The sequence below is a fragment of the Paenarthrobacter sp. YIM B13468 genome (assembly GCF_042788025.1).
Taxonomy (GTDB): domain Bacteria; phylum Actinomycetota; class Actinomycetes; order Actinomycetales; family Micrococcaceae; genus Arthrobacter; species Arthrobacter aromaticivorans.
This window is the reverse complement of record NZ_JBHZPI010000014.1, coordinates 56151-111959: the sequence shown is the minus strand read 5'-3', so window position 1 is coordinate 111959 and position 55809 is coordinate 56151. Positions and strand designations below refer to the sequence as shown.

The 55809-nt window shown below is 62.1% G+C and carries 58 protein-coding genes (2 of these 58 running past the window's edge); 36 read left to right on the top strand and 22 right to left on the bottom strand.

Annotated features, from left to right (window positions below; translation table 11 throughout):
• From ACFX4T_RS14635 to ACFX4T_RS14605, 7 genes are all read left to right on the top strand, one after another.
• Positions 1–176 carry the final stretch of an ABC transporter substrate-binding protein gene (locus ACFX4T_RS14635; RefSeq protein ID WP_377652495.1) on the top strand. Its footprint begins 820 nt before the window's first position, so the window shows 176 of its 996 coding nt (coding positions 821–996); its start codon lies off the left edge, out of view; the stop codon is at positions 174–176.
• A gap of 70 nt (positions 177–246) precedes the next feature.
• A complete protein-coding gene (locus ACFX4T_RS14630; RefSeq protein ID WP_377652494.1) occupies positions 247–1107 on the top strand; it encodes an ABC transporter permease in 861 nt (286 codons plus the stop codon).
• Complete coding sequence (locus ACFX4T_RS14625) at positions 1104–1877, top strand: ABC transporter permease (protein ID WP_377652493.1); 774 nt, start codon at positions 1104–1106, stop codon at positions 1875–1877. Before ACFX4T_RS14630 ends, ACFX4T_RS14625 begins: the two co-directional genes overlap by 4 nt.
• Positions 1867–2703 (top strand): ABC transporter ATP-binding protein, encoded by an 837-nt coding sequence (locus tag ACFX4T_RS14620; RefSeq protein WP_377652492.1) that lies wholly within the window; start codon positions 1867–1869, stop codon positions 2701–2703. The genes ACFX4T_RS14625 and ACFX4T_RS14620 overlap by 11 nt, the downstream gene beginning before the upstream one ends.
• Positions 2700–3395: a TetR/AcrR family transcriptional regulator gene (locus ACFX4T_RS14615; RefSeq protein ID WP_377652491.1), complete on the top strand. Its 696-nt coding sequence runs from the start codon at positions 2700–2702 to the stop codon at positions 3393–3395. The genes ACFX4T_RS14620 and ACFX4T_RS14615 overlap by 4 nt, the downstream gene beginning before the upstream one ends.
• Positions 3392–4105, top strand: a complete 714-nt coding sequence (locus tag ACFX4T_RS14610; RefSeq protein WP_377652490.1) for an SDR family oxidoreductase — start codon at positions 3392–3394, stop codon at positions 4103–4105. Before ACFX4T_RS14615 ends, ACFX4T_RS14610 begins: the two co-directional genes overlap by 4 nt.
• A 32-nt stretch (positions 4106–4137) precedes the next feature.
• On the top strand, positions 4138–5013 hold the full coding sequence (locus ACFX4T_RS14605; RefSeq protein ID WP_377652489.1) for a VOC family protein: 876 nt from the start codon (positions 4138–4140) through the stop codon (positions 5011–5013).
• Positions 5014–5037: 24 nt separating this feature from the next.
• On the opposite strand, the gene ACFX4T_RS14600 is transcribed toward ACFX4T_RS14605, so the two are convergent.
• A complete protein-coding gene (locus ACFX4T_RS14600; RefSeq protein ID WP_377652488.1) occupies positions 5038–5742 on the bottom strand; it encodes a GntR family transcriptional regulator in 705 nt (234 codons plus the stop codon).
• 126 nt (positions 5743–5868) lie between these two features.
• Between ACFX4T_RS14600 and ACFX4T_RS14595 the strand changes: the two genes are divergently transcribed.
• The 4 genes from ACFX4T_RS14595 to ACFX4T_RS14580 are packed head-to-tail and all read left to right on the top strand — an operon-like array spanning position 5869 to position 11734.
• Positions 5869–6711, top strand: coding sequence for a fumarylacetoacetate hydrolase family protein (locus tag ACFX4T_RS14595; RefSeq protein ID WP_377652487.1), 843 nt, complete (start codon positions 5869–5871; stop codon positions 6709–6711).
• 20 nt (positions 6712–6731) lie between these two features.
• Positions 6732–8327: an FAD-dependent monooxygenase gene (locus tag ACFX4T_RS14590; protein WP_377652486.1), complete on the top strand. Its 1596-nt coding sequence runs from the start codon at positions 6732–6734 to the stop codon at positions 8325–8327.
• Between the two features lie 18 nt (positions 8328–8345).
• Entirely contained in the window at positions 8346–10328 is a 1983-nt protein-coding gene (locus ACFX4T_RS14585) for a flavin-containing monooxygenase (RefSeq protein WP_377652485.1), read from the top strand.
• Positions 10325–11734: a carboxylesterase family protein gene (locus ACFX4T_RS14580; RefSeq protein WP_377652484.1), complete on the top strand. Its 1410-nt coding sequence runs from the start codon at positions 10325–10327 to the stop codon at positions 11732–11734. Before ACFX4T_RS14585 ends, ACFX4T_RS14580 begins: the two co-directional genes overlap by 4 nt.
• A gap of 76 nt (positions 11735–11810) precedes the next feature.
• Here the strand turns inward: ACFX4T_RS14580 and ACFX4T_RS14575 are convergent, their stop codons facing one another.
• The 5 genes from ACFX4T_RS14575 to ACFX4T_RS14555 form a co-directional block, all read right to left on the bottom strand.
• On the bottom strand, positions 11811–13820 hold the full coding sequence (locus tag ACFX4T_RS14575; RefSeq protein ID WP_377652483.1) for a flavin-containing monooxygenase: 2010 nt from the start codon (positions 13818–13820) through the stop codon (positions 11811–11813).
• A gap of 109 nt (positions 13821–13929) precedes the next feature.
• Positions 13930–14721 (bottom strand): IclR family transcriptional regulator, encoded by a 792-nt coding sequence (locus ACFX4T_RS14570; RefSeq protein ID WP_377652482.1) that lies wholly within the window; start codon positions 14719–14721, stop codon positions 13930–13932.
• A 67-nt stretch (positions 14722–14788) separates the two neighbouring features.
• Positions 14789–16399, bottom strand: a complete 1611-nt coding sequence (locus ACFX4T_RS14565; RefSeq protein ID WP_377652481.1) for a bifunctional 3-(3-hydroxy-phenyl)propionate/3-hydroxycinnamic acid hydroxylase — start codon at positions 16397–16399, stop codon at positions 14789–14791.
• A gap of 3 nt (positions 16400–16402) precedes the next feature.
• Entirely contained in the window at positions 16403–17341 is a 939-nt protein-coding gene (locus ACFX4T_RS14560) for a fumarylacetoacetate hydrolase family protein (RefSeq protein ID WP_377652480.1), read from the bottom strand.
• Between the two features lie 3 nt (positions 17342–17344).
• The gene (locus ACFX4T_RS14555; RefSeq protein WP_377652479.1) at positions 17345–18256 is read right to left on the bottom strand and encodes a VOC family protein; all 912 of its coding nucleotides are present in this window, start codon (positions 18254–18256) and stop codon (positions 17345–17347) included.
• 255 nt (positions 18257–18511) lie between these two features.
• Here ACFX4T_RS14555 and ACFX4T_RS14550 point away from each other — a divergent pair, with 255 nt between their 5' ends.
• Both ACFX4T_RS14550 and ACFX4T_RS14545 read left to right on the top strand, forming a co-directional pair.
• Positions 18512–19882, top strand: coding sequence for an MFS transporter (locus ACFX4T_RS14550; RefSeq protein WP_377652478.1), 1371 nt, complete (start codon positions 18512–18514; stop codon positions 19880–19882).
• 1 nt (position 19883) lies between these two features.
• The gene (locus ACFX4T_RS14545) at positions 19884–20447 is read left to right on the top strand and encodes a carboxymuconolactone decarboxylase family protein (protein ID WP_377652477.1); all 564 of its coding nucleotides are present in this window, start codon (positions 19884–19886) and stop codon (positions 20445–20447) included.
• Positions 20448–20470: 23 nt separating this feature from the next.
• On the opposite strand, the gene ACFX4T_RS14540 is transcribed toward ACFX4T_RS14545, so the two are convergent.
• Entirely contained in the window at positions 20471–21982 is a 1512-nt protein-coding gene (locus ACFX4T_RS14540; protein WP_377652476.1) for an MFS transporter, read from the bottom strand.
• A gap of 247 nt (positions 21983–22229) precedes the next feature.
• Between ACFX4T_RS14540 and ACFX4T_RS14535 the strand changes: the two genes are divergently transcribed.
• The 5 genes from ACFX4T_RS14535 to ACFX4T_RS14515 all read left to right on the top strand — a co-directional run bounded on the left by ACFX4T_RS14535 (position 22230) and on the right by ACFX4T_RS14515 (position 26994).
• On the top strand, positions 22230–24158 hold the full coding sequence (locus tag ACFX4T_RS14535) for a DUF2264 domain-containing protein (RefSeq protein ID WP_377652475.1): 1929 nt from the start codon (positions 22230–22232) through the stop codon (positions 24156–24158).
• Between the two features lie 131 nt (positions 24159–24289).
• Positions 24290–24493 carry a hypothetical protein gene (locus tag ACFX4T_RS14530; RefSeq protein ID WP_377652474.1) on the top strand — a complete coding sequence of 68 codons (204 nt, stop codon included), beginning with the start codon at positions 24290–24292 and terminating at the stop codon, positions 24491–24493.
• A gap of 93 nt (positions 24494–24586) precedes the next feature.
• Entirely contained in the window at positions 24587–25390 is an 804-nt protein-coding gene (locus ACFX4T_RS14525) for a DUF1206 domain-containing protein (RefSeq protein ID WP_377652473.1), read from the top strand.
• An 87-nt stretch (positions 25391–25477) separates the two neighbouring features.
• Positions 25478–26413: an SDR family oxidoreductase gene (locus ACFX4T_RS14520; protein ID WP_216926223.1), complete on the top strand. Its 936-nt coding sequence runs from the start codon at positions 25478–25480 to the stop codon at positions 26411–26413.
• A 26-nt stretch (positions 26414–26439) separates the two neighbouring features.
• Positions 26440–26994: a cysteine hydrolase family protein gene (locus ACFX4T_RS14515; RefSeq protein ID WP_377652472.1), complete on the top strand. Its 555-nt coding sequence runs from the start codon at positions 26440–26442 to the stop codon at positions 26992–26994.
• 116 nt (positions 26995–27110) lie between these two features.
• Here the strand turns inward: ACFX4T_RS14515 and ACFX4T_RS14510 are convergent, their stop codons facing one another.
• From ACFX4T_RS14510 to ACFX4T_RS14500, 3 genes are all read right to left on the bottom strand, one after another.
• Positions 27111–27371 carry a hypothetical protein gene (locus ACFX4T_RS14510; RefSeq protein ID WP_216926226.1) on the bottom strand — a complete coding sequence of 87 codons (261 nt, stop codon included), beginning with the start codon at positions 27369–27371 and terminating at the stop codon, positions 27111–27113.
• Positions 27364–27636 carry a GlsB/YeaQ/YmgE family stress response membrane protein gene (locus tag ACFX4T_RS14505; RefSeq protein ID WP_216926227.1) on the bottom strand — a complete coding sequence of 91 codons (273 nt, stop codon included), beginning with the start codon at positions 27634–27636 and terminating at the stop codon, positions 27364–27366. The genes ACFX4T_RS14510 and ACFX4T_RS14505 overlap by 8 nt, the downstream gene beginning before the upstream one ends.
• A gap of 313 nt (positions 27637–27949) precedes the next feature.
• Complete coding sequence (locus ACFX4T_RS14500) at positions 27950–28138, bottom strand: CsbD family protein (RefSeq protein ID WP_216926228.1); 189 nt, start codon at positions 28136–28138, stop codon at positions 27950–27952.
• A gap of 185 nt (positions 28139–28323) precedes the next feature.
• On the opposite strand from ACFX4T_RS14500, the gene ACFX4T_RS14495 reads away from it, so the two are divergent.
• Positions 28324–28761, top strand: a complete 438-nt coding sequence (locus ACFX4T_RS14495) for a hypothetical protein (protein WP_216926229.1) — start codon at positions 28324–28326, stop codon at positions 28759–28761.
• A gap of 115 nt (positions 28762–28876) precedes the next feature.
• Here ACFX4T_RS14495 and ACFX4T_RS14490 read toward each other — a convergent pair whose 3' ends face one another.
• Positions 28877–29581, bottom strand: a complete 705-nt coding sequence (locus ACFX4T_RS14490) for an alpha/beta fold hydrolase (RefSeq protein WP_377652471.1) — start codon at positions 29579–29581, stop codon at positions 28877–28879.
• Positions 29582–29793: 212 nt separating this feature from the next.
• Here ACFX4T_RS14490 and ACFX4T_RS14485 point away from each other — a divergent pair, with 212 nt between their 5' ends.
• The 6 genes from ACFX4T_RS14485 (at position 29794) to ACFX4T_RS14460 (ending at position 36290) form a co-directional block, all read left to right on the top strand.
• Positions 29794–31248, top strand: coding sequence for a fumarylacetoacetate hydrolase family protein (locus ACFX4T_RS14485; protein ID WP_377652529.1), 1455 nt, complete (start codon positions 29794–29796; stop codon positions 31246–31248).
• Positions 31245–31913 (top strand): GntR family transcriptional regulator, encoded by a 669-nt coding sequence (locus tag ACFX4T_RS14480; protein WP_223947254.1) that lies wholly within the window; start codon positions 31245–31247, stop codon positions 31911–31913. The genes ACFX4T_RS14485 and ACFX4T_RS14480 overlap by 4 nt, the downstream gene beginning before the upstream one ends.
• 85 nt (positions 31914–31998) lie before the next feature.
• Complete coding sequence (gene hpaE, locus ACFX4T_RS14475; RefSeq protein ID WP_377652470.1) at positions 31999–33513, top strand: 5-carboxymethyl-2-hydroxymuconate semialdehyde dehydrogenase; 1515 nt, start codon at positions 31999–32001, stop codon at positions 33511–33513.
• Positions 33514–33615: 102 nt separating this feature from the next.
• Complete coding sequence (gene hpaD / locus ACFX4T_RS14470; RefSeq protein ID WP_377652469.1) at positions 33616–34713, top strand: 3,4-dihydroxyphenylacetate 2,3-dioxygenase; 1098 nt, start codon at positions 33616–33618, stop codon at positions 34711–34713.
• Between the two features lie 3 nt (positions 34714–34716).
• On the top strand, positions 34717–35502 hold the full coding sequence (gene hpaH, locus ACFX4T_RS14465) for a 2-oxo-hept-4-ene-1,7-dioate hydratase (RefSeq protein ID WP_216926235.1): 786 nt from the start codon (positions 34717–34719) through the stop codon (positions 35500–35502).
• Entirely contained in the window at positions 35487–36290 is an 804-nt protein-coding gene (locus ACFX4T_RS14460; protein ID WP_216926236.1) for an aldolase/citrate lyase family protein, read from the top strand. The genes hpaH and ACFX4T_RS14460 overlap by 16 nt, the downstream gene beginning before the upstream one ends.
• Here ACFX4T_RS14460 and ACFX4T_RS14455 read toward each other — a convergent pair.
• The 5 genes from ACFX4T_RS14455 to purB all read right to left on the bottom strand — a co-directional run bounded on the left by ACFX4T_RS14455 (position 36284) and on the right by purB (position 40207).
• On the bottom strand, positions 36284–36676 hold the full coding sequence (locus ACFX4T_RS14455) for a nuclear transport factor 2 family protein (protein WP_377652468.1): 393 nt from the start codon (positions 36674–36676) through the stop codon (positions 36284–36286). The genes ACFX4T_RS14460 and ACFX4T_RS14455 overlap by 7 nt on opposite strands.
• Before the next feature lie 62 nt (positions 36677–36738).
• The gene (locus ACFX4T_RS14450) at positions 36739–37173 is read right to left on the bottom strand and encodes an acyl-CoA thioesterase (protein ID WP_216926238.1); all 435 of its coding nucleotides are present in this window, start codon (positions 37171–37173) and stop codon (positions 36739–36741) included.
• Positions 37174–37248: 75 nt separating this feature from the next.
• Positions 37249–37752 carry a GNAT family N-acetyltransferase gene (locus ACFX4T_RS14445; RefSeq protein WP_216926239.1) on the bottom strand — a complete coding sequence of 168 codons (504 nt, stop codon included), beginning with the start codon at positions 37750–37752 and terminating at the stop codon, positions 37249–37251.
• 171 nt (positions 37753–37923) lie between these two features.
• Positions 37924–38580: a histidine phosphatase family protein gene (locus ACFX4T_RS14440; RefSeq protein WP_377652467.1), complete on the bottom strand. Its 657-nt coding sequence runs from the start codon at positions 38578–38580 to the stop codon at positions 37924–37926.
• A gap of 220 nt (positions 38581–38800) precedes the next feature.
• Positions 38801–40207 (bottom strand): adenylosuccinate lyase, encoded by a 1407-nt coding sequence (gene purB, locus ACFX4T_RS14435; protein ID WP_223947250.1) that lies wholly within the window; start codon positions 40205–40207, stop codon positions 38801–38803.
• A 166-nt stretch (positions 40208–40373) separates the two neighbouring features.
• Between purB and ACFX4T_RS14430 the strand changes: the two genes are divergently transcribed.
• Positions 40374–40685, top strand: coding sequence for a hypothetical protein (locus tag ACFX4T_RS14430; RefSeq protein WP_223947249.1), 312 nt, complete (start codon positions 40374–40376; stop codon positions 40683–40685).
• A complete protein-coding gene (locus ACFX4T_RS14425) occupies positions 40685–42025 on the top strand; it encodes a hypothetical protein (RefSeq protein ID WP_377652466.1) in 1341 nt (446 codons plus the stop codon). Before ACFX4T_RS14430 ends, ACFX4T_RS14425 begins: the two co-directional genes overlap by 1 nt.
• Positions 42026–42195: 170 nt before the next feature.
• Here ACFX4T_RS14425 and ACFX4T_RS14420 read toward each other — a convergent pair whose 3' ends face one another.
• Positions 42196–42624: a phage holin family protein gene (locus tag ACFX4T_RS14420; protein ID WP_216926244.1), complete on the bottom strand. Its 429-nt coding sequence runs from the start codon at positions 42622–42624 to the stop codon at positions 42196–42198.
• Positions 42625–42751: 127 nt separating this feature from the next.
• Between ACFX4T_RS14420 and ACFX4T_RS14415 the strand changes: the two genes are divergently transcribed.
• The 5 genes from ACFX4T_RS14415 (at position 42752) to ACFX4T_RS14395 (ending at position 48547) form a co-directional block, all read left to right on the top strand.
• Positions 42752–43870 carry a histidinol-phosphate transaminase gene (locus ACFX4T_RS14415; protein WP_216926245.1) on the top strand — a complete coding sequence of 373 codons (1119 nt, stop codon included), beginning with the start codon at positions 42752–42754 and terminating at the stop codon, positions 43868–43870.
• 149 nt (positions 43871–44019) lie between these two features.
• Positions 44020–45213, top strand: a complete 1194-nt coding sequence (gene pdhA / locus ACFX4T_RS14410) for a pyruvate dehydrogenase (acetyl-transferring) E1 component subunit alpha (RefSeq protein ID WP_377652465.1) — start codon at positions 44020–44022, stop codon at positions 45211–45213.
• The gene (locus ACFX4T_RS14405; protein ID WP_377652464.1) at positions 45213–46193 is read left to right on the top strand and encodes an alpha-ketoacid dehydrogenase subunit beta; all 981 of its coding nucleotides are present in this window, start codon (positions 45213–45215) and stop codon (positions 46191–46193) included. Before pdhA ends, ACFX4T_RS14405 begins: the two co-directional genes overlap by 1 nt.
• A gap of 55 nt (positions 46194–46248) precedes the next feature.
• Positions 46249–47850 (top strand): dihydrolipoamide acetyltransferase family protein, encoded by a 1602-nt coding sequence (locus ACFX4T_RS14400; protein WP_377652463.1) that lies wholly within the window; start codon positions 46249–46251, stop codon positions 47848–47850.
• Positions 47851–47950: 100 nt separating this feature from the next.
• Complete coding sequence (locus ACFX4T_RS14395) at positions 47951–48547, top strand: phosphatase PAP2 family protein (RefSeq protein ID WP_377652528.1); 597 nt, start codon at positions 47951–47953, stop codon at positions 48545–48547.
• Between the two features lie 37 nt (positions 48548–48584).
• Here the strand turns inward: ACFX4T_RS14395 and ACFX4T_RS14390 are convergent, their stop codons facing one another.
• The 3 genes from ACFX4T_RS14390 to ACFX4T_RS14380 all read right to left on the bottom strand — a co-directional run bounded on the left by ACFX4T_RS14390 (position 48585) and on the right by ACFX4T_RS14380 (position 50804).
• A complete protein-coding gene (locus ACFX4T_RS14390; RefSeq protein ID WP_377652462.1) occupies positions 48585–48923 on the bottom strand; it encodes a hypothetical protein in 339 nt (112 codons plus the stop codon).
• Between the two features lie 145 nt (positions 48924–49068).
• Positions 49069–49497, bottom strand: a complete 429-nt coding sequence (locus ACFX4T_RS14385) for a universal stress protein (RefSeq protein WP_216926248.1) — start codon at positions 49495–49497, stop codon at positions 49069–49071.
• Positions 49494–50804 (bottom strand): PLP-dependent aminotransferase family protein, encoded by a 1311-nt coding sequence (locus ACFX4T_RS14380; RefSeq protein WP_377652461.1) that lies wholly within the window; start codon positions 50802–50804, stop codon positions 49494–49496. Before ACFX4T_RS14380 ends, ACFX4T_RS14385 begins: the two co-directional genes overlap by 4 nt.
• A 110-nt stretch (positions 50805–50914) precedes the next feature.
• Between ACFX4T_RS14380 and ACFX4T_RS14375 the strand changes: the two genes are divergently transcribed.
• The 3 genes from ACFX4T_RS14375 to ACFX4T_RS14365 all read left to right on the top strand — a co-directional run bounded on the left by ACFX4T_RS14375 (position 50915) and on the right by ACFX4T_RS14365 (position 53462).
• On the top strand, positions 50915–51763 hold the full coding sequence (locus tag ACFX4T_RS14375) for an isocitrate lyase/phosphoenolpyruvate mutase family protein (protein WP_377652460.1): 849 nt from the start codon (positions 50915–50917) through the stop codon (positions 51761–51763).
• A gap of 111 nt (positions 51764–51874) precedes the next feature.
• Entirely contained in the window at positions 51875–52942 is a 1068-nt protein-coding gene (locus tag ACFX4T_RS14370; RefSeq protein WP_377652459.1) for a hypothetical protein, read from the top strand.
• Complete coding sequence (locus ACFX4T_RS14365) at positions 52923–53462, top strand: hypothetical protein (protein ID WP_377652458.1); 540 nt, start codon at positions 52923–52925, stop codon at positions 53460–53462. The genes ACFX4T_RS14370 and ACFX4T_RS14365 overlap by 20 nt, the downstream gene beginning before the upstream one ends.
• A gap of 45 nt (positions 53463–53507) precedes the next feature.
• Here ACFX4T_RS14365 and ACFX4T_RS14360 read toward each other — a convergent pair whose 3' ends face one another.
• Positions 53508–53894 (bottom strand): GerMN domain-containing protein, encoded by a 387-nt coding sequence (locus tag ACFX4T_RS14360; RefSeq protein ID WP_377652457.1) that lies wholly within the window; start codon positions 53892–53894, stop codon positions 53508–53510.
• Positions 53895–54571: 677 nt separating this feature from the next.
• Positions 54572–55138, bottom strand: coding sequence for an NAD(P)H-dependent oxidoreductase (locus tag ACFX4T_RS14355; protein ID WP_216926254.1), 567 nt, complete (start codon positions 55136–55138; stop codon positions 54572–54574).
• An 86-nt stretch (positions 55139–55224) separates the two neighbouring features.
• Between ACFX4T_RS14355 and ACFX4T_RS14350 the strand changes: the two genes are divergently transcribed.
• Positions 55225–55809, top strand: partial view of a TetR/AcrR family transcriptional regulator gene (locus ACFX4T_RS14350; protein WP_377652456.1) — the 5' portion only. Its footprint extends 21 nt past the window's final position; the window shows 585 of its 606 coding nt (coding positions 1–585); the start codon lies at positions 55225–55227; the stop codon falls past the right edge of the window.

The window sequence follows — 55809 nt, the reverse complement described above, 5'->3', positions numbered from 1 at the left end:
GCGACGCGATGCCGGCCGCCCTCGGGACTGACCCGGCCGCTGCGAAGAAGGCCCAGCTCTCGCTCTACAACCCGGATGTTTCACAGGAGACAATCCAGCTCTTTGCGGATTTGCTCGTCAAATACGGCATCGTGAACACCAAGCCCGACGTGGCCAAGGTGATCTGGAAGCCGTAACTCCGCTGTCGGGGCCGCCCGGCGGCCCCGACCGCCAACCGATCGCACAAATGAGAGCAGAACAAAAACCGTGGAAACGCAAACTCCAACCCTGAGCAGCGTGGCTGTGCGTACCCTGCCTACGCGGGAACACAGAGTGCGTCGTGCTGCCCGGTGGACTGCTGTGGGACCCTACGTCCTGGGCGTCGCCGGCATCCTCGCCGCACTCATTGCCTGGGAACTCTTCTCAGCCTTTGGCCCAGTCAGCCAGCACCACCTGCCACCACCAACGGTGGTCATTCCTACATTCCTTACCAACTTCACCTTCACCCAGTTCTGGCTCACCATAGGCCAGACGATGTGGGCCTGGTTCCTTGGGTTGACCATCGCCACCCTGGGCGGTCTCGCAGTTGGCCTGCTCATCGGTTCGAGCAGCTTCTTGCGCGCTGCCACGCACACCACGGTGGAGTTCCTGCGTCCCATTCCTGCCGTGGGCCTGATCCCCCTGGCCGCATTGTTGTTCGGACCCCGCATCGGCGCCGAACTCCTGATTGTGGTTTACGGCTGCTTCTGGATTGTCATGATCCAGGTCATGTACGGCATCACGGACATCGACAAGGTAGCCAACGACACTGTTCGAACCCTGCGGATGACCTGGCTGCAGCGGGTCCGGCACCTGGTATTGCCTACGCTCCTGCCGTACCTGATGACCGGCATCCGCCTCGCTGCCACTGTTGCCCTCATCCTTGCGATCAGCTCCGAGCTCATCGTCGGTACTCCCGGAATAGGCCGGGCGGTGGCGCAGGCCCAGCTGAACGACAACCCGTCGGCAATGATCGCCCTGATCCTGACGTCCGGCCTTCTGGGCATCCTGGTAAACCTTATTTTCCGTTTCATCGAGCGTAAGGTGCTGTTCTGGCACAGCTCGGTCCGTTCGGAGGTGGCGGCATGATCGTCCTCAAACGCCTCGGCATGTGGTTCGGCCTGCCGGCACTCCTCGTAGCCATCTGGTGGGCGTCCACAGCCCAGGGAGCCAACTTCTTCGTTCCCAAGCCGGACAAACTGGCCAGCACCTTCGTCAACGTGTGGTTCAGCGAGAAGTTCTTCACGGATGTCGTCCCCAGCATGGTGCGACTCCTCATCAGCCTTGCCGTCTCCCTTGTGCTCGGGGTGGCGCTGGGAATTGCCATCGGACTCTCACGGACCTTGCGCTGGCTCCTGGAACCCTTGTTGGAATTCATCCGCGCAGTGCCGTCTACCATCCTCATTCCGGTGTTGCTCCTGCTCATCGGCATCAATGACACGATGAAGATCACCGTCATCGTCCTGGGCTGCCTCTGGCCCATCCTGCTCAATACGATCGAAGGCGTACGGTCCCTGGATGAAGTGTTGAAGAATACGGCGCTCGTCTACCGGCTACGCGGATTCCACCGCATCCGTTATCTGGTCCTGCCCGGTGCATCGCCGCTCATCATGGCCGGCATCCGGCATAGCCTGGCGGTGGGGCTCATCCTCTTGGTCGTCTCGGAAATGTTCGCTTCGACTGACGGTATTGGCTACTCCATTATTAACTTCCAGAACCGCATCGCGATCCCCGAAATGTGGAGCGGAATATTTCTCCTGGGGATCATTGGAGTGCTGCTTTCGGTGGTCTTCCAAGCAATCCAGAAGCGGGTTCTCGCATGGTACTACGGTCTAAAGGAGGCCTCCAATGACGGCTAACAGGTCGGATATCCGACTCAGTGTCCAGCAGGTTCGCAAGGTCTACGGTGTGGGCACCCGGAACGAAGTGGAGGCCGTCCGGTCCCTGACCTTCGATCTCCACGCCGGCGAATTCGCCTGCCTGGTAGGTCCCTCAGGTTCCGGAAAGACCACGTTGCTCAAATGCATCGCAGGGCTCCTGGATCCGACATCCGGCGAAGTGGTACTGGACGGCAAGCGCGTCTCCGGGCCCGCCGAAGGCATGGCTGTGGTCTTCCAGGAATACAGCCGCAGCCTGTTCCCGTGGTTGAGCGTGGAGGACAACGTCGAGTTGCCGCTCAAGACCTCCGGCGTGCCGAAGGCGGAGCGCAAGGCACGAGTCAAGGATGCGCTCGAGGCAGTCACCCTTTCCCACGCGGCCAAGAGCTACCCGTGGCAGCTTTCCGGCGGCATGCAGCAGCGCGTTGCGATCGCCCGCGCCGTTGCTTCCAATCCCAGCGTTCTGCTCATGGACGAGCCGTTCGCGGCAGTCGATGCGCAAACCAGGGGAGAGCTGGAAGACCTGGTGCGTGAAGTCTGGAAGCGGTTGGACATGACCATTCTGTTCGTCACCCACGACATCGATGAGTCCGTCTATCTGGCCGAACGCGTCCTTGTGTTGTCGAGTTCGCCCACTATTGTCCAGGCCGACATCCACATCGACCTTCCGGACGTACGTAGCCAGGCTGACACGCGATCCCTGCACCGCTTCGGCGAACTCCGCCACCAGGTGTATGAGGAGGTTCAGTTCGCCAAGACCAATCCGGGCGGCGAACGGATGTCAGCCCACCGAGAGGCGCGCGCATGAGCCCCCGTGCAGATGCCGACGTCAGGAACAATGGCGCCGTAAAGCCGGAGGCAGGCAAGCGGCGCCGGGTCCACCAGTCCACCCCGGAAAACGAACGCGCCATCCTTGAGGCTGTGCTGCAACTTGCGGTGAAGGTGGGCTATGAAGGCACCACAATGGCCGAGGTGGCCCGCGTTGCCGGATTGCCGATCGGCTCGGTGTACTGGCACTTTGAAAACAAGGAAGGCTTGTTCGCTGCGCTGATCGACTACTGCTTCGAAAACTGGAAGACGCGTCACCGTGGCCCGGAAAACAGGGCGATCCTTCGCACGAGTATCGCCGGATCTGCAGCCAATTCAGCTGACCCGGCAAATGCGCAGGAAGCCTTCTGGATCATCGGACTGCTCTTTGCGCTGGAGAAACGGCTGGCAGGGAACGCTGCGCGTCAGAAGTACCTGGAAGTTCGGGACGAGATGTACGAACTGATGGTCGAGGCAGTTACGCCCGGTCTCCCGGCTGCAGCCCTGAGTGTGAAACCGGACCTCGCCCGCAAGGTTGTAATGCTTGGCCGTGCCCTGACGGACGGGTTCTACATTTCGGCGTCGGCGGGGGATGAGATCGATTTTGCCGAGGCAGCAGAGCTGTCCGCCTTGGCTATGGAGAAGCTCGTGGACCATTACGCCGAGCTTGGGGCGACAGCGGATCAACCATGAGTGGCCCGGTCCGCGTTGCACTGATTGTCGGGGGCGGACGCGGCATTGCCGCTGCAGCCGTCCGGGCGTTGGCGAACGACGGACTCAAGATTGCTGCCATGTCCCCGTCCGGGAGCGCCATGGAACTGGCGCGCAGCCTGGGCGGGGTGGGGCTGGAAGGTTCCAACCGGTCCGTTGCGGACCTTGAGGCGATCACCAAGCTGGCGCTGTCCACGTTCGGGCGGATCGACGTCGTTATCAACAGTTCCGGCCACGCTGCCCGGAAGCCGGTGCTGGAGATCAGCGACGACGAGTGGGCCGAAGGCTACGAGCTGTACCTTTTGAACGTCATTCGCATGGCGCGGATCGTCACTCCGCATCTGCTTGCGGCAGGTGGGGGATCGATCGTCAACGTCTCCACCAGTTCACCGTTCGAACCCAACCCGAACTACCCGGTGTCCGGCACGTTTCGTTCCGCGCTGGCTTCCTTTACCAAGCTGTATTCCGATGAGTACGGCCCGTCCGGAATCCGCATGAACAATGTGCTTCCAGGGTTCACCAAAGAGGATCCAAGCACTGTTCCGGACGAATGGACCACCCGAATACCTTTGCGCAGGGCTGCCAGTACCGAAGAGGTAGCCCGAGTTATCCGATTCCTCGCGAGCGAGGAATCCAGCTACATCACAGGCCAGAACATCCGAGTGGATGGCGGCGCGTCGCGCTCCGTCTAGGAGCCGGCACCTGAAAGAAAGGCTTTTTAGCTATGTCACTTGGTGTGATCACCGAAATGGGCTACCTTGCAATGCGGACCCGCGACTACGATGAGTCGCTTGAGTTGGCTACCGAGGTCCTTGGCCTGCGTATGACGCTCAACGACGACAAGAGGGCGTACTTATCCGCCGCGGACCGCCACCACGAGATGGTCTACGTCAAAGGCGAGGAAGACGGCATCGACCATATTGGCCTTGTTGCGGACAGCCCGGAAGGGCTGGAAATCATCCGCAAGCGCCTCGAGGCCGGAGGCTTCCGGATCCTCACCCGCAGTCCTCTGGAGCGGGAAATCGGTGAGGGCTTCGCTGTCCTGGGCCCGGAGGGATACGTCTACCACGTCTATGTGGGCATGAAGGATCACCGGCATGGTCCGTCATCGTTCGGCCCGGACCGTTACGGCCACGTCAACATCCACCCACAGAACCCCACCGCCATGAAGGACTTCCTGGTGGAGTTCTTCGGCTTCAAGGTTTCCGATGTCATCGGCCAGGATTTCGCCTACTTCCTGCGGTGCAACCCGGACCATCACGGCATTGCCCTCATCAAGGGCCGCGGTTCACTACACCACCACGCGTGGCAGACGCAGTCAATCGCGGATCTTGGCCGGTTGGGCGACAGGTTGTTCGCCCGTGGCCGGAGGCTGATCTGGGGTCCGGTGCGGCACGGCGCCGGTCATAACATCGCGGCCTACTACGTCGAGCCAAACGGCACCGTGGTGGAGTTGTACACCGACCTCGAGCAGATCCACGACGTCGACCGCCCTCCTATCGAATGGAGCCAGGACGACCGAACCTGGTTCAACCGCTGGGGTGTCTACAACGGCGAGGACTTCCGTTTGCACGGGGCTTTTCCCATCGCTCTGAACTAGGAAGGGACCGGACTGCCCCTGCCCCTACTCCTCGGGCAGTCCGGCTTCGGAGGCGGCATGAAACTCGGCTTCTTCAATCACGTCGATCGTGCGCATGTAGTGCTCACGCAGAAGCTTTGTGGCCGTCGGCGCATCGCGGGCGATGGTCGCCTCGAGGATGGCCCGATGTTCGGCTTCGATGTCCCGGGACTGGGCGCGTTGGTCCGGAGCTGTCCAGAGGCGGTAGAGGGCGGTGGCCTCGCCCAACGTGGCCGCGAAGTCCTGCAACAAGGGAACGGGGCACGCCTCCAGCAGTTTCGCGTGGAACGCCTGATGGGCCAGGAACCATTCCACAGAGATGTGGTTTGGGTCCTCGCTGGTGCGGCGCGGGGTCCGCTCCAGGCGGTGGTGGACCGCAAGAAGATCGGACTCCCAGGCAACGTCGCCCTGTTCGATGGCCAGAGTCAGGCCGTACTCCTCCACGCGGCAACGAAGTTCACCCAAGCCGCGCAGTTCTTCCAAGGTGTACTCGGAGACGAAAAAGCCTCTGTTGGGACGGAACTGCAGCAGCTTTTCACCAGCCAGGCGTACCAGCGCTTCGCGCACCACAGTGGAGCTGGCGCCGTATCGCTTGGTGAGCTCACCGACCTGGAGGTTGGTGCCCGGGGCCCACTGGCCAGCAAAGATGTCCGCCCGGAGCTTGCCCCGGACCACTTCGCTGATGGTTTCTGCGTTCGCTTGTCGTGCCATGGAACAAGACTACACATACGCACTAACTGTCCGAAAGTGCATTATTGACTGAAGAATGCATTCTTTGTATAGTTCAAATATCGGTATGGCCGAAGGCGACGACGCCCGGCACTAGAAAGGATTCACATGCGCTACGCGAGTTACCTGAACCAGGAAGGCCAGGCCACGTGGGGCCTCGAGGCCCACGGAGAGTTGCTTGACCTGGGGCCCAGTGGCGCCGACCTTAGCGCCACCTTGCAGGCCGCGATCGAAGAAGGCCTGCTGTCCGCTCCCTTGGTATGGGACGACGCCCCGACCCAGCCAGTTGAAGGAACCACTTTCCTCCCGCTCCTGTCGACGCCCGGCAAGGTGATCTGCATTGGAGTCAATTACCGCAGCCACCGTGAGGAAACCGGACGGGACGAGGTGGGCAAGCCCACCGTCTTTGCACGCTTCGCCGACACCCTGGCGGCACACGGCGCAGACCTGCCGATTCCCGCCGAAAGCTCCATGTACGACTACGAAGGCGAAGTCGCGCTGGTGATCGGAGCCCACGCGGACCACGTCAAGCCGGAAGACGCCTGGAACCACATCGCCGGCTACGCCGCATTCAATGACTTCAGTGCCCGCGACTGGCAGCGCCACACCGGCCAGTGGACCCCGGGTAAGAACTTCCCGCTCAGCGGAGCCTTCGGCCCGTACTTCATGGCCGCCGAGGAAGTCGGTGACGTTACCGAGCTCGTGGTGGAAACCCGCGTCAACGGCGAGGTCCGGCAGCGTGCCGCCGTCGCCGACCTCATCTTCGGCATCCCCGCCATCATCGAGTACGTCACCGCGTTCACTCCGTTGGCTCCGGGCGACGTCATTGTCACCGGTACGCCCGGTGGTGTGGGGCTGTTCATGGAGCCGCCAACATTCCTGGTTCCGGGTGACGTCGTCGAGGTTGAGGTCGGCAAACTGGGCACTCTTCGCAACGTCCTCGTTGCTTAAGGATGCGTGGAGGTAACGCCATGGAGGACTTCGATGTTGCGGTTGTGGGGGCCGGGCCCGTTGGGCTGACGGCGGCGCTGTTGCTGGCCGACGGCGGTGCACGCGTTGCGCTGCTCGAAACCGCGGCAGCTCCGATGGACTTGCCGCGGGCCATCAGCATTGCGGATGAGACCTTCCGGACGATGGACCGACTGGGCCTCTCGGATGCCTTGAAGGCGGAATCGCTCTTGGGAACCGGCAGCCGTTACTTCGGGTTGAATGACCGCCCACTTGCGTCGTCCACCCCTGTTCCCTCCCGCATCGGCCATCCCGCAAAGTCGCAGTTCGACCAGCCAGTGCTGGAAGAACTGCTGTGGAACAAGGCCCGTGACCACCAGGGGATTGAGTTTCTTGCCGGTGCCCAGGTAAATTCCGTCAGCCAGAAAGCGGACGGGGTAACAGTCGGATTCGATTCCGACGCCGGTGCGGGCACTGTGACAGCCTCGTGGCTGGTGGGGGCCGATGGCGGTCGCAGCTTTGTCCGTGAGAGCCTGGGCATCGACCTGGTGGGTTCCACCCAGCAGGAGCGATGGATTGTGGTGGACTTGCTCAACGTCCCTGGAGCGCGCGAACCCTTCGCCGAGTTCCATGGCAACGGGACCCGTCCCTACGTGCTGGTTCCGGGGATCAAGGGCCGCCTGCGCCTTGAGTTCATGCTTTTCGATCACGAAGATCCGGACGTGATGACCGCCCCGGAGAAGATCCTGGAGCTATCCAGGCCCTTCCACCCGGAGCTCCGCACCGAAGACGTCAGGCGCGCAGTGGTCTACGTTGCGCACCAGCGGCTGGCCCGGACTTACCGTTCCGGCCGTGCCTTCCTGATCGGGGATGCGGCGCATTTGATGCCTCCCTTCTCCGGCCAGGGCCTCAACGCCGGGCTCCGGGACGCACTGAACCTTAGCTGGAAATTGCTTGAAGTGCTCCGCGGCGTGGGAACGGATCGCCTCCTGTCCACCTACGAGTCCGAACGCCGCACCCACGCGGCCAAGATGGTCAAGGTTTCGCGCCGTACCGGTGCAGTGGTCATGGCCGTCGGCGCCTTCCGGACCAATCTGCGGGATATTGCTTTCCGTACGGTCAGCCTGATTCCCGCTGTTTATCGGTACCTGGGGTCAATGCGTTTCATCACCCCGCCGGACTACCGCAACGGTGTGGCCATCAAGGCAGATCGCGACGTTGATCGTCGAGTCGCGGCCTGGGTGGGTCTTGCCCTCAGTCAGCCGTCCGTTGCTGACGAGGACGGATCGACGGCGCCCCTGGACTTTCACCTGGGGAGTGGATGGGCGCTCATCACGCTTTGCGCAGGTAAAACCGGAACGACGGCGGGCAACCAGTTCTGGTCGTTGCTGGGCGCTCGCCGGATCACGCTCACGGGGAATGCCCACGCCGCGCGCCGGAATGGTGAGGAGCAGCGCCTGGTCGACGCCGAAGAGGTCCTCGCGCTTCCCGGGCTGGCCACACCCCACACCGTATTGGTGCGGCCGGACCGTTACGTCGCCGCCGTATTCACTGACCAAAGTGAACAGGCCGTCATCAACAAACTGCGTTCATACGTCGATCCGCTGTCGCGGTCCTGACGAATCAAGGAGGAAAGAATGCCCAGCATGCAGGAAACGAGGTCGGAAACATTGCGGTTTGACGATCTCTACTGGGAGCAGAACTCAGAGCCGATCGTCGAGGACGACGTCGCCCTCGAAAAGATCGTCGCCCAGGCGGAACTCCCTGTCCTGCTCGCTGCCATCGCGGCGGCGCTCGGCGACACTTCGTTCCTGCCCAGTGACCTCCAGCCTCCTTTAACCTTGGTGGACACGCAGCCCCATCCTCACGGGGGGATGTCTCCAGAGCAACAGGACCGCGCAAAGTCCTTGGCATTGGAGGGTCTGCGGCAGCTGCGTGACCGCCAGGTCACCAGCGTTGATGTCCTTCCGGACGGCGCCGTCACCGACCTGCTCGGATTCCTTACGGGCGGCCGGGACCACTGGTACCCGTCACTCAAGCATGAGCTCGACCTCGCCGCAGACAAGGGCGGGGCTCCTCAGTGGGACTTTGAGCAGGTAGCTGCCGGCCGGGACTTCCCGGTGCTCGTCATTGGTGCCGGTATTGCGGGTATTGCCGCGGCCTACCGGTACTCGCAGGCGGGTGTGCCGTTCACCGTGGTGGAGGCTGCGCCCACCCTGGGCGGAACCTGGGCAAAGAACACCTACCCCGGTGTCCGCCTTGATACTCCGACCTTCGGCTATTCCTATTCCTTCGCCCAGCGCGGTGACTGGCCGCACCAGTTCGCCGAGGGCGGGGACGTCCTGGACTACGTCCGGGATGTCGCAGAACGCGCGGGGCTGGTGGAATCCATTGAGTTCTCCACCCGCCTTGTCCGCCTGGTGTGGGACGAGGAAGCCCACACTTGGCAGGCGACCACCCGCCACAGCGACGGGCAGGAGCGGGTCCGCACCTTTGCCGCCGTCGTAAGCGCCCTCGGCCAATTGGACCGGCCCAACATCCCCGAGTTCACGGGGGTCGAACAGTACCGCGGGGTGACCATGCACTCGCAGGAGTGGTCGCACGACGCCGAGTACCGGGGGAAACGCGTGGCGGTAATCGGCACGGGCGCCAGTGCGTACCAGATTGTGCCCGCGCTCGCTGACGAGGTATCCGGGCTGGTGCTCTTCCAGCGCAGCGCACCGTGGATGCTGCCGGCTCCGAACTATCACGACGGCGTCAGCGACACCTTCGCGTGGTTGCGGCGCAAGGTTCCCCACTACGCACAGTGGTACCGCCTGTGGGTGACGTTGCAGGGTATTCCGGGCCGCATGCACACCGTCACTGCCGAGGACGGATGGCAGGGTGCGCCTTTGAGCGTTTCTGCCAAGAACCACGAAGTCCGGGAGGCGCTGATCGAGCGCTTGAAGGAGCAGTTCGCCGACCGTCCGGAACAGTTGGAGAACGCGATTCCCAACTATCCGCCGGGCGCCAAGCGGATGCTGCGTGACAACGGAGTGTGGGCCGCTGCCCTCAAGTCCCAGCGCACCACCGTGGTCACCGCGGGGATTGAACGGTTCTCCGAAAAGGGGATCATCGACAATGAGGGCGTTGAACACGAGGTGGACATCGTGGTCTTCGCTACCGGATTCAAGCCCTCCGACTACCTCGATGAGGTGGAGGTCGTTGGGCGTGACGGTGTGGAGATCCACGATTTCTGGAAGGGCGATGCCAGGGCGTACAACGGCGTCACGGTTCCTGGTTTCCCCAACTTCTTCCTCATCTATGGACCCAATGTTGGCGGTGTGGTGGCCGGAAGCCTGCACTTCATGATCGAGCGGGCGGTGGAATTCTCCCTCAAGGCCGTCCACGAGGTCCTGCAGCGCGGCGTCTCTGCGATCGACATCAAACCGGCGGCGCTGGACCGCTTTGTGGAATGGGTCGACGCCGGGAATCGCCGGATGGCCTGGGGACAGCCCTACGTGCGCAGCTGGTATCAAAACACGCACGGCCGGGTCTCCCAAGTGTGGCCCTACACCAACGTGGAGTACTGGGAAGCAACCGAGACAGTCAAAGCCGACGATCACGAGTTCCTTGCGTGACGGTTGTGCTGATCGATACCCCCGGCGGGCAGGTCCGGGCGAGCCTCCGTGCAGGAGTGCTGGATGCGCCCGGGGTTCGCTACGGCACGGCCTCCGACCCCCGCAGTGGCGAGGTTTCCGGTGTGATTGCCGGCGAAGCACAAACCCGCCCGGCTGCCTTTCCGCAGCGGCCGGGCATGTTGGACGGTTTGCTCGGCACTGCGCTGAGCGAACTTGAGCAGAGTGAAGATGCGTTTACCTTGCGGGTCCAGGCGCCGGCCGGTGCCCATGGACTGCCCGTGATCTTCTTCATCCCTGGCGGCGGTTTTACCACCGGCTCTGGCGAGAGCCGGTGGTACTCCTCGCCGGACCTTGTGCGGAACGGCGGGTTTGTTCTCGTCACCGTCAACTATCGGCTGGGGGTGATCGGACACCTCGGCCCGCACGGAGACCCTTCGGAATCCACTAAACCTGTGCGGGACCTCCGAGCTGCCCTGGCTTGGGTGCGGGAGAATATCAGCGCCTTCGGCGGGGACCCCTGGAAGGTTACCTTGGCCGGGGACTCAGCCGGCGCTTGGTACGCCTATGCGCTGAGCACCGAACCGTCGGTGCAGGGTTTCGCGGCCCAAACCCTGCTGATCAGCATGCCCCGCCTTGCGCCCCTGCCCGTTGACGTCTGGTTGAAGCATCGCGCAGCTGTACTTGAGGCCCTGGGGTCGGAGCTGGCCACTGCTCCTGCTCCGGCCATTCTGGATGCCCAGGAAGATGCGCGGGCGGGGCTTCGGCCGTTCCCGTACATGCCCGCCGAATCAGTGGAGGCACCGGCAGACCTGGTGAGGTATGCGGATTCGGCGCAGAGGATCCACACCGGCGCCCTGCTCATCATCACCACTGCCGAAGAGTCGGCGGCGTTCCTGCGCAACCAGCCACGGGACGGGTTCTCCGAGGCGGGCGTGGAAGAGTTCCTTGAGCGAACCTTTAAAGACCCGGCCTTGGCGGCGGAACTGCTCGTGGCCGAGGGTGAAGAGTCCGACGCTTATCTTCAGATGGTTCGAGCCGCCACCTTGGCCCAGTTCCGCCTCCCCGCGTTGGAGATCGCCGCGAATTCACCCGTGCCGGCACAGGTGGTCCGCTTCGATCACCGAAGCAAACTTGATGGAGCCTACGCAGCCCATTGCTTCACGCTGCCCTTCATCTTTGACGGCACGGACCGCTGGCGTGATTCCCCGATGATGGTCAACGCCTCAGAGGCAGAAACTGCTCGGGTGACAGCCTCGATGCGGGAGCTGATCGGTCAATTCTTGTACGGTGGCGTGGCTGGGGATAGCCGGTACGACCCCCGGGCGCCGCGGTCGCTGGTCATCGACGCTCTTGGTATCCACCACGAGCCAGCACTCGATGCGGAGCTGAAGCTACGCGGCGAATGACCAACCAGCATCTGCTGACTCCCGATGCGGGTGTCAACAGATGCTGCGCGGTAATGCAGGGGATTTCGTGCTTCGCTCATGCCAGGAATTCGTAGTCGTCCGTCTCGACCTTCTCGGTGATCCGCCAGTATTCGGTGGTCTTGAATGGCCACACCTGGGAAACCCTGTTGAAGCGGTTCTTGTACCAGTTGGTTACGTAGGGCTGGCCCCACGTCATGCGACGGTTCTCGGCGTCTACCCACTCGATGTGACGGTCGAGTGCTTCCTGTTTCAGGTCCAGCGCAGCCTTGTCCCGCAGGAGGAGCTGGTGGATCGCCTCAACGGCATACTCGGCGGCGCGCTCCATCATGATGTGCAGACCGCCCGCCGCCACGCCGGTGGTGTTGGGTCCCAGCATCATGAACAGGTTCGGGAAATGAGGCACAGTGATTCCCGCGAACCCCTTTGCGTCTCCCTGCCAGTAGTCGTGGATTTCCAGGCCGCCGCGTCCAACGATCTCAATGGGGTCCAGGTAGTCGGAGGGGCGGAACCCGGTCGCGTAGATCACGACGTCCACGTCGATGTGTTCTCCGGCGCCGGTAACCAGGCCGGTAGGGGTGAACGATTCCAGCCCTGATGACACCACCGTCGTGACGGGTGCCATGAGCGCAGCAGCCCAGACGCCGTTGTCCCTTAGCAGGCGCTTCGCCGACGGCGGGTAGCCGGGGATTGCTTTTTCGAGCAAGTCCGGACGGCCTTCGTACTGGAGCTCCATGCGGCGGATGACCTCTTGGCGGAAGGCCTCGTTGCTGGGGCTGACACTCAGCGGGGCTTTGTCCCAACCCTCCTGGACCGTGGCGACATTGATGCGACCTTCGATGCCAAGCGCGGTGACCCAGAGGCGGAACCACTTGCCGTAATGGGGAACCTTTGAATGCAACCAATGAGCGGTCTCCGTCATCGGCTCGTGGTAGCTCTCGGCCGGCAGCATCCAAGGCGCGCTGCGCTGGAAGACGTGAAGGCTCTGCACCTGGTCCACGATTGCCGGGATGATTTGGTAGGCGCTGGCACCGGTACCGATCACGGCTACCTTCTTGCCGCGCAGGTCCACGGAGTGGTCCCACTCTTGCGAGTGCATCTGCGTTCCCGTGTATTCCTCCTGCCCGGGCCACGTTGGAATGTGGGGATGATCGAGCTGGCCTACGCAGGTGATGATGGCGTTGAAGCGGCGGGTCTGCCGGGACCCGTCCGCGGATCCGGTGGTGGCTGTCCAGGTCCTGGTTCCCTCATCGAACTCGGCTTTCTCCATCCATGTATGGAGTTCGAGTTCGTCGGCAAGCTCTGCGCGGGCCACCACTGTTTCCAGGTATTCAAGGACTTCCTCGCCCTTGGCGAACTGATGCGGCCAGTCATCGCGCTGCGCGAAGGAAAAGCTGTACCCATAGGTCGGTGTGTCCAAGCGGACTCCAGGGTAGTGGTTCTTCCACCATGTTCCCCCAACCCGGTGGGAGGATTCGATCCAGGTGTAGGGGAGCCCGGCTTCCTTGAGTCTGTATGCTGCCGCGATGCCGGCGACGCCCGCACCAACGATCAACGTATCGAAGGTCCGTCCTTGGGAAAGCTCGTCGAAAGACCAGTTAGGCGAACCATTGCTCTTGGGGCTAAGGAGCAGTTCATGCTGCATCTCTCCAGCCCAGTTCGGATCAGAGCTGGTACGCCCGCCGGTAAACCAGTCCAGGACGTAGTCGGCCTGTTCAGCGGTAAGTTCACCCACGGTCCGAACGTTGTTATCGCGCAGGCGCCGCAGCCCCTCAAAGGCAAGGTGCCGGCAACGGGCGATCTGGTCCTCGTTCAGGCCGCCGTGGGGCTGCGTGGTGGCACCCATGGGCGGCAAAGGCGGGGAGAGATCCGGCTCCAGGAGTGACATGTCCTTCAGTGCTGCGGCAAGCGCGGCCAGGAGGACCGGCAGTTCAGCACCTTCAACGTAGGCCCACAGCTCTTGGTCGGTTTCCGTAACCTGAGCGTATTCGTCCCTGCCGTAAAGGTCCCCGCAGTGGACGGGCGAGGTCCGTTCGGTGGTTGCTGCCGGCGTGGTCATGGCATTCATGAGTTTCCTCCTGCGCGCCTTTGCGGCGCGGTTCATCTGACGACGTTGTCTTGGTAAGGAAATAGCGCGGTGTCCGCGCGGTGACTCTCGAGCTGAAGACGGGGCCCAGTCAGCCCCTGTGAAGCCGGAAATCGTCCGTGGCAGTGCGGACCGCTGCAACGATTTCCGTGATCCGGGGCCGCATACGCTCAGCCGGCCCGGAGACCGTCACTGCGCCGAGGACTTCCCCTTGGTCGTTGCGGACCACGGCACTGACACCGATGACGCCGGGTTCGCTTTCCTCATTGTTCAGCGCCCACCCGCGGTTGGAGATTTGGGTGAGTTCGGCCAGCAGGTGATCGCGGTCGTGGATTGCCAAATCGGTACCGGTGGCCCAGTTCCGTTCACCGGAAAACATCCGGTCGACTTCTTCCGGGGCCAAGGCTGCCAGGAGGCACTTTCCGGCCGAAGTGATGTGGGCAGGAAGGCGGTGGCCCACCCTGGAGACGGCGCGGATGATGTGCGGGCTTTCCACGCACGCGAGGAACAACGCCTGATCTTCCTTCAGGACCAGATAATGCGCGGTCTCCCCAGTCTGTTTCACCAGCCAAGCAAGGGTCGGCTCGATCTCGGTCCGGATGTCGCCCTTGTTTGTCAGCGCTTGCGCCAGTTGCATCAACGCCGGACCCGCGACGAAGGACTTGTCCGTTGGGTGGCGTTCCAGCAACCCGGCCTGGGCCAGGGTGGAGACCATCCGGTGTGCCGTAGACCGTGCCGCACCAAGCTCCTCCGCGACGTCGACGATGCGGATGCTGGACCTCGAACGCAGCATGAGGAGGGTGCGGGCGGCGTTCTCCACCGACTCGATCGGATACCGGTATGCCGGATCGGCCGAGGACTCCTCGGGGACGGTGACGTTCATGGGACTCAGCCTCTTCGTGTGTGGGTCGTCTGTAGCCAGCATAGACAGACCGTGGACCCTGCCGGCATTACGCATGAACGGTCCCTCCCACAAGCACGGAATTCCCGCAGTCGGCCGTTCCATCTTCGGCCAACAGGGACGAACGCCGGGTGACATAAGCCAGAAGCTTGTCAATGGATTCCTCCAAAGCTTCGGTGCCCTTGCCGGCGTCGAACACGTACGCGTCCGGCCTGACCACCACCCAATCGGCGTCAGCGGCACCCAGCCAGTCAGCGAAGCGGCTCCCTTGCTCAACAAGGCTGCCAGCCCCCGGCGAAGCCTCGGCCGGCTGCCCGGTGATGGCGGCTACTGAGACATTCAGTAATTCCAGATGACGCTTCGCGGAGCCGGACAAGCCACCCAGCACGTCCGGGCGGACCGTCAGCAGCGTCAACGAGGAGCCGAGGACATTGTCCAAAAGGACCCCCTTGTTACTTGCAATGCGCGGTTGAACGGCCAGCCGGCCACCCAAGGGGCCGTCCACGAACCCGGCTCCCAACTGCGGCTGGAACGGCGGGTTGGCTTCCGTTTGGGCTTCCAGCTTTCGGTCCCGTTCCGCCGCTTTGGCGGGATCCGTCTCGCAGACCATCTGGCCCACACGCACCGATTCGGCGATGTACTCCGTGACGTGGGGACGCCGGCTTTCGGTATAGGCGTCCATGAACTCGATCGGAGCGGTGCCCTTAAGCACCTTGTTGAGCATCCAGGACAGCGTCATTGCATCCCGCATTCCGCTGATCATCCCCTGGCCCATGAAGGGCGGCATCAGATGCGCGGCATCTCCTGCCAACAAGATGCGGCCCTGGTTGAAGGTTGAAGCCACCAGGGAATGGAACGTATAAGTGGTGGACCGTAGGAGGGTTGCCGTGTCCTCCGTAATCCACCGGCGAAGCTTGGGCCAGACGTTTTCCGGCTTTGCCGCTTCCACGGGATCGGCTGCGTCGACGATCATGAACTCCCAGCGGTAATGGTCACCGCCCAGCCAGGCCATGTGCGAAGGCTGCGCAGGATCGAGGACTTGGCCGGTGTCCGGAACATCAGGGGCCGTGGCCCCCTCCTTCATTTCCACGTCAACGACCACCCAGGTCGCTTCGAACCCAAGGTCGTCCCTCGCGATCCCCGCCTGCTCCCGGACAAGGCTGTTGGCACCGTCCGCCCCCACAAGGAAGCGGGCAAAGATTGGTTCCTCGCCGCCGTCGAGCGTCAACGCGACGCGGTTGCCAAGGTCGGATACCGCCCGCACGTTGGTGGACTGGCGCACTGTCACGCCGGGGGTCGACTTGGCCGTCGCGTCGAAGATGTCCTCGATGTCCGGCTGATAGAAGTGGTAGGAGGATTCCCAGCCGCTTGGAGTTTCCCAGCCACGTGGCAGGTTGGACAGGACACTCAGGTCGGCGCGGAGGAGCAGGTACTCGCGGGCAGGAACGATCGCCGCGTTGATCTCCTCAGAGATGCCCATCGCCTGCAGGATCCGCATCGCCTCGTGGTCCAGGTGGCAGGCCCGTGGCAGGGGATAGAGGCCGGCTTGCTTGTCCAGAACCAGGACCGACCACCCTTGACGTCCCAGCAGCGTGGCCAGGGTTTGGCCTACGGGGCCATAGCCGACGATCGCGACGTCATAGTTCGTGGCTGCTTCCATCTCCTACTCCAGTCCTTGACGGCGGAACGACGCCGGCTGGGGAGTCTTGGCGATCGTAGTGCGCTGGGTGCCGAGGCCCTCGATTTCGATGAGTACATCGTCACCGGCCTGCAGCCACGGAAATTCACCCTCGCCGTGGGTCCGGCTCAGTTCAAGGATGCAGCCTGTGCCGCAGGTGCCCGAGCCGAAGACGTCGCCGGGGCGGACCTCGGTTCCGCGGCTCGCATAGGAAACCATCTCCCCGAACGAGTAGTGGACGTCAGCCCAGTTGGCCCGGGAGTATTCGACGCCATTGACCTTGAGGGACATGGCACGGTCAAAACCCGTTGCCGTCCGGTACGGCTCCAGTTCGTCCTTGGTGACCAGCCAGGGGCCGAGCGACGTGGCTGTGTCCTTGCCTTTCACGGGCCCCATCGAGAGGAGCATTTCCTCGTGCTGGACGTCGCGGCCGCTCCAGTCGCAGAGGATGCTGTAACCGATGATGGCATCTTCGCCTTCCTCGGCCGTGAGGTCCTGCCCGGCTTTGCCGACGACTGCGGCGACCTCGAGCTCGAAGTCGAAGCGTTCGGATCCCGGGGTCATGGGGATATCGCCTTCGCCCTTGAAGTTATAGGGGTTGGAGAAGTAGAAGACCGGGATCTTGTACCAGAGCGGGTTCATCTCCAGGCCCCGCGACTCCCGGCCGGCCTTGACGTGCTGTTCGAAGGCATAGAAGTCGCGGAAGGTAGGCGGCGTGGCAATCGGGGAGAGGTTGCTGACCGTTGAAGGATCGACGACGGCGCCCGCCAGGATCGCTTGTTCGCCCGCCTGGCGCAGGGCTTCTTCGCCCTGTTGGATCAAGTCGAGCAGGTCATGGTGGCCCTCGATGACCCGGTAGGAGTCGTCCACGACGACACCAACGCGGGGCAGTTCGCCCTCACTGCTGAATCGAACGAACTTCATGGCTTAGCGTCCTCCCACCAGCTGGGTGTTTTGGCGGTACTTGGATGGGGTTGGGGCCAGTCCCAAGGCGCGGAAACCTTCGGGAAGGTAGTCGTTCCACTGGTTCCACCACACTTCGCCGTCTTCCCACACCACTGGTTCGCGGTTGTCGTCATAAATCTGTTCGATGTCGGTGTACAGCTCCACCACGTTTCCGGAGTGTTCCTTGTAGTAGCAGGCGATGTTGTTGCCCGCACCGTGCCGGACCGGACCCCAAAGCAGCTCCCGACCCAGTGCGTGGAGACGGTCGCCGGCCTTGGTGAGGTCGCTGACGCCTTGAACTTCCCAGGCGTGGTGGTGGAACGTCCCGCGCCCCTGCAGTACGGCGATGCCGTGGTGTTCGGTGTTGCAGCGTAGGAAGTAGCCCCTGGAACCTCCCGTGCCGATCACATCGGAAATCCGGAAATCGAGGACCTTGGTCAGGAATTGCACCATTCCGTAGTGATCCTGCGGATGGAAGTTGAAGTGGCCGTACCGGTTGGGGCCGAAACCCTTGGGGGCGACGCCGGCCTTCTGCAGGCCCAGGGAGATTTCGAAGGCAAAACCTTCCGGTCCGATGAACGTGAAGCCGTCCTCTACGCCTTCTCCGGTGGGCTTCTCTGAGACCACCTGGAAACCTTCGTCCTCTACCCGCCGTCGTACATCCCTGAGCGCGTCGCCGTTCGCGGCGATGAGTCCCAAGGCTTCCAAACCGTCGACGTCGGACTCTACGTACGTCAGTTCATGGTGCACATCGGCGGCGGCCAGGTAGGAGACGCCGTCGGTTCGCTTGGTCTCGCGCAGGCCAAGGATCTGCGTGGCATCGAAGACGGATTGTTCAAGGTTGGAGGTCCGGATCGATACCGGCCCCATTTCGGAAATTGCGCCCCAAGACATTTGGTACCCCAACTCTGGATTATTCGGCTAAGTGTTGTTCCGTTGAATAGAACATGTTCTGTTCTGCGGATCTTATGATGACGCTAGCAGTTGTCACTTGGCCAAGACAACCCCTGCTTGGCCGGAAAATTTGAGGCTTGTGCGGCAGCTCACACTCAAGTAGCGTGTGGTCATCCCTCCAAGCAGAACGTGTTCTGCTCTGCGAAACTTTATGATTTCCCCTCTACAAAGGTGTGACTTGGGAAAGGACACGACATGACAGAACGGACGTCTACACGGGGCCCGGAGCTGCGCAGCAGCTCCCGCGATCGCCGCCGCGTGGTCTTTGCGACCGTTGCCGGAACCACAATCGAGTGGTACGACTTCTTCCTTTACGCCACCGCCGCGGGCCTGATCTTCACCAAGGTCTACTTCGAACCTGCTGGAGCAGCCGCGGCGCCGCTTCTGGCGTTCCTGACGGTTGGCATCAGCTTCCTGTTCCGGCCGCTCGGTGCCTTCCTGGCCGGGCACTTCGGTGACCGCTACGGCCGCCGGGTCGTCCTGATGGCCACCCTGGTCCTGATGGGTGCTTCGACCGCACTGATCGGCTTGTTGCCCACCTTCGATTCCATCGGGTTGACGGCTCCGATATTGCTGGTCCTGCTGAGGATCCTGCAGGGCATCTCGGCTGGAGGTGAATGGGGAGGCGCCGCACTCCTGGCCGTTGAACATGCCCCAGCAAACCGGCGTGGAATCTTTGGTGCATCACCGCAGATCGGAACCCCTCTCGGGCTTCTGCTGGCGTCCGGCATGCTGGCCACGATGACCCTGATCGCGCCCGGTAAGGCTTTCCTCGAATGGGGCTGGCGCGTACCGTTCATCCTTTCCGTGGCGCTGATCGTCATCGGTTACTACATTCGACGCCGGGTGGACGAGAGCCCGGTGTTCAGCGAACTGGCCGAACGCAAGAAGGAAGCCCGTGCGCCGATCGTCGAGCTCTTCAGGAAGCACTGGCGTCTGGTCCTGCTGGCAGCCCTGATTCCGTCCGCAAGCCAGGCTGCCGGCTACATGACAACCGGCGGCTACATCCAGCGGTATGCCAGCGATCCTGCGGGTCCTATTGGTTTGAACCCCGGGGAGGTCCTCTGGGTGGTGACTGCCTCCGCCGTCTCCTGGCTGATTTTCACCCTCGTTGGCGGATGGCTCTCCGACAAGCTTGGACGCCGCAAGACGATGCTCCTCGGTTGGCTCCTGCTGGCTGCCGCACTGCTTGTCCTGTTCCCGCTCGTGAACACCGCGTCCACCATAGGCCTCTTTGCCGGACTGACCTTGGTGACTGTTGGCCTGGGAATGGTAATCGGCCCATTGTCAGCGCACTACACGGAAATCTTCCCTGCGACGGTGCGCTTCTCCGGGGTTTCCATCGCCTACGCACTTGGTGCAATCGTTGGCGGCGCGTTCGCTCCCACGATCGCCCAGGCCCTGGTGCAAGCTACGGGGTCCACCGGCGCCGTGACCGTTTACTTGGAAGTGATGGTGGTTGTCTCCATCATCGCCACCCTCCTGGTCCGCGACCGTACAGGCGTGAACCTGGGTGCAGAAACGGAGGACCGGGTTGAAAGCCCCATCAACGGAGTCAACGCCTAGAATGCTGCGACGCACGGATAGCCTTCTGCCGGATCAGATGGACCCGGACCAGACGAAACTCTATGAAGCCATCACGCAGGGCACCCGGGCCCAAGGCCCGCAACACTTCGCCCTGGCGGATGAGCAAGGACGTCTCAACGGGCCGTTCGGCGACTTCCTGTTGTCGCCGTCGGTCGGAATGGCGCTTCAAGCGCTGGGCGCCGCACTGCGCTACGAAACCGAACTGTCTGGACGGGCGCGGGAACTCGCGATTCTCCTCGTTGCGGCCCGCCATCACTCGACCTTCGAGCGGGAGTCGCACGAGCCCATAGCCCGGGCCCTCGGGTTCAGCCAGGGTGATTTGGAGGCGATCCGGCGCGAAGATATGACGCCCTTCGAGGGAGTCGAAGTGCTGGTAGGCCGGACGGTCCTCGCACTGCTGGATGGAGATCTCGACGAACCTTCCTGGCCGGCGGCAGAAAGCATGCTTGGTCAGCGGGCAGTGTTCGAGTTGGTCACTCTGGTGGGCTACTACTCAACCTTGGCATTGCAGCTTCGGGTGTTCCGGGTTGATTCCGCAGGGTGAACAACTGGACCGCAACGAGGTGCTCACATCGCCGTCGGCCTGTTCGGGCGGTTCTCGTGGGCCGCCTGGGCGGCTTCGTAGCTTCTGTCGAACGGGAGGGTATCCATCTCCAGCAGCGGGTTGTGATCCTGCGTCTTTACCAGCTCGCGGGCGGCTGCCTCGGAGTCCACGCTGGGCATTGAGCCGGGAAGGTGCCGTTTGGCGGACTCCGGCAGGAAGTAGATAGCAACGGCCGCGATGACCGACGTCGCCATGAGGTAGAACGCCGGCATCAGGTCGTTGCCTGTCGCCTGGATGAGCGAGGCGATGATGAACGGTGCGGTGCCGCCGAAAATCGCCACGGCGAAGTTGTAGGCGATGCCCATGGCAGAGTAGCGGTGCGCCGTGGGGAACAGTGCCGGCAGCGCCGACGCGAGGATGGAAACGAAGAACGCCACCGGAAACGCGACCATGGCCAGGCCCGCGAGCGTGGCAGGAACGGTTCCGATCGATATGAGCAGGAAAGCGGGAAGCGCCAGGACAACGGTGCTGATGGCCCCGATCCAGAGCACTGGGCGGCGGCCAATCCTGTCCGAGAGGCGTCCGGTCAGCGGGATGCACAGGGACATGACCACCAACACAGGAACGGTCAGCAGCGTTCCGTGGATCTCGTCGTACCCCTTGTTGGTGGTCAGGTAGGTGGGCATGTAGGACGTGAGCGCATAACCCACAGTGTTGCCCGCGGCCACGAGGATCATGGCCAGCACGATGTGGCGCCAGTGATCGCGGAAGATCCCCACCGGTCCGACGGGGCGGAGCTCGTCGCCGGTCTCGTGATGCTCGGCAGCCACGGCCTCTGCCTCCTGTGTGGCCTTGAAAGCGGGCGACTCCTCGATCTTCATGCGGAAGTAGATGGCCACGATGCCCAGCGGCCCTGCGATCAGGAACGGGATGCGCCAGCCCCATGCCTCCATCTGTCCCTGACCCAGGATCAGCTGGAGCGCGGACACCAGTGCGGCGCCCAGTGCGAATCCCAGGTAGCTGCCCATGTCCAGGAAGCTGACGAAGAAGCCGCGGCGGCGGTCCGGTGCGTGCTCGCATACGAATGTGGTGGCGCCGGAATACTCGCCTCCCGTGGAGAAGCCCTGGACCAGCTTCGTGACCACGAGCAGGACCGCGGCCCAGATGCCCAGCACCGCGTACCCAGGAAGCAGGCCGACGACGAACGTCGCGCCGGCCATCATCATCAGGGTCATGGCCAGGACCTTCTGCCGGCCGATCTTGTCGCCCAGCCAGCCGAAGAAGATCCCGCCCAGCGGCCGGGCGATAAACGTAGCACCGAAGGTTCCCAGCAGGAACAGGTTCTGCACAGCCCTGTCCGCCTCCGGCAGGAACACCGGCCCCATTGTGGTGATCAAATAGCCGAACACGCCAACGTCGTACCACTCCATCGTGTTACCCACGATGGTGCCCCCAAGCGCCTTCCGCAGAGTGCGGTGATCGACGACGTTGACGTCGGACACCCGCAACCTCCGCTGCAGATTGTGCTCTGTCATGGCTCGGTCACCGCCTGTTTTAGGTGGGCACGCGCCGCCAGTTCGCCGGCATCCCCGTGTGGTGGAGGCCCAACTCTTCGATCATCTTCCCACTGGCCAACTGGTACAACAACGAAAATCGCAGCCGACTCAAACGCCACGGGCTGCTGTTGCCCAGCCTGCGTTCAGTTTTGTTCGCCTTGCCCCACGGCGGTATTCAATGGCTTACGGTTAGGGCTCTTGGAGACAGCACACCCGCAGGAGACCCATGGCCACCGGCTTCACCATGCCCGCCCCGGATTACGAGCTCAGCCCCATCACCGGATGGACGCGGGATCACTGGGTCGCTTTCGCGGATCAGCAGCTTCTCGCGGTGCGCCCCTACTTCTCCGCGCAGAAGGCGCTGATCCGGCTGAGCGGCCGCCCGTCGTCGTCGGGTGTTTTGTCGGACGGCATGGAGGGGTTCGCGCGCACCTTCATGCTGGCCGCCTTCCGTGTGGCGGGGGAGCAGGGCAACGATCCGCACGGCCATCATGACCTGTACAGGACGGGCCTCCTGGAGGGTACGCGGCCGGGTAGTCCTGAAGCGTGGCTGCCCATCCGCGACCGCTCCCAGCCCATGGTGGAAGCCGCATCCATTGCGCTGGGCCTGCAGCTGACCAAACCTTGGCTGTGGGACACACTGTCCGGGGACGAGCGGGCCCAGGTGGCCCAGTGGCTGCAGGGTTCCTCGCGGAGCACCTGCGTGGACAACAATTGGGTGCTCTTCCAGGTCCTGATCGCCGAGTTCCTGGCTGGCGCCGGGTTCGGGCACAACGCGGCCCAGATCGAACATGGACTGAAGCGGCTTGACGACTGGTACGTCGGCGATGGGTGGTACCGGGACGGGGACAATGACGGCACGGGCGATTTCTTCGACTACTACTGCGGCTGGGCGCTTCATCTTTATCCCGTGTTGTGGTGTGGGTTCGCGGCCAACCGGCACCCGGAAGCCCAAGCCAGGTCCAAGGTCTACCGGGCCCGTCTCGCCGCGTTCATGGACGATCATGTGAGTTTCTTCGGCGGGAACGGCGCCCCGGTTTTCCAGGGCCGCTCGCTGATTTACCGCTACGCCGCTGTGGCTCCGGTGTTCCTCGGGGAGGCAATCGGAGCGACGCCCCTCAGCCCCGGACAGAGCCGCCGGATCGCCAGCGGTGCCGCAAAGTACTTCCTCGACGGCGGCGCTTACGACGACGGACTGCCGTCACTTGGGTGGCTCGGCGCTTTTGAGCCGATGACCCAGGAATACTCCGGCCCGGCGTCGCCGTACTGGACCTCCAAGGCGTTCGTGGGACTTCTCCTCCCCGCCGACCATCCGGTGTGGACCGCCGTCGAACAGCCTTCGCCCCGGGAGTGCATGGACGCCGTGCAACACGCAGAAGGCCCGAACTACCTGCTCCACTCCACCTCTGTGGACGGTATCGCCCGCGTACTCAACCACGGCAGCGACAAGTACTATGCGCCCGGACCGGACGACCCCCATTACCGCCGCCTGGCCTATTCGAGCCACACCGCGCCGCTCTTCACCGAGGACCCCGTGGACAACCATTTCGCCGTCCTGCACCCCAATGGAACGCCCAGCCGTCGTGCGAGGATTCACCGGCTCGAGTCCGGGCATCTTAAGGCCGCACAACACCCGGCAGCTAGCTGGCATGCGCCAGTCTGGAACGACGTGGAGGATCCCGCCGATTCCCGCTGGCGCGTGGCAACAGCGACAGCTGCCGCCAGTGGATATGAGCTCAGGGTCCACGTGGTTGAGGCGCCTAACATGGGCGCGGCCGACCCAGGGCTGGCGCCGTCCAGGCTGCGCGTCCGCGACGGCGGATACGCGCTCGCAGATACCCGGCCGCCTGAGCTGCATGACCATGTTCTTGGAGTCGGCGGACTTCACACAGGCATCTGGCCGTTGTACGGCTACTCCGGAAGCGGGACTTTCCACGCCGAGGGTGTATCGCCCTTCGGCCAGCACGCTGCTTGTGGATACTTGGAAGGCCGTTTGGCAGGAGGGCGCAGCATCTTCGCCTCCTTGGTGTACCTGGGAGGCGAGGCGCCCGCAGCGGTTCCTACCGCCGTCGTGATTGACGACGACGGGGCCCGTGTAAGGGGGCACGTTGCCCTGTCGACGGGCCTACAACTGGAGGTCATTTTCGACTTCTGAACCGGCCTTCCCAGCCGCGTGGATTCTTGAGCGAATCTTGAGATGACCCGGCGTCCTTCTTGAGGGCCCCGTCCCATGGTTGAACTATCAGCCAATGGAGTTGATGGGAACTCTCCGGAAGGACCACCGAAATGCCTGACCAGATCGCAGCCACGTCCCTGAATACCGGAGCTGCCCACGTGAAGTCCGAGCCCCTCGCGGGTACCGGGGAGGCTGGCGGCCACGGGGGCGAAGTCCCTGGGCAGGCCCATGCCGTCACCACCGTCCGTGAGCACTTCAATCCTTTGGGTGTGGGGCTTCGGAGCATCTGGCCGCAGTCGGTGTGTGGTTTCTAGCAAGCCACCTGGCCCCCGTGGTCTTGTACTCGTTCGAGTGGCACCATGGTGACAAGTCACAAAACAATAAGGAGGCTTGTCATCAAAGAGGAGATGAAGAAGGCTGCTGATGTGGCCGAGGAAGCCTCAAACTCACGTGCCCTGGCTATTGTTGCGAGGGCTGGATACGCCGTCAGCGGACTCCTGCACTTACTCATCGGGGTTATTGCGTTTCAGCTCGCCTTTGGGCGCGGTGGTGAAGCCGACGTCAGTGGCGCTGTTGCCCAACTTGCCGCACAGCCGGTGGGTCCAATCCTGCTCTGGGCGTGCTTCGGCGCGTGCGCTGCCTTGGCCCTGTGGCAATTGGGCAACGCAACCTTCGGCTACCGCAAGGCCTCAGACAACAAGCTTTCCAAACGGCTTTCAGCCGTGGGCCAGGCAATAGTGTTTGCCGGGCTGGCTGCCACCATCCTGTCCTTCACTATGGGTCGGGGGAAAAACAGTCGGGAGTCTGCCAGCGATGTAACTGTGACGCTCATGAAAGCGCCGTTCGGGATAGTCCTGCTTGTTGCACTTGGCGCAGGCATCATGATCACCGGCGTGGTGTTCGTCGTCCGGGGCGTGATGCGGACCTTCGAAAAGGACCTCGCGCTGTCCTACAAGGAACCAACACGGAAGTTCCAATCGGGTGTTGGCGTCGTGGGCTATATCACCAAGGGCATAGCACTGTTGCTCGTAGGCCTGTTGGTGGTCATCGCGGCGGTTCGCGTTCAGCCCGAGCAATCCACAGGTCTTGATGGAAGCCTGCGTGCTTTGCGGGAGCAACCGTATGGTCCGTACCTTCTAGCGGCCGTTGCCGTGGGCCTGATCGCCTACGGACTGTTCCTCTTGGTGAAGGCCAAAACGCTCCGGACCTAGCCCGTGCGTTTAGAGTCCAATGTGCCTGGGTACAGCCAACGGTAGCGTCGCAAGCCGGGAATCAGACATCTGAGAAAGGCCAGAACCATGACTCAATCCGACCCAAACCACAATGGCCAGCAAGCAAACGGCGATCATCGCCTCACCTCGGCCCCCAAGGATCCCCGCAGCGGATATCACTCCGACGAATTTCCCCAGCAGGAACAAGAACAGCCCGGCCTGACCAAACCGTTGAACCCCCAGCCCGATCATGGCGAGTCCAGCTATGTGGGGCATGGCCGCCTGCAGGGCAAGAAAGCCTTGATCACCGGCGGTGATTCGGGCATCGGTGCCGCTGTAGCGATCGCGTATGCCCGCGAAGGTGCGGATGTGGCCATCAGCTATCTTCCGGAGGAAGAAGAAGACGCGAAGTCGACGGCGGAATGGATCCGTGAGTGCGGGGCCCAGGCACTGTTGCTGCCCGGTGATGCGCGCGACGAAAAGTTTGCGGCTGAGATTGTGGAGCGAACGGTGCAGGAGCTCGGCGGCCTCAACGTGGTGGTCCTGAACGCCGCGTATCAAAAGAACCGCGAGGGTTTGGAGACCATTCCTACAGAGGAATTCGATCGGGTTTTCAAGACCAACCTGTACTCGTTGATCTGGACAGCACAAGCTGCGATTCCGCACCTTCGCCCGGGGGCGTCGATCATCGTAACGGCATCTATCCAGGCCTTTAATCCTTCCGCCCAACTTGTGGACTATGCCATGACCAAGGCCGCGCAAGTGGCATTCACCAAAGCCATGGCAGAGGAACTGGGGCCCAAAGGAATCCGTGTCAACGCCGTGGCCCCCGGCCCGATCTGGACGCCGTTGATCCCGGCCACCGAGTGGCCGGACAAGCTTCCCACATTCGGCCAGGACACTCCGCTGGGCCGTGCCGGACAACCTGCTGAGCTGGCACCGGCGTATGTGCTCCTCGCATCTGACGAAGGCTCCTATATCTCGGGCGCTGTGCTTCCGGTGACCGGCGGCAAGGGTCTCTGAGCCAGGACAGGAAAGGGGGTGCGCGCGTGATTGCTGTGCTGGTAATCGACATGCAGAACGCCTTTTTTGAGGAACCGGCCCTGAAACGGCGTCAGGAAGAAGTTGTTGCTGCCTGCAATTCATTGACCAGCGGGGCGCGGGAGGCAGGGGCAAACGTGCTCCTGGTTGGTACCCAGCATGAGAGGGATAAGTCCACGTGGAGCCTGAACATGCTGGACGATGACCAAGGCTTCATCTTCAGGGGAAGCGAACAGGCCAACTTCGTTCCTGGCCTGGTGACCGCCGACTTCCCGCAGATGGTCAAAACCCGCGACAGCGCGTTCTTTGGCACGGACTTGGGGATGCGCCTCAGGAACTGGGATGTGGAAACTGTAATTCTGGCCGGAGTCTCGGCCCACAACTGCGTTGCCCAGACTGCTGCTGATGCTTTCGCCCATAACATCCGGGTCATTTATGCAGCTGAAGCCCTGGCAACGGAGAACCCGGAGTCTGCCGAGGCAGTCCTCCGGGTTCTTACCCGTGAATATCGTCAGAGGGTCTTGCCGCTTGACGAGGTGCTGAAACTTTTGAAGGGCCCCTGACCTCCTGTTCCTGCACCGTTCTACCCCTGCATTGACAGGTCAACAGCAAGAACCCGGAGGCTGCAACTGCAGTCTCCGGGTTCTTGTGTGTTCAGGACCCTGCGGATACCTGACTGTTAAGGGTGTCCTGAGCCGGAAGCTTCGTCATCCGGCTCGGACGAGAACGGCCTGTCCGCGGGCGTGTCCTCCGTATTGTGCTCGTCGAGCTCCGCGTCCGCAGAGGGGACCGTCTTCTCGGCGTAGTCGCCTGCGGTGTAATCCCCGCCGGCGTCTTCTTTCAGGGCCTCGGGCGATGCCCCGGCAGCGCCGTAATCACCTTCTGCGTACTGACCCTCAAGGTCGTCCTGGTTGGTGTTGGGTGTGGTTTCGTCAGCCATGGTGGGCCCGGCGTCCTCCTGTGGCCAGGCCGTAAATCAGCAGGACGATGATGGATCCGCCGATGGCCAGGAGCCACGTTCGAATGGCGAAGAATTCTGTCAGGCCCTCGCCGAAGATCAGGCCGCCGATCCAGCCACCCAACAGGGCGCCAACGACGCCCAGCAGCAAGGTAACAAACCAGCCGCCTCCCTGGCGTCCCGGAAGAATAAGCTTTGCGATAGCCCCAGCCAAAAGGCCGAGCAAAAGAAAACCAAAGAAACCCATTTTTGCTCCTACTTTCTTGTTGATGGAAATTCCATGAACTCGGTGAAGCGGTTCCGTTCATCGGTTGTCAGTTCCAGCGGCTAAGCGCTGTAACGGGGCCGTTCGAGGCCCAGTGGAATATGGGTCGGGATGTTTATTTTGCAAACGCCGACGAATTATTAAATGCAGCCAAAAGCACTCCTGTCCAAGGGGCCGGACCGTAGTACTACAACAGCAACGCTAGCTGGTCCCGGGAACAACAGCAAGTAACCTTGCTATTTTTGCCGGTCGGGGCCCTTGCCCCTCGGGCGGGGTCGTATGGCCTGAAATCCGGCTACTTGTCGCCGAAAGCGTCCTTCGCAGCGTCCTTGACCTTCTCGCCAGCCTGCTTCACATTGGCCGCAGCTTGCTCGCCCGCGCCCTCGGCTTGGAGGTCCCGATCACCAGTGGCTTCGCCGGTCTTTTCCTTGATCTTGCCCGTTGCTTCTTCCGTGGCATTCTTGATCTTGTCATCCAGTCCCATGGTTTTCACTCCTCGGGTTGCCTGTGGTTGTAGCCTGCGGGTTTTCCGCTGGTTGGCATTAAAGTTTAGTCCTGTTTCTCAATTCAGCAAATGTCCGTTAACCGTCCGCCCTTGAAAGCACGCGTGACAGTGGGTGAAGGCCGGACTAGTGTCGTAGGAATAGCACCTCGAAAGGAGTGGGTCCTGTGAAAGGGAAAGCATTGTTCGCCGCCGGCATCGCTGTTGGCTATGTGTGGGGGTCCAAGTCTTGGCCGGAGGTGTATCGGCGCGTTCGCGGAGGCGCCGAAAAGGTCTGGAAGAATCCGGAGGTCCAGGAGAACGTCCATCAGGCCACTGAGACCGTCCAGGAATCAGTCCCGGACATCCTGGACAATCTGTACGCCGCGGGCAAGAAGCTCCTGGAGAAGGCGGAGACCATGTTTCCGGGCATCCTGGACGCGAAGTCCGGGCACCATGACAACTCCAGCACCGGTTCCTCTGCTTCGGCTTCTACCTCAACGCCTCCAGTCAGGTCGGACGTAGTATCCGATCCTGCGCTCGATGATCAGACGGGAAGCGATTGGACGGACGAAGGCGGCGCAGCGCCGGAAGGGCCCGCGACCAACACCCCGGCCAAGCCCTGACTTGCAGCGGCGGGCCTCCGCGTAGATCGTCCGACGGGATTTCCCCCGGGCGAATTCGTCAGGTTTCTGCGCGGACATTTCCTGTGCGGGCTAAGGCGCGTACCGCCGTCGAGCGTTAGTTGGTGCGCTCGACGGCGGCCAGTATGGCTTCGCCCAGTTCACGTGGCTTGGTGAATTGTGGCCAGTGTCCGGTGGGTAGGTCGATGAAATCGACTTTGCGGATGCGTGCGAGTTCTTCTGTGAAGGGGTGCCCTGCGTCCATCATTTCGTTGAGCATGGACGAGGGGAACTCGCAGGCGATGATCGTGGCTGGTACGTCGTAGCGCCGGACGTCATGCAGGTGCTGTTGCTCGAACGCTACGCCCTTGGGTTCTGGAATGGCGCGTGCGCGGAAGGCTTCCTTGAGCTCATCGGTCAGATCGGCGAGGTCCGCGTCCTCAAAGCCTTCCCAAGGGGGCAGCGGAACTTCGTCGCCATCATCGGGCAGTTCATCATTGATCACGCCGCCTTCACCGAGTGGCCCGCTATCCACGTAGACGGCCCGGTCCACTCGATCCGGACGGGCGTCAACAACGCCGTGGATGATTGCGCCACCGCCTGAATGGCCCACCAAGACCACATTGCCGCGTAAAGAATCCACCTTGTCCACCACGGCGTCGATGTGTGTGCGAAGGCCAATCCCGGCGCGTGGCGCGTCAACGGACTCCAGCCCGGGAAGTGTGAGTGGGTGAACCGAGTGCCCAGCTGCCACAAGCGGCGGCGTCACCTCCTCCCACGACGAAGCGTCCAACCAGAAACCGGGTACCAGGATGATGTCCATGCGGGTACCCTACGGGAGTCCGCCGGTGGTACGCACTCATTTCTGCTGGATCATTTGGCAGACCACCTCGTGATGTGGGCTGAAAAAAGGGGGGTTGACGACTGACGCTTCAAGAGTGATAGTTATCGTATACGATTTCGTACTCGATAGATGTTGAATCAGGAGGAGGCGCCGTGACATTGGAGTTTCGGACCGAGGAAGTCAGCCAAGACATGCTGGCCCGTACGCGCAAAGTCATTGCCGTCCACATCAATTACCCTAGCCGCGCGGCCCAACGCGGGCGCACCCCAGGGCAACCGTCGTACTTCTTGAAGCCGCCGTCTTCCTTGGCGCTCGGTTCCGCCGACGCTCCTGGCATCGTTGAGCGCCCTGCCGGCTGCGAATTGCTCGGCTACGAGGGCGAGATCGCCTTGGTGATTGGTAAATCGGCCCGCCGCGTCGGCCTCGAGGATGCCTGGAGCCACGTCGAGTGGGTTACCGCTTCCAACGATCTGGGTGTCTACGATCTTCGTTACGCGGACAAGGGCTCCAACGTCCGTTCAAAGGGAGGCGATGGGTTCACCCCGGTGGGTCCTTTGTTGATCCCAGCCGACGCCGTTGATCCAGCCCAGCTGCGGATCCGCACCTGGCACAACGGCGAACTTGTCCAGGACGACACCACCGAGGACCTGCTCTTCCCGTTCACGCAACTGGTCGCGGACCTTTCCCAGCTGCTCACGCTCGAGGAGGGCGACATTATCCTGACCGGCACACCAGCGGGTGCGTCGGTCGCCAAACCAGGTGACGTCGTCGAGGTTGAGGTCACCGGGGCTAGATTCAGCAGCGGCCGCCTGACCACCAAAGTAGCGGAAGGTACGACGCCGTTCGCGGACTTTGGTGCCAAGCCCAAGGCTGATGACACACAGCGGGAAGAGGCGTACGGATCGCGTGAAGCGGCGGGCCTGCCTGCTGATGTCTCCGTCCTGACGCCCGAGCTGAAGGCCAAGCTGGAAAGCGTCGCAACCGCCACGCTTTCTTCGCAGCTCCGCAAGCGCGGACTGAACAACGTCAGCATCGACGGCTTGCAGGCCACGCGGCCGGACCGCAAGGTAGTCGGCCTTGCCCGGACCCTGCGGTACGTACCCAACCGCGAGGACCTGTTCAAGACCCACGGCGGGGGATTCAATGCACAGAAGCGCGCTATCGATTCCGTGAATGAAGGCGAAATCCTCGTGATGGAAGCCCGCGGCGAGAAGGGCACGGGCACTGTTGGAGACATCCTTGCCCTGCGCGCCCAGATCCGTGGAGCCGCTGCGATCATTACCGATGGTGGCGTCCGCGATTACTCCGCAGTGGCCGATCTGGAGATGCCAACCTACTTCGCGAACCCGCACCCGGCAGTCCTGGGGCGCCGGCACATTCCGTGGGATACGGACATCACCATCGCGTGCGGTGGCGCAACAGTCCAGCCGGGAGACATCATTGTTGCCGACTCGGATGGCATCCTGGTGATCCCGCCGGCCCTCGCTGAGGAATTGGCGGACGACTGCATTCAGCAGGAGAAGGAAGAGACGTTCATCTTCCAGATGGTCAAGGAAGGCAACAGCGTGGACGGGCTTTACCCGATGAACAAGGAATGGCAGGCCAGGTTTGCGGACTGGCAGAGCCGGCAAGGGAGCCAAAAGTGACTGAAACCGCCGTCGAAAGCGCCGCTGCCCAAAGCAAGTCCCAACAGGCTTATACCGCCGTCAAGGCCAGGATCGTGGAAGGCATCTACACGCCGGGTTACCGGCTGGTACTCGCAAAGATTGCCGAGGACCTGGGCTTCAGCGTGGTCCCCGTGCGGGAAGCGATCCGCCGCTTGGAAGCCGAAGGTCTGGTGAAGTTCGAGCGGAACGTTGGTGCCACAGTCTCCGGGATTGATCCCACGGAGTACCTGTACACCATGCAGACGCTGAGCATTGTGGAGGGTGCGGCTACCGCGCTGTCCGCACCGTTGATTGATTCTGTTGCGATTGCCCGGGCCCGCGCCGTGAACGAGGAAATGCGGGAATGCCTGGAGCACTTCGATCCGGTTCGTTTCACTGCATTGAACCAGGACTTCCACAGTGTCTTGTTTGAGCACTGCCCCAATCCGCACATTCTGGACTTGGTCCATCGGGGATGGAACCGGCTGGCATCGCTTCGATCGTCTACGTTCCGCTTCGTTCCCGGCCGCGCGCAGGAATCGGTGCAAGAACACGAAGCGTTGCTGCAGCTCATCGAGTCTGGAGCGGACGCCGACACGATCGAACACGCCGCCCGCCGCCACCGCGCCGCAACACTGGACGCGTACCTCGCCACCACCAACTAAAGCAACCCGGGGTCACTTACGGCCCATAAACGCACCCAACATGGGCCGTAACTGACCCCGCGTTGGATGAAGAAGGAAGACAACGATGACGACCCCTGTAGAAACATCAGCAAAGCATCACGTGCCAGAGAACCTGCCCACGCACATCCAGCACTTCATCAACGGTGAGTTCGTAGACTCCGTTTCCGGGAAGACCTTTGATGTCCTGGATCCGGTATCCAACGGAAATTACGCAACGGCAGCGGCCGGCCAGAAGGAAGACATCGACCTCGCTGTGGCCGCAGCCCGTGAAGCGTTCGTCAATGGCCCGTGGCCGAAGATGAAGCCGCGCGAACGTGCTCGTGTGCTGAACAAGATCGCCGACGCCGTGGAGGCCCAGGAAGAGCGCCTCGCCGAGCTGGAGACCTTTGATACCGGCCTGCCGATCACACAGTCCAAGGGCCAGGCGTTGCGCTCAGCCGAGAACTTCCGTTTCTTCGCTGACCTGATCGTGGCACAGTTCGATGACGCCATGAAGGTCCCCGGGTCACAGATCAACTACGTGAACCGCAAGCCGATCGGCGTCGCCGGCTTGATCACGCCGTGGAACACCCCGTTCATGCTTGAGTCCTGGAAACTCGCTCCGGCACTGGCTACCGGCAACACCGTGGTCCTCAAGCCCGCCGAGTTCACGCCGCTCTCGGCCTCGCTCTGGGCTCAGATCTTCAAGGATGCGGGACTGCCTGACGGCGTGTTCAACCTGGTCAACGGCTTGGGCGAAGAGGCCGGCGACGCACTGGTAAAGCACCCTGAGGTACCGCTGATCTCCTTCACCGGTGAGACCACCACCGGCCAGACGATTTTCCGCAACGCAGCAGCCAACCTCAAGGGCCTGTCCATGGAGCTCGGCGGGAAGTCCCCGTGCGTCGTGTTTGCCGATGCCGACCTTGATGCCGCTATCGACTCGGCCCTATTCGGGGTGTTCTCGTTGAACGGCGAACGCTGTACCGCCGGTTCCCGCATCCTGGTGGAACGGGCCATTTACGACGAATTCTGCGAAAAGTACGCCGCCCGCGCCAAGAACATCGTGGTGGGCGATCCCCACGATCCCAAGACCCAGGTAGGTGCGCTGGTCCACCCGGAGCATTACGAAAAAGTGGCGTCCTACGTGGAGATCGGCAAGTCCGAAGGCAGGCTCCTGGCTGGCGGCGGCCGACCCGAGCACCTGCCCGAAGGCAACTACATCGCACCGACCGTGTTTGCCGACGTCGCGCCTGATGCGCGGATCTTCCAGGAAGAAATCTTCGGGCCGGTTGTGGCTATCACGCCGTTCGAGAACGACGACGAAGCCCTCGCCTTGGCGAACAACACCAAGTACGGCCTGGCGGCCTACATCTGGACCCAGAACCTGACCCGGGCGCACAACTTCTCCCAGAACGTCGAAGCCGGCATGGTGTGGCTTAACAGCCACAACGTCCGCGACCTCCGCACCCCGTTCGGGGGCGTCAAAGCTTCCGGCCTGGGCCACGAGGGCGGCTACCGGTCCATCGATTTCTACACCGACCAGCAGGCCGTGCACATCACCCTCGGCTCCGTGCACACCCCCAAGTTCGGCGCCTAAACCCAACTAGGTCGCAATAGTGCGCGTTTTGAGCCCCCAAAACGGCATCTACTGCTACTCAGTTGGGTTCCACAACCACCCTTTCAACGAAGAGAGACCATCATGAGCAACCCCTTCACCGGCCCCATCCCGACGCCCACGGTTCCGGCCCCGGATATCGTCCGCTGCGCGTACTTGGAACTCGTGGTCACGGACCTCGCCAAGTCCCGTGCGTTCTACGTGGACCTCCTCGGCCTGCACGTCACCGAGGAAGACGAGAACACCATCTACCTGCGCTCCTTCGAGGAGTTCATCCACCACAACCTGGTCCTCCGGAAGGGCCCGGTAGCCGCAGCCGCCGCCTTCGCGTACCGGGTGAAGTCCCCGGCCGAAGTAGACGCCGCCGAGGCCTACTACCGTGAACTGGGCTGCAGGGTGGAGCGCTGCAAGGAAGGCTTCACCAAGGGCGTGGGCGACTCCGTCCGCGTCGAGGACCCGCTGGGTTTCCCGTACGAATTCTTCTACGACGTGGAGCACGTGGAACGCCTCACCCAGCGCTATGACCTCTACTCCGCCGGCGAGCTCGTCCGCCTGGACCACTTCAACCAGGTCACCCCGGATGTCCCGCGTGGCCGCAAGTACCTCGAAGACCTCGGCTTCCGCGTCTCCGAAGACATCAAGGACTCCGACGGCGTCACGTACGCCGCGTGGATGCACCGCAAGCAGACCGTGCACGACACCGCGTTGACGGGCGGCAACGGACCCCGCCTGCACCACATCGCGTTCTCCACGCATGAGAAGCACAACATCATCCAGATCTGCGACAAGATGGGCGCCCTGCGCATCTCCGACCGCATCGAACGAGGCCCCGGACGCCACGGCGTGTCCAACGCGTTCTACCTCTACATCCTGGACCCGGACGGCCACCGCGTGGAGATCTACACCCAGGACTACTACACCGGCGACCCGGACAACCCCACTGTCACTTGGGACGTCCACGACAACCAGCGCCGCGACTGGTGGGGCAACCCCGTAGTCCCGTCCTGGTACACCGAAGCCTCCCTGGTCTTGGACCTCGACGGCAACCCGCAGCCCATCATCGAACGCGAAGACAAGTCCGAAATGGCCGTCACCGTCGGCGCGGACGGCTTCTCCTACACCCGTCCCGAAGGCGCCTCCGGTGGGGCTACTGAAGGATTCAAACTGGGGGCGCAGGTCTAAACCATGATGGACGCGAAGACGATCGAAGCAATTGCCGACGAACTGCTCGACGCCGGCCGGAACCGCAAGCCGGTCCCGCGCCTCACCGCCCGCTACCCTGACATGACGGTGGAGGATTCCTATGCCGTCCAGCAGTTGTGGCGGCGACGGAACGAGGAAGCCGGGCGCACGTTGGTGGGGCGCAAGATCGGCCTCACGTCCAAGGCCATGCAGGCCGCAACCGGCATCACTGAACCGGACTATGGGGCGATCTTCGATGACATGGTCCTGGAAACCGGCTGCTCCGTGCAATGGGACCAGTACACGCACCCGCGCGTTGAAGTGGAGCTCGCGTTCGTGCTGAAGGACGCACTCAAGGGGCCTGGCTGCACGATTTTCGATGTACTCAACGCCACCGATTACGTGGTTCCGGCCCTCGAAATCCTGGACTCCAGGATCGAAATGGAGGGCCGGACCATCGTGGACACTATCTCGGACAATGCCGCGATGGGGGCCATGGTGATTGGCGGCCGACCAGTACGTCCCGACGCCGTCGACCTCCGCTGGGTCTCTGCGATCCTGTACAAAAACCAGACCGTGGAAGAGACCGGAGTGGCAGCCGGAGTGCTTGATCACCCGGCCAACGGCGTGCACTGGCTGGCCAATAAAATCGCCGCGCACGGGGACTCGATGAAAGCCGGAGATATTATTCTTGCGGGCTCGTTTACCCGGCCCTTGTGGGTGTACAAAGGTGATACCGTGCACGCGGACTACGGACCGTTGGGAGTCGTGACATGCAACTTCGACTGAGCCCCACCTTCTATTCGGCCCTCTCAGAGGCTGGCCGTCCGTTGGCTGGAATGTGGGTTTGTTCCGGTAGCCCCTTGGTGGCTGAGGTGTGTGCGGGATCCGGGCTGGACTGGCTGTTGATCGACGCCGAGCACAGTCCCAATGGCCTCGAATCGATCCTTGCACAGCTCCACGCCGTGAGTGGCTACCCCATTCAGGCCATGGTCCGGCCGCCGGTCAACGACACCGTGGTCATCAAGCAATACCTTGACCTCGGAGTACAGAATCTCCTGATTCCCATGGTGAATTCTGCGTTCGACGCCGCGTCTGCGGTGGCCGCCGTCCGGTACCCGCCCCTGGGCGTACGTGGTGTGGGTTCTGCTTTGGCCAGGGCTTCGCGCTGGAACCGAGTTCCTAACTACCTTGCTGCTGCTTCGGAATCGATCAGCCTCACAGTTCAGATTGAATCCGAGGCAGCGGCTTCGGCTGTGGAGGAAATCCTGGCAGTCGATGGCGTGGACGGCATCTTCCTTGGCCCCTCGGACCTCGCAGCTTCCATGGGTTTGCTGGGACAGCAGGAAAATCCCTTGGTGAGGGCCGTCGTCGAGCATTGCCTTGAAGCTGCCAAAGCGGCCGGCAAGCCAGCCGGCGTGAACGCCTTCAATGAGTCCACCGCCCGCGCCTATCTCGACGCCGGTGCCTCCTTTGTGCTGGTAGGCGCCGATGTTGCGGTGCTCGCCCGGGCCTCGGAAGGGTTCGCCTCTACGTTCATTCCTGTGTCCGAATCGGCGGAGCGCGACAGCTACTGAGCCATTTCCTCGGTTGTAGTGTCGGGCGTGGATTCCTTTCGAGCCATGTACCACTCGGTGAATTCGCGCGCACGGCCGTCCTCGGCAAAGCGGATGACCCAAAGGTTGTCGTAGGTGGGCTCGCCGTTGAGGTATGTAGTCACGGCCTGGACGAAAGCCGTGTCACCATCCTGGCCAAGGAGCGTCCACTCGAAGGTCCAATCTTCAGGCTTGTCTCCGGCGTCCGACCATGATTTGACGATTTCTTCATGGCCGTTCCATGGTGATTCAGTGTTCGGCCTGTCGTGGTAGATGGCGTCCTCAGTGAACAACGCCCGGATGTCATCGGGCTCATTCGAGGTCCACGCACGTATGTATTGGCTCATCCAGGAGTTCACGTCGGTCATGCCTCCGTTCTACCCTCCAGGACCCTGGGGTTCAACGGTATAAACGCCCGACGGCGCGTGGTTCAGTCCTCGTGCAGGGTTTCAGTCAGGTGATGGGTTGGGATGCGGTCCCGGTCGTACGTGATTTCCGTGTAGCCGTGGGGCTGCGGGCGGCCATCAGCGCCCAAGTTCACGAACACGATTTCCTCGATGGTCAGGATGCTCTGCCGGGTGATCATGTTCCGGACCTCGGCGCGCATGGTCAAGGACGTGCGGCCGAAGCGTTTGGCCGTCAGCCCCATTTCGATGAGGTCGCCCTGAACGGCTGAGCTCACGAAGTTGATTTCGGAGATGTACTTGGTGACCGCGCGGCCATTGCCCAACTGGAGGATGGCGTAGATCGCGGCCTCTTCATCGATCCACTTCAGCAGGCTTCCACCGAAGAGTGTGCCGTTGGCATTGAGGTCCTCGGGCCGCACCCATTTGCGCGTGCGGAAGGTGATGTCTGCTTTTTCCATTTTCCGAGATTATCTGACTACCGCAGCGCGTGCCGGATGTTGCGCGACGCTTGGTTGCTGCCGGGTCTCAGGTGTTTAGGCCATCGCAGTGTGGGAGGCGCTATGGGAGTTGATCCGTTTGGAGTAGCAGTAAGACCCATTTACGCCGACGTACGGCGCAAAATTAGGAACTTCGGCGAATCCGGCGCTTACATAGAAGCTCCGTCCATCAGACTGCGCTGATCCTGCCTCAGCTGCGATGACGCTGAAGCCATGTGAGTGGGCCTGCGCTTCGAGTGCCGCCAGGATGGAGCTTGCGACTCCTGATCCCCGCGCGTAGGGAACCACGTACAATCGCTTGATTTCAGCTGTGTTCTCGTCCAACATCCTCAGGCCGCCGCACCCGAGGGGCTGTCCGGAGCATTTCTCGTAAGCCACAACAAAAACCGCCGTGTCAGCTTCCGAGGGCGGGGGACCGGGCTCATGATCCGTGGTTCCGAAACGGGCGTCCAGTTCAGCTTGTTGCGCGGCGCGGAGGTCAGCGCCTACCGGGTTCGCCCAGGTGACCTGCCGGATGTTGAGCCGGGGGTTGGTCTGCATCGATGCCTCATTTCGCTTGGTTTCGCTGAGGTGTTTATGCGTCTTAAGCCTAGGAAGCCGTGGTTACCGCCGTGTTTCCTGCGCGTAAGCTTCGGGAGAATTGCTGATTTTTCTCGCGTTGCGGGGCCTGCTCTGCGCCTTCGCGCGGGAATTTGGCGCGCAAAGCTGGCCTCACAACGCCTCGCCTGTTGGGTCCTCGGCCGTCTGGTCCGCCAAGGCGAGCCCACCCACGGGAATCTGGTCCCAATGAAGCACGTGCCACCCTGATTCCGGATCACCTTCGAGTGCCACGATTCCGGTATTGGGCAATTGATGGGTTTCAGCAAAGAGAGTGTCAATATCCTCTGCCCTGCGGCCTGCCCAGCAGCGGATTGCTGCGCCGTGGCTGACGATGGCCGCCGTCGAATGTCCTGCCGCCGCAACCTTCTCCACAGAGGCATCGAAGCGGGCAAAGAAGTCATGGCCGTTGAAGGCGCCCGGCATGCGAACGTCGAGGTCGCCGTCAGACCAGGCGAACACCGTCCTCATGTAGCGCATATGCGACTCATGATCGGTCTTCTTCTCCAGAGCACCCGCCTCGATCTCGTGGACGCCGTCCAGGATTTCCGGTTCCAGACCCGTGGCGGCGGCGAGCGGTATCACCGTCCGCTGGGTCCGGAGAAGCGTGGAAGTGTAGAGCGCCTGAATGGACTCGTCTGCAAGAGCCTCCGGGAGCGCCTCCGCTTGCCGCTCGCCGAGTTCCGTCAGTCCAGGGCCAGGAAAGGCAGTATCCAGTTGGCCGGCCACGTTGCTGGGGGTCTGTCCGTGCCTGATCAGTAGGAGCTTCATGGGTGCTCCGCTCCTTACTTCGTAGCTGTCTGGTTGCGCTGGTGGGTTCCATCAGCTTAAAGGCAGCGTTGAATGGCTGTGCTGATTTAGTAGACGTCGGCGGGTTAACGAGGACAGCGGGTACGGCAGTGGGCTACTCGACGACAGCGCCTTAACGCCTTAAACGCGAACGGCGGGCCGAGGCATCCAGCCCCGGTCCGCCGTCGTCAAGCGTTTGTTGCTACTTCAGGTGGTCCACCAATTTGTCGGCGATGCCGGTGTACTTGCCCGGGGTGAGGGCGAGCAGGCGGGCTTCGGCATCGGCCGACAGGCCAAGCCCCTGCACGAATTCCTGCATCCGGGCGCCATCCACGCGCTGGCCGCGGGTGAGATCCTTCAGGCGCTCGTAGGGGTTCTCCATGCCTTCCACACCGGCAATGGCCTCAGCACGCATGACCATCTGGATCGCTTCGCCCAGGACTTCCCAGTTGGTGTCGAGGTCGCCCGCAAGCACTTCCTCGGCGACGTCAAGCGCCTTGAGGCCCTTGGCTACATTGGAGATCGCCAGCAGGGAGTGGCCAAAGGCGACGCCGATGTTGCGCTGTGAGGAGGAGTCCGTGAGGTCACGCTGCCAGCGGGAAGTAACCAGCGTTGCACCAAGGGTGTCCAGCAGGCCATTCGAGATTTCGAGGTTGGCCTCGGCGTTTTCGAAGCGGATCGGGTTGACCTTGTGCGGCATGGTGGAGGATCCGGTGGCACCGGCAACGGGAATCTGCCGGAAGTATCCGATGGAGATGTAGCTCCAGATGTCCGTGCAGACGTTGTGCAGGATGCGGTTGAAGCGGGCAATATCGGCGTAGAGCTCTGCCTGCCAATCATGGCTTTCGATCTGCGTGGTGAGCGGGTTCCAGGTGAGGCCCAGTCCTTCTACGAAGGTCTTGGCAACAGCTTCCCAGTCGGCGCTAGGGACGGAAGCAACGTGTGCCGCGTATGTGCCCGTGGCACCGTTGATCTTGCCCAGGTATTCGGTCTTGGAGATCCGTGCCAGCTGGCGGCTCAGGCGGTGCGCGATGACCGCCAGTTCCTTGCCGAGCGTGGTGGGCGTGGCGGGCTGGCCATGTGTGCGGGACAGCATGGGAACCGAGCGGTTGGCTTCGGCCATGGCCTCGATCTGCTGGACCAGTGCGGTGGCGTTGGGGAGCCAAACATCCTCTACGGCGCCCTTGATGCCAACAGCGTAAGAGAGGTTGTTGATGTCCTCTGACGTGCAGCCGAAGTGGACCATGGCTGTCAGGTTTTCGATGCCAATCGCGGGCAGGCGGCGGCCGATGTAGTACTCCACTGCCTTGACGTCGTGGACAGTGACGGCCTCGATCTCGGCGAGTTCGTTAACCGATGCGGCGTTGAATTCGGTGACGATGGCACGGAGCTGTGAAACCTGCTCGTCCGTCAGGGGACCCGCGCCGGGCAGCACCGACTGGCTGGTCAGGTGGATCAGCCACTCAACCTCAACGTGAACGCGATCTCGGTTCAATGCGGCCTCGGACAGGTAGTCAACGAGGGGCGCGACGGCGGCACGGTACCGGCCATCGAGGGCGCCAAGAGCGAGGGGTTCAGAAGCGAGGGACACGCGAGGGGATTCAGCCATGCTGCCTATTCTTTCATGATCCGTGGAGGCGCCCGAGTTGGTGACTGCGCTATGTGGACAGCCGCCCGGGTTATCCACATAGCCGACGGCGGCGCTTCCGCCCGGTTCCGCGGCTCCGTAGCGTCATACCAACCGATCAGCAGAACAATCAATGGAGTACACGGACATGAGCGTCGGCTTGATGCCTGCAGCCACCCCACCCACCTTCGATCCCTTGGAGTGTGCCTCGCGCAGTCACGAGGTCCAACGGCTCGCTTGGCGAATTAAGTCGTGCGTGGATCAGACGGATGCCGTGCTGGCATCCTTGCGGCGGACCCAGTTGGAAGAGTGGCAGTCTCCCGCCGGAAGTGCATACAGGACAACCATTGCGCTTCACGCGTCGGCGCTAATGCGTGCACGGGCATCATTGGAAGACGCTGCTGCCTCAGTACTCCGTCATTCCCAGAACGTCGCCGTCTCCGGCGGGAGGGGCTACTGATGGCTGATGTTGCTCCTGTTGGCGCGGGTTCAACCCCTCAACCTACGGCACCCGCCACCGATGGGATCCTCAGCATTCGTGGCGGAGTGGGCGGAATATCCTGCCAGTTGGAAGAGCTCCTGCGTGGAGCGGCGCTGCTTGACGAGTTGATCCAACAATTAATTGGTGTGGAAGCAGAAACCCGCAGGGTGAAGGCTGATTTGGGGCCTTACCTCTTCGACTCGTACGCCTCGGGGTGCGCCGCGATCGATGCGGTGGCTGAAAGCGGTCAGGACGTAGGCAGGGTGCGTCAGGAATTGGTTGGTGTCACCGCGAGTGTGCGGTCCAGCCATAACGATTACGTGCAAACAGAGGTCCGGAACCTGTACCCGCGGATATTGAGGCCTGATGAGATGAAGATGTCAGGTGCACCGTGGCTACCTGGCCGGGACATCATGCACAACGTGGCCACAAGCATCATTCCCCCGGGGATGGAGGCTCGGAGCATCATGCGTGGACTTCTGCAATCACCCCTCGTTCCCGGACTGAGGCCGCGCCCGGTGAGCATCGAGAAGATCGACGAGTCGATCGAGCAAGTGGATCCGTCCATGGCGGAAAGCCTCCGGCGACTCGAGCAACTTCATGCCCGGGGCGATGGAGAAATTGAGATCATCCAGCTCGACCACAATGGCTCGTCCTCTTGGATGGTGTTGATTCCGGGAACACAACCTAAAGCACCAGATACCAATCCTTTCGACATGCCGGGTGTTGGTGAAGCCCTCGGTTACAACTCTGAAGAAGTGGTGCCGGCTATTGGTCAGGCATTGCGGGAAGCGGGCGCTGAAGCCGGCGAGCAGGTGGTGGCAGTCGGTCATAGCCAAGGAGGCGCTCACGCCATGAACCTCAGCCAGAACGAGGCATTCCTCAGCGAATTCGATCTGCGGTACGTCCTAACGGCTGGAGCCCCCGTTGGCGGTATCAGCCCGGAACCAGGAATTGCTGCGTTGCATCTGGAGCATGTCCAGGATTGGGTCCCGAGTTCGGATGGCCGGTTAAACCCGGATACCAAGGACAGGGTCACTGTCACGCTGAACAATGACGTCAAAACGCCCGAGGGGGAAGGCCATGGCTTGGGACCCGGTCATAGCCTGGATAACTACGCAGCAGGCGCCGAATTGGTCACGGCGAGTCAGGATGCCTCGCTTGCGGCTTCTACCGCGGCGTTCGCGGGTGTTGTTGGTGTAGGCGGGGCGGCAAAGGTGACGCATTTCAAACTGCAACGGGCACCCGTGCCGGACAAAAAGCCGGGCCTGCGGAACCCCAATCTTCCAGAGACGCGATCCGTGGCCGGGGCGCGGTAAGTACGGGGCGCGGTAAGTACAGGGCGCGGTAAGTACGGGGCGCGTCAGTACAGCGCCGTTAGTACAGGGCACCGCAAATGCGCGGCACGGTAAGTACGGTACGCGGTAATACAGCCCGATGGTGGGTGCAGCCCAAGCGGTACGTGGGTCGCCAGCTGCGGGAACTGCATCTAGCGTTTGCGGGCCCCTGGGATGAGGCCGGCAACCAAGCTGATGATGCTGATGATGATCGAGGCGAGGATGGCTGTCCAGAAGAATGAGTCAATGGTGAGGTGCACAGGCGTAAAGCTGCTCAGCCACGCTGTCAGGTACAGCATGGCTGCGTTGATGATGATCGTAAACAGCCCCAGGGTCAGGATCGTCACAGGGAGGGACAGGATCTTCACCAGCGGGCGCACGAACGCGTTGACCACCCCAAAAATCAGGCCGATAAAGAGGTAAGCCAAGACGATGCCTGCTGCATCCGCGCCCTCTGTGATCCCCGCGTTGGCTGCCGCCTTCTCAGTGGCAGAGGAGGAGATCTCCAGTCCCTCCAACAGCCAGCTGGCGATCCACAGAGCTAGACCATTGATCAGGACGCGAACGATGAATGAACCCATGCGCCCATGCTTTCACACTCGTCTGTGGCTCGGCTGGGACATCACTAAAGGAGAGGTAGCTTGATGAGGATGAACGTTGGCGGCCGAACACCCCAAACGCCGCAGGCGTGCAAGTAGGCTTGAATCCATGACTACTACTGACAACGCACCGGAGGGCGTACTCCCTCGACCGGTCGTGGACAGGCTCCCCAAGTACGCGGCTGGTAAACCCCCCGCTGCGATCGAGGGCCTCACCAGCTACAAATTGTCGTCCAATGAAAACCCGCTGCCTCCGATCCCTGCAGTGTTGCAGGCCATCGCAGATCAGACCGACATCAACCGCTACCCAGACCCCCTTGCAACCAAATTGCGCAATGCTTTGGCTCACTTCCTTGATGTCCCAGCTGACGACGTCGTCACCGGTGCAGGAAGCCTCGGCGCACTCAACCAGATTCTTGCCACCTTTGCGGGCCAGAATGACGACGGCAAGTCGGATGAGGTGATCTACGCCTGGCGCTCCTTCGAGGCCTATCCCATTTGTGTGGGCCTTGCCGGAGCGGCCAGCGTGCAGATTCCGTTGCTTCCGGATGGCCGTCACGATCTCGAAACCATGGCTGCCGCGGTTACTGTGCGCACCAAGGTGATCCTGCTCTGCACCCCGAACAACCCCACCGGGCCCATCCTTACGGCTGAGGAAACGGAGCGGTTCATCCAGTCGGTGCCGCCCAACGTGGTGGTGGTGATTGATGAGGCCTACCAGGAATTCGTCCGCGACCAAGCTGCTGTAGACGGGATCAAGCTCTACCGGAAATACCCCAATGTTGTGGTGCTGAGGACTTTCTCCAAAGCCCACGGGTTGGCGGGACTGCGCGTTGGCTACAGTGTTTCCGGCCCACAGCTCACCCAGCACCTTCGGGTCACGGCTACACCCTTCGCCGTTTCGCAAATTGCAGAACGCGCCGCGATTACATCCCTCGAGAATTTCGACCAGGTTGTCGAAAGGGTACAAAGCCTGGTGGACGAGAGAGACCGCGTCACCTCGGGTCTCCGCGATCTCGGATGGTTCGTGCCGGAAGCCCAAGGGAACTTCGTTTGGTTGAACCTAGGCGCGAACAGCGGCGAGTTTGCGGCGTTGGCAGCCGAGCAGGCCTTGTCTGTCCGGGCCTTCGGCAATGAGGGAGTGCGGGTCAGCATTGGTGAAGTGGAAGCCAATACACGGTTCCTGAAACTCTGTGCAGGTTATACAAAGGCTCCGCACAGTTCCTAGCGGTTAACAAATGCGCCTACGCTACTTACTGCCGATAAAGTAAGGACGAAAGCCAAAATATATGCCCATTCCGGAATGCATTCCGGAATGGGCATATATCCCAGCGACAGACATTGCCCGGCACTAGCTGCGGCAAGCAAGGAGACGGAATGGGCTCGACACAACTGCCCCCCGGGACCGACGAAACTCTGGCGGCAACCTCAGCGGCTGTAACTGCCTCGGGTGAACCCGTAGATATGGTCCAGTTGCTCGGCCCTGACGGAAAGCTAGGCACCGATCCCGTCTTCTCTGACTATGCCAAGCGTATAGATCCTGAAAAGCTCCGCGTCTTTTATGCCGACATGGCCAGGATCCGCCGTTTTGACCAGGAAGCCACCGCTCTGCAGCGTCAAGGTGAGCTCGCATTGTGGGTGCCCCTGACCGGTCAAGAGGCCGCCCAGATCGGCTCGGCACACGCCAGCCAGCCCCAGGACTACATTTTCCCCACTTACCGTGAACACGGTGTCGCCCTGGTGCGAAACGTGGACCTTGCTGAATTGTTGAAACAGTTCCGCGGAGTCTCCAACGGAGGCTGGGACCCGCGCGGGAACAACTTCCACCTCTACACCTTGGTCCTGGCCGCCCAAACGCTTCACGCCGTGGGCTACGCCATGGGCATCCAGCGGGACCAGAAGCTCGCGGTTGCCGGTGAGTCCAATGATCCCAAGGCTGCCGTGATTGCCTACTTCGGAGACGGCGCCAGCTCCGAAGGCGACGTCCACGAATCAATGGTTTTCGCTGCCTCGTACGATGCCCCGGTTGTCTTCTTCTGCCAGAACAACCACTGGGCCATCTCTGTGCCCACCGAAGTCCAGACCAAGGTCCCGTTGGCCAACCGTGCCAAGGGCTACGGTTTCCCGGGAATCCGTGTGGACGGCAACGACGTCATTGCCGTCCATGCCGTCACTGAATGGGCCCTTGAGCATGCCCGTGAAGGCCGGGGCCCTGTGCTCATCGAGGCTTACACCTACCGGGTTGGCGCACACACTACAGCTGACGACCCCACCAAGTACCGCGAACTGGCTGAAGAAGCCGCGTGGCGTGAGAAGGATCCGCTGGAGCGTTTGGAGAAATACCTGAGGACTGAAGGGCTCGCCGATGAAGCCTTCTTCGATCAGGTGCAGGCCGACGGCGATGAGCTGGCCAAGTATGTCCGCAGCACCACGCATGGCCTTGAGGTGCCGGACATCCGCGATTCTTTCGCCAACGTCTACGCCGAAGCACACCCGCTGATTGCGGAGGAACAGGCGTGGTTCGAAGAATACTCGGCAGGCTTCGAAACCGAACAGGAGGCAGCTAACTGATGGCAACAATGACCATTGCAAAGGCCATCAACGAAGGTCTCCGAACATCGCTGAAGAGCAACCCGAAGTCCCTCTTGATGGGCGAGGACATCGGGCACCTCGGTGGCGTTTACCGGGTGACGGACGGCCTGATCAAGGAATTCGGTGCGGACCGTATCGTCGATAGCCCTCTGGCCGAGTCCGGCATCGTTGGTACTGCGATTGGGCTCGCTTTGCGTGGCTACTCTCCTGTGTGCGAAATCCAGTTCGATGGCTTCGTCTATCCGGCCTTCAACCAGATCACCACGCAGTTGGCCAAGATCCATGCCCGCAGCCATGGCCGGCTGACTGTTCCTGTGGTTATTCGGATCCCGTACGGTGGCGGCATCGGTTCGATCGAGCACCACTCCGAATCCCCGGAAGCGTTGTTCGCGCACACCGCTGGCCTCCGTATCATTTCGCCGTCCAACGCGCACGATGCTTACTGGATGATCCAGAAGGCCATTGAGTGCCAGGACCCCGTGATCTTCTTCGAGCCCAAGCGCCGCTACTGGCTCAAAGGCGAAGTGGATGTTGAGAATGCAGGCCTGTCAGAAGACCCCTTCAAAGCACACGTGGTCCGTGAAGGTACGGACGCCACGATTGTGGCCTACGGCCCGTTGGTTCCGGTTGCCCTGGCTGCAGCAAACGCCGCAATCGAGGATGGACGCAGCATCGAGGTCATTGATCTCCGCTCCATCTCGCCTTTGGACTTCGACACCGTTGAGGCGTCGGTCAAGAAGACCGGCCGCCTGATCGTCGCCCACGAAGCACCCACGTTCGGGGGCATCGGCGGAGAAATTGCCGCCCGGATCAGCGAACGGGCGTTCCTGCACCTTGAAGCACCTGTGATCCGCGTTGGCGGTTTCCACATGCCATATCCCGTGGCCAAGGTTGAAGAGGACTACTTGCCGGACATCGACAAGATCCTCGAAGCGCTCGACCGCTCCCTGGCTTACTAAACCGCCCTGATCCAGTCCGGCTTCACAGCCGGGCAGACGGAAATCGAGGACCACCGTGACTGTAAAGAAATTCAACCTGCCGGACGTCGGCGAAGGCCTTACCGAGGCCGAGGTAGTGGCTTGGAAGGTCAAGCCCGGCGACACCGTTGCCATCAACGATGTCCTGTGCGAGATCGAGACAGCGAAGTCGCTCGTTGAGCTCCCGTCGCCCTTCGCCGGAACGGTCACCGAGTTGTTGGTCGAGGAAGGCATCACGGTTGAGGTTGGCACGGCAATAATCGCCGTTTCAGACAACCAGCCCGGGGATGCAGCGCCTGTGACCCAGGCTCCGGCGGCGGCTCCCGCCGTCGATGCCCCTCTCTACGGCAAGCTTCCCGCTGATACTGACAGTGGCGAAAACGGCCCGGCAGGCGGCCCGTTGGTGGGTTCCGGCCCCAAGGCCGACGCCGTGAAGCGCCGTGCGCGCAAGCGTCCAGCCAGCGCTGGCGAGGCAACTACGGTCGCTGAAAACGCCGAAGGTACAGTCCAGGACCACCAAGCGGTTCTGGCTGCCCAAGCAGCACAGACGCCGGTGCCTCAACGCCCGACGGCGGCACGCGCCATCGTCGCGCCGGTCAACCAAGCGCCCGTAACGCACGCGCCCGTTACCCAAGCGCCAGAAGTCACGACGCCAGAAGTAGCAGCGACGGGAGCGTCAACGGCCCAGACCGCCGCATCACGCGGTGCCGCCATCAGCGGCACCATCAGCGGGCTCGTCAACAAGGTCTTGGCGAAGCCGCCGGTGCGCAAGTTCGCCCGCGATCTCGGCATTGACCTTGCCGACGTCGTAGCGACGGGACAGCGGGGAGAGGTGACCCGCGAGGACCTGGTCAGCTATCAGGCGCAGCGTGACGCTGAGCTTGATCAGGCGGAGTCGTTCTGGGGTGCTTCCAAGAAGCCGCAGGACCAGAGGATCGAGCGCGTACCTGTCAAGGGTGTGCGTAAGGCGACCGCCAAGGCCATGGTGGAGTCCGCGTTCACGGCACCGCACGTCAGCATCTTTGTTGACGTCGACGCGAGCCGGACCATGGAGTTCGTCAAGCGGCTCAAGGTTTCGCGGGACTTCGAGGGCATCAAGGTATCTCCGCTGCTTATTTTGGCAAAGGCAGTCATTTGGGCCGCCGCGCGGAACCCCAGTGTCAACGCCACGTGGGTGGAGAATGCCGATGGCAATGGTGGTGCGGAGATCCAGATCAAGCACTTCATGAACCTGGGTATTGCTGCTGCGACACCGCGTGGCTTGATGGTGCCCAATATCAAGGACGCCCAGGACCTCTCCCTGAAGGAGCTGGCCCTCGCCCTCAACGATCTCGCCACCAAGGCCCGTGCGGGCAAGACGCAGCCTGCCGAGATGCAGGGTGGCAGCCTGACCATCACCAACATCGGTGCGCTTGGCATTGATACGGGTACGCCCATCATCAATCCCGGTGAGGTTGCCATCATTGCGTTTGGAACCATCAAGCAGAAGCCGTGGGTCTTGGACGGGGAAGTGATTCCGCGGTGGATCACCACGCTGGGTGGGTCCTTTGACCACCGCGTTGTGGACGGCGATCTCTCGGCCCGCTTTATGGCCGACGTAGCTGCCATTCTTGAAGAACCGGCGCTGTTGCTTGACTGATCCGGGTTGCTTGACTGATCGCCCGTCCGCCACCAATGCGGCTGCAGAGCCGGACTCCGCTGCGGCCGCTGGCAAATCTGGTCATGTGCCTGCCCAGTTGCTGTCAGGACCTTGGCGCACTGTCGCCCGCGTTCTGACGGAGGCCTTCCAGCCGCCCATTGTAGTGACGGCGCTACTGCTGATCAGTCCGGCTATCGAACCCGGGTTTCCCGGCACCATGGGCTTTGGGCTTCTGGGAGCCCTCTTCGTCTGTGTTCTGCCGTTGGCGTACGTGCTGGTGATGATCAGGCTGGGCAGAATCACCGATCATCATGTCAGCGACCGCCGGCAGCGGCCCCCGTTGCTGTGGCTTGCCTTGATTTCCGTGCTTGCGGGCGTTGGGGTGCTTCAGCTGATCGGGGGTCCGATGAGCGTTTCAGTGATGATCATCGCCCTGCTCGGAGGCATCGCCGTTCTGGCGGTGGTGAGTGCTTTTTGGAAGATGAGTGGACACGCTTCGGCCATCGCCGCCGCTGCCGTCATTACAGTTTTGATGTTTGGGCCCGCTTGGCTGCCCCTGTTGGTCATTGTTCCGGCCGTGGGGTGGTCGCGGGTGGTGCTTCGCGCCCATACGCTCGGCCAAGTCATCGCCGGTTCTTTGTTCGGCGGCACCGTCATCGCAGGTTTGTGGTGGCTGCTACGGGAGTGGATGCTCTGAGGGCAGCCCTCCGGACACCTGCTGTTATGGGCCCGCTTTAGAACGCGGGGTAGTTGACCAGCAACGCCTGGAGTTCGGTGGTGGACATGTGGTTTGCCATCTCCACGCTGATGCCCATAGCGATGGCTGCGACGGTGATCATTGCGGCGCAGGCGAGGGAGAGGAACCGCCAGTCCTTGCGCATGATGGTGCCGAAAGTTTCCGGCATGTTCAGGCTGGGTGAAATCATGTTGGGGGCGCTGTCCCAGGAGCCGTCGTCGAGCATCGCGATGATGCGGTCATTCGCGCGGTCAAAACGCATCGTGCTGATGCTGTTGCCGTGGCGGGCAAGCAGGATGTCGTGTCCAACGCGCTGGCGCGGCTGCAAAGTAAGCAAGTGAAGTCCCCTGAAGTCAGTTGATGGAGGATGGCTCACGCCATTGGGGGCATCTCAATTTTATAACGATGACTTCGGGGGGCAGGCCAAAATCAGGCCAAAAGCCGGGTGAGGCTCCCCACCCGGCGGCGTGATTCAGCTCGCTTTACGGCTGGTCGGTCTTGGCGATGTAGACATCGCAAGGAGCATTGTGGGCAACCGTGTTGGCCACGCTGCCGAGGACGCGACCCAGGCCTTGCATGCGCCGGTTACCCACCACGATCAACTGCGCTTCGAGCATTTCTGCTTCTTTGACCAAGGCTTCACCGGGCTTGCCGCGGGCAGCCGAGTACGTTACCTCGAGACGTTCGTCAGCCAGGCGCTCCGCCACGGTGCGGGCGACGGCTTCGGCTTCGGCAGCGTCTGACACGATCCATTTGTCGGTCCCGATCTCAACTACCTCGGTCTTGTTGCTGTCAAAAGCGCTCACGACGCGAAGACTGGCGCCAAGCCCGATGGCCAGTTGCTGGGCAGCCTTGGCCGCCCTCATCGCCGTCTCGCTACCGTCTACTCCTACAATGACAACCCCGGTCATAGTGCTGCTCCTTCAGTGGTGGCTTTGATGGCCTCTGCGAGAACAGGGGCCAGACGACGTACGCCTTCGGCAATCGTATCCGGCGGCACAGCACTGAACGCCAGGCGGAGTTTGTTGGAGGGGCCATCTGCCGGCGAGAAAGCTGCGCCGGGAATGAAAACAACCCCCGCGTCGATGGCCTTCTTCAACAAAGGGTAGGTGTCCACGGCTTCAGGCAACGTGACCCAGACGAAGAATCCACCGTCAGGGCGTGTCCACGAGACTCCGGCTGGCATGTATTCGTCCAAGGCGTTGAGAAGGGCTTTGCAGCGTTCCGCGTACAGGCCCCGGTAGGTTTCGACTTGCCCCTGCCAGTCGTAGTCCCGCAAATATGCGGATACAAGCATTTGGTTCAGGGGCGGGGGGCAAAGCGTGACTGCTTCGGAGGCGAGGTAGAAACGACGCTGCAGGTGGGCGGGCACCAAGGCCCAGCCAATGCGAAGACCCGGTGCGAAGATCTTGGAGAAGGACCCCAAGTAGATGACGTCGTCAGGATTTGCAGCCCGCATCGGTGCGATGGGGTGACCGTCAAAGCGCAGCAGGCCGTAGGGGTTGTCCTCCAGGACGATAATATTCGCCTTGCGGCATATATCGACGATCTGCTGCCTGCGCGCTTCCGCCAAGGTGATGCCCGAGGGATTGTTAAAGTTAGGGATTGTATAGAGGAACTTGATGCTCTTGCCCTCTGACTGGAGCGCGGCGATCCTGGCCTCAAGCAGTTCAGGTACCAACCCGTCGTCGTCCATTTCGATTGGCTCCACCTGCACTTGGTAAGCCTCGAAAGTATTCAGGGCCCCAACGTAGGTGGGGTTTTCGACGAGGACCACGTCGCCGGGATTGCAGAAGACCTTGGTAGCCACATCCTGCGCTGACTGGGAACCTGCAGTAATCACGATGTTCTCAGGCTGTGCGTCCATGATGCCTTCTGCGGCCATGATCGCGCAGACTTGTTGGCGCAATTCCGCGGTTCCTTGGCCTCCGCCGTATTGCAGGGCGGTCATCCCGTCTTCGGCGATGATCCTGGCAGCGGTCTGGCCGAGCTTTTCCAGGGGCAGCGATTGGAGGTATGGGTTCCCGCCTGCGAGCGAGACAAGGCCGGGCCGCATGGAGATATCGAAGACGTCGCGGACAGCGGACTGCTTGATGTTGGCGGCCCGCGCGGAGAACAGCTCCTCGTGCGGGTGGGTGGCGGCCGTGGCGGCGCGCTCGATGGCGTCGATGGCTTCAGCGGGCAGCTTGGTGCCGGCGTCCAATGTTTCGTGGGTCACAGTGACAGGATACTCCTGAAGGTTGCTAATTAGGCAACATATGTTTTCAAGAACGCGCCGAATTGCAGGGTTTCCTTTACGCCGGGAACGCTAGGGGCTGGAATGTAGCTATGACACTGCACCGGGGATCCGTGACCAAGGCCGAACTCTTCCACAAGCTTCACGACGCCGGACCCACGCCGCTGGTTCTGGTGAATGTTTGGGATGCGGCTTCGGCCCGCGTGGTGCAGGAGGCTGGTGCGACGGCGATAGCCACCTCAAGTTCGGCGGTTTCCTGGAGCCTGGGCTTCCGGGACGGCGACCACGTGCCGTGGGGATTGGCCATGGCGGCGCTGGGGCGGGTGGTAGGGGCAACCAAACTGCCGGTTACTGCCGACATCGAAACTGGATACGGGCGCACAGATGACGAACTGCGTGCCACCGTGCACGGCGTGCTGGATGCAGGCGCGATTGGCATCAACATCGAGGACTCGGCCGCGGAGCCACTGACGGACATCAAGGAACAATCGCGGCGTATCGCTTTGATCCGTGCCGTAGCGGACGAGCGCGGAATCCCGTTGTTCATCAATGCCCGAACGGACACATACCTCTCCGGAGAGTATCCGGATAACGCCTACGAAGAGACCTTGCGCCGTGCTGAGTCCTACCTCACGGCGGGTGCGGACGGCATCTTCGTTCCCGGAGTGGTGGACCTTCACATCCTGCATGAACTCTCCAGCAAGATCCCCGCGCCACTCAATGCGTTGGCTGGAGTAGGCGCGCCATCGCCGCTGGAACTTCACGACGCCGGCATACGGCGGGTCAGCATCGGCGGAAATACGGCTAAAGCTGCCTACGCAAAAGTCGCGCGGGTGGCCAAGGAGATTCTGGGCGACGGTAACTGGGCAGGGTTGGCGGGCACCCGCAGCCACGACGAGATGGATGCGCTCTTTGCCCAGGGGCCCAAGTACCGGCCCTAAGCAGCGCGGTTTGCGGCAGAGGAAAGCGCACGACGGCGGAACCCGGCTTTAATGTCTTACCCCGCCATTAGCTTGGAATCAGTAGCAAAGACCGCAGGCCGGGGAGGACGGATGGCAAGACGCAGTGTGCAGTTCTGGCGCATTGACCAACTGAATGGCGAGGATCTGCGCGCCCCGTTTCCGGCGCGCCGCGTGGCCGAGGTACTCAAGAAGGCACAAGAGGCTGGGACGGACAGGCATTTCATCGGCATGGACGGCACGGTGCTGGTCGCTCAGACTGCATCCTTCTCACCGCATCCGGTGATCCTCCTGGATCGGGTCCGCAGCAGCAACCTGCCCAGCGTTGGAGATGCGCTTGGACGCCGCAAGCCCCTCCCCTTGGCGCCGGGCGACCATCTTCTGGAAACCACCTACTTTGCCTTCCTCAAACGCAACGCCATCGCCGTGCTCACCAGCGGCAATGGCCCGCGGGCTTCCAGGATGGGGGAGTACCTCGAAGGCATGTTGGGACTCGAACCTGGGTTGGTTCCGGTGGTCCGCGAGGATATCGAGGAGATCCTCACCAGGCTTGAGGTGAGTCGCTTCGAGTTCGCTCTTCCTGCTGAACGCCTCTCCGGAAAGTTGATGGAAGGAGAATGGGCTGACGTTCTGGAGAGTGCCTCGCGCCTGGTGACCGAGGGAACCTTCCGGATTTCCCTGAGCGTGGGCCGTTCGGGAAAGGCCGAGGACAAGCAGCGGATCCGGGACCGCATCCAGCAACTGATTGACCTCTTCCGGAGGGCAGGCTCGGTAGAGCACTTCGACTACGTGGTAGCCGAGGGCAAAGACTCCCTGACCGGCGACCGCGAGGTGGTCGATCTCCTGAAGGAGCGTTTCATCTCCCACATCGAAGTGGATCCCGACGTTTTCAACGACCCCCGGAAGTCCGCTGCTGAGGCAGTCGCAATTCTCAACAGACAGGCCAGGGATAACGAAGCATTCTTCGCCCTCACACTGCCGGAAATCAGAGGCTCCGTAGATTCGGTCCCTGTGCCGGACATCGTCGCAGGTGGGATGGCCGCAGTGCGGGAAGCCCTGGCTGCGGTCACAAAGGAGGAACCCGCCAAGGCGAAACCTAGGGACGCGAAACCAACGGAGGGATCAGAAGGCGGCGCGGACCATGAGCTTGTACGACGTTGACGTAGAACACGCCGGGCGCCGCCGGACGGTGTGGAGGTGGTTTCTGCTCCATCCGCCAGCAGACTATGCATGGGCGGTTCTGGCTGTGCTGATGTGGCTGGGCTTGGCATGGCTGTTGAAGCAGCCGTTGATGCTGGAGGGCGTCGATCCCGGTGCGCGTCGAACCCTGTTCCAGACCCTCGCTACGTTGGCTGGAGCTACCGCTGGCCTCACGCTTACCAGCGTCTCCATGCTCATCAACGTGCTCGGCAAAAAGGCGGCGCCCGGGCAGCGCGAGCTTCCCCTGGAGAAGCTCACCGCCTTGCATCGCCGCCAAATCGGAGAAGTGTTCCTGTTCGCCATACCGGGCCTTGGCCTGCTGGTGGTGGCCGCCCTTGTCGCCGTGGTACTGGAGGGAGATGGTTCCAGGGGACTCTGGATTCCGGAGTCAGTTGTCTTCGTCCTCACCTTCGCGTCCGTATTGGCGCTGCTCCGTGTGGCGTGGGCACTACGGCGGGTGCTCGCCATCGCAACAGCTTGAGAGCTTGCGGCTAGAAGCCCTCAACAAATCCGGAGGGTCCCCGTGCTAGCGCAGGCTCAGCGCCTCAGACAAAGTCTTGCCATTGACGTAGATTTCGGCTCGGGATGCCCCGCTGGCGGAGACGATGGTGTGGGTCAGCTGGGCTTCAATGCGCGGGATGTCGCAGACCCCACCGGGTCGCAGCGTTCCACTCAAATTCACCACAACTGTTGCCCCACTGATGTAGCCGGACACGAAGTGCAACGAGGAATTAGCCAACGAATCGTAGAGGCCCGCGCCGGTGTCCATGGGCATGCCAGCTTCCAGCAGGCGGCTCAGCGCCAGCGTCAAGGGGTCGCCGGGCGCCAGGGCGCCGCGGACAGGCACCAGGCTGTCGTTGCATCCGAACCGAACACCTCTTGCGCCCCCGTCGTCAACGGCAACGTAGTACACCGCCGGCCCCAAATTCAGGTCTTGGGGTACGGTCGCAGCCCGGGCAACGGGCGCAACAGCCGTCGGTGAAGGGCTTGGCGTAGCGACGGGTAAAGGCGCGACGGCGGCACTCGGCCCAGACGTAGGGTCGACCCCAGAGCCAGAGCCAGAGCCAGAGCCAGAGCCAGAGTCAGACCTCGATCCGGAACTAGAACCAGAGCCAGCACCACTGGAGCTCGAAGGGGTTGAGGAAGTGGCGAGTGCATCCGGACGAGTCGCAGTGCCGCCTCCCGATGCGGTGGATGTCGCAGATGGAGCGTCGGAAGCCTCATCCACCGCAGCATCTCGCGCGGGACCCGATGGCCCCACCACAGGAGCAGATGAAGTATCACCGGCGGAGGGCGCGGTCCCTGGATCCGAAGTACAGCCAGCCAGCCACAGACTCAACACAAGGCAGGCAGCCGCGATCGCCGTCGTGCTTTTTGGTCTCCGCTCGGCACCCATGACAGCCCCACGCTCCTGTCCGTCCGCCTGTAGTTCAACGTTAAGGCGGTGGGACCCGGAGCAAAATGCCGCTACGGTGACGGTTCGGACAAGAGTTGATCACGCTGCATCCCGTAGACACCGGAAACGCACATGCCCCCGCCCCGCACTGCGAAGTGGCAGGCGCGGGAGCGGGGGCAAGGAGAGCGAAGAAACTAGGCTGCGGCTTCTTCTTCCTGAACGGCGGTCAGGGGCTCGAAGATGCCCTTGATCTGCTCAACTACCTCGGCGTCGTCCTTCGGGTGGAGCTCAGCGAAGCGGATCATGGAACCCGGGACGGCGAGCTTGACGTCCTCGAGGACCTTGGCGCCGGCAATACCAGCTGCCTTGCGGGCTTCGTCCTGAGCCCATACGCCACCGAACTGACCGAAAGCGGTTCCGACGACGGCGGTCGGCTTGCCGCTGAGTGCGCCGGCGCCGTAGGGGCGGGACAGCCAGTCGATGGCGTTCTTCAGCGATGCGGGCATGGTGCCGTTGTGCTCGGGGGTGACGAGGAGAAGGGCGTCGGCGTTTGCTGCCGCAGCGCGAAGGGCTGCAGCTTCGGCGGGAACCTGGCCTTCGACGTCGATGTCCTCGTTGTAGAACGGGATGGTGCCCAGGGAATCGTGGATCTGGACTTCGACGTTTTCCGGTGCGTTCAGCTGGATGGCTTCGGCGAGCTTCTTGTTGTGGGAATCAGCGCGGAGGCTGCCGACGAGGGTAAGAACGGTGCTCTTTGACATGGTGTCTCCTTAGTAAGTGTTTGGACCTTCACTGATACTAAACGGACCGCGGTCCGGTTTCTATTCCCGGGTCTAGAATGTTTCTTGTGAGCTCGATCCCAATCCAGCCGGACGTGCCCTTCGGTCCGCCGCATGAGCGCAGCGATGCCGCCCGGAATCGCGAGCGACTCCTTTGCGCTGCCCGCGAGTTGGTTGACGAGTTCGGCGTGGAAGCACTCACCATGGACGCGCTCGCCTGCAAGGCCCAGGTTGGCAAGGGAACCGTGTTCCGTCGCTTCGGTAGCAGGGCCGGCCTGATGATGACCCTTCTGAGTGACTCTGAATCTGAATTCCAGCGCGGCTTCATGTTTGGTCCACCACCCTTGGGTCCGGGCGGGACCCCCAGCGAACGGCTGATGGCCTTCGGCGAGGGCCGCATCTACTTCGTCCTGGAAAATGGTGAGCTCCTGAAAGCGGCCGCAACCAATGCCCGGAATCGCTTTGATGTCCCGGCCACGGTCCTTGCCCACCGGCACATCGAGGTCCTGCTGCGGGAGGCCGATATCGCGGATCCGTGGGTCATGGCGATGTCGCTGCTTTCCGCGCTGGACCCGGAACGAATCGTCAACGACGTGAGGGTTCACGGCATCTCGCCGAAGAGGCTCACGGAATCCTGGCGCGAACTCGTCGCG

Coding starts and splice junctions, on each gene's coding strand:
- ACFX4T_RS14625 (WP_377652493.1), top strand. CDS start 1,104: ATGATCGTCCTCAAACGCCTCGGCATGTGGTTCGGCCTGCCGGCACTC.
- ACFX4T_RS14620 (WP_377652492.1), top strand. CDS start 1,867: ATGACGGCTAACAGGTCGGATATCCGACTCAGTGTCCAGCAGGTTCGC.
- ACFX4T_RS14615 (WP_377652491.1), top strand. CDS start 2,700: ATGAGCCCCCGTGCAGATGCCGACGTCAGGAACAATGGCGCCGTAAAG.
- ACFX4T_RS14610 (WP_377652490.1), top strand. CDS start 3,392: ATGAGTGGCCCGGTCCGCGTTGCACTGATTGTCGGGGGCGGACGCGGC.
- ACFX4T_RS14605 (WP_377652489.1), top strand. CDS start 4,138: ATGTCACTTGGTGTGATCACCGAAATGGGCTACCTTGCAATGCGGACC.
- ACFX4T_RS14600 (WP_377652488.1), bottom strand. CDS start 5,742: ATGGCACGACAAGCGAACGCAGAAACCATCAGCGAAGTGGTCCGGGGC.
- ACFX4T_RS14595 (WP_377652487.1), top strand. CDS start 5,869: ATGCGCTACGCGAGTTACCTGAACCAGGAAGGCCAGGCCACGTGGGGC.
- ACFX4T_RS14590 (WP_377652486.1), top strand. CDS start 6,732: ATGGAGGACTTCGATGTTGCGGTTGTGGGGGCCGGGCCCGTTGGGCTG.
- ACFX4T_RS14585 (WP_377652485.1), top strand. CDS start 8,346: ATGCCCAGCATGCAGGAAACGAGGTCGGAAACATTGCGGTTTGACGAT.
- ACFX4T_RS14575 (WP_377652483.1), bottom strand. CDS start 13,820: ATGAATGCCATGACCACGCCGGCAGCAACCACCGAACGGACCTCGCCC.
- ACFX4T_RS14570 (WP_377652482.1), bottom strand. CDS start 14,721: ATGAACGTCACCGTCCCCGAGGAGTCCTCGGCCGATCCGGCATACCGG.
- ACFX4T_RS14565 (WP_377652481.1), bottom strand. CDS start 16,399: ATGGAAGCAGCCACGAACTATGACGTCGCGATCGTCGGCTATGGCCCC.
- ACFX4T_RS14560 (WP_377652480.1), bottom strand. CDS start 17,341: ATGAAGTTCGTTCGATTCAGCAGTGAGGGCGAACTGCCCCGCGTTGGT.
- ACFX4T_RS14555 (WP_377652479.1), bottom strand. CDS start 18,256: ATGTCTTGGGGCGCAATTTCCGAAATGGGGCCGGTATCGATCCGGACC.
- ACFX4T_RS14550 (WP_377652478.1), top strand. CDS start 18,512: ATGACAGAACGGACGTCTACACGGGGCCCGGAGCTGCGCAGCAGCTCC.
- ACFX4T_RS14545 (WP_377652477.1), top strand. CDS start 19,884: ATGCTGCGACGCACGGATAGCCTTCTGCCGGATCAGATGGACCCGGAC.
- ACFX4T_RS14540 (WP_377652476.1), bottom strand. CDS start 21,982: ATGACAGAGCACAATCTGCAGCGGAGGTTGCGGGTGTCCGACGTCAAC.
- ACFX4T_RS14535 (WP_377652475.1), top strand. CDS start 22,230: ATGGCCACCGGCTTCACCATGCCCGCCCCGGATTACGAGCTCAGCCCC.
- ACFX4T_RS14530 (WP_377652474.1), top strand. CDS start 24,290: ATGCCTGACCAGATCGCAGCCACGTCCCTGAATACCGGAGCTGCCCAC.
- ACFX4T_RS14525 (WP_377652473.1), top strand. CDS start 24,587: ATGAAGAAGGCTGCTGATGTGGCCGAGGAAGCCTCAAACTCACGTGCC.
- ACFX4T_RS14520 (WP_216926223.1), top strand. CDS start 25,478: ATGACTCAATCCGACCCAAACCACAATGGCCAGCAAGCAAACGGCGAT.
- ACFX4T_RS14510 (WP_216926226.1), bottom strand. CDS start 27,371: ATGGCTGACGAAACCACACCCAACACCAACCAGGACGACCTTGAGGGT.
- ACFX4T_RS14505 (WP_216926227.1), bottom strand. CDS start 27,636: ATGGGTTTCTTTGGTTTTCTTTTGCTCGGCCTTTTGGCTGGGGCTATC.
- ACFX4T_RS14500 (WP_216926228.1), bottom strand. CDS start 28,138: ATGGGACTGGATGACAAGATCAAGAATGCCACGGAAGAAGCAACGGGC.
- ACFX4T_RS14490 (WP_377652471.1), bottom strand. CDS start 29,581: ATGGACATCATCCTGGTACCCGGTTTCTGGTTGGACGCTTCGTCGTGG.
- ACFX4T_RS14485 (WP_377652529.1), top strand. CDS start 29,794: ATGCTGGCCCGTACGCGCAAAGTCATTGCCGTCCACATCAATTACCCT.
- hpaE (WP_377652470.1), top strand. CDS start 31,999: ATGACGACCCCTGTAGAAACATCAGCAAAGCATCACGTGCCAGAGAAC.
- hpaD (WP_377652469.1), top strand. CDS start 33,616: ATGAGCAACCCCTTCACCGGCCCCATCCCGACGCCCACGGTTCCGGCC.
- hpaH (WP_216926235.1), top strand. CDS start 34,717: ATGATGGACGCGAAGACGATCGAAGCAATTGCCGACGAACTGCTCGAC.
- ACFX4T_RS14460 (WP_216926236.1), top strand. CDS start 35,487: ATGCAACTTCGACTGAGCCCCACCTTCTATTCGGCCCTCTCAGAGGCT.
- ACFX4T_RS14455 (WP_377652468.1), bottom strand. CDS start 36,676: ATGACCGACGTGAACTCCTGGATGAGCCAATACATACGTGCGTGGACC.
- ACFX4T_RS14450 (WP_216926238.1), bottom strand. CDS start 37,173: ATGGAAAAAGCAGACATCACCTTCCGCACGCGCAAATGGGTGCGGCCC.
- ACFX4T_RS14445 (WP_216926239.1), bottom strand. CDS start 37,752: ATGCAGACCAACCCCCGGCTCAACATCCGGCAGGTCACCTGGGCGAAC.
- ACFX4T_RS14440 (WP_377652467.1), bottom strand. CDS start 38,580: ATGAAGCTCCTACTGATCAGGCACGGACAGACCCCCAGCAACGTGGCC.
- purB (WP_223947250.1), bottom strand. CDS start 40,207: ATGGCTGAATCCCCTCGCGTGTCCCTCGCTTCTGAACCCCTCGCTCTT.
- ACFX4T_RS14430 (WP_223947249.1), top strand. CDS start 40,374: ATGAGCGTCGGCTTGATGCCTGCAGCCACCCCACCCACCTTCGATCCC.
- ACFX4T_RS14425 (WP_377652466.1), top strand. CDS start 40,685: ATGGCTGATGTTGCTCCTGTTGGCGCGGGTTCAACCCCTCAACCTACG.
- ACFX4T_RS14420 (WP_216926244.1), bottom strand. CDS start 42,624: ATGGGTTCATTCATCGTTCGCGTCCTGATCAATGGTCTAGCTCTGTGG.
- ACFX4T_RS14415 (WP_216926245.1), top strand. CDS start 42,752: ATGACTACTACTGACAACGCACCGGAGGGCGTACTCCCTCGACCGGTC.
- pdhA (WP_377652465.1), top strand. CDS start 44,020: ATGGGCTCGACACAACTGCCCCCCGGGACCGACGAAACTCTGGCGGCA.
- ACFX4T_RS14405 (WP_377652464.1), top strand. CDS start 45,213: ATGGCAACAATGACCATTGCAAAGGCCATCAACGAAGGTCTCCGAACA.
- ACFX4T_RS14385 (WP_216926248.1), bottom strand. CDS start 49,497: ATGACCGGGGTTGTCATTGTAGGAGTAGACGGTAGCGAGACGGCGATG.
- ACFX4T_RS14375 (WP_377652460.1), top strand. CDS start 50,915: ATGACACTGCACCGGGGATCCGTGACCAAGGCCGAACTCTTCCACAAG.
- ACFX4T_RS14370 (WP_377652459.1), top strand. CDS start 51,875: ATGGCAAGACGCAGTGTGCAGTTCTGGCGCATTGACCAACTGAATGGC.
- ACFX4T_RS14365 (WP_377652458.1), top strand. CDS start 52,923: ATGAGCTTGTACGACGTTGACGTAGAACACGCCGGGCGCCGCCGGACG.
- ACFX4T_RS14355 (WP_216926254.1), bottom strand. CDS start 55,138: ATGTCAAAGAGCACCGTTCTTACCCTCGTCGGCAGCCTCCGCGCTGAT.